The sequence below is a fragment of the Bartonella sp. CL434QHHD genome (genome assembly GCF_042195145.1).
Classification (GTDB): Bacteria; Pseudomonadota; Alphaproteobacteria; order Rhizobiales; family Rhizobiaceae; genus Bartonella.
This window is the reverse complement of record NZ_JBHINT010000034.1, coordinates 173,014-230,684: the sequence shown is the minus strand read 5'-3', so window position 1 is coordinate 230,684 and position 57,671 is coordinate 173,014. Positions and strand designations below refer to the sequence as shown.

Sequence of the window (57,671 nt, the reverse complement as noted above, 5' to 3'; positions counted from 1 at the left end):
GCTAGATGGGACTGCACGAGGAGGAATTCTTGTCGCTATCGCAGCAAAATATAAATTACCCGTTTATTTTATCGGTATAGGAGAAGATATTGAAGACCTTCAACCCTTTTCTGCTTCTGACTTTGCCGAAACTATCGCAGGAAAACATGCATGAAACAGCCTTTATCTAATCCTAATTTACACAATAATTCTGAAAAAAAAATGAATAACAATAAAAAAAAATCTCTCTCACCAACACTTAAGTTTCTTTTGGAAATGGGTCCATTGGTTGCCTTCTTTTTTGCCAATTATAAGGGAGAATGGCTGATAAAAAACATTGGATTTTTTCAAAATTTTAACAAATCTATTTTCCCTGCAACAGCTATTTTCATGGTAGCGATAATTATTTCCCTAAGCTTATCATGGATCCTTGCAAGACAAATTCCTATTATGCCTCTTATTTCGGGAATATTTGTTTTAGTTTTTGGCTTTCTAACTCTCTGGCTTCATAATGAAACTTTCATAAAAATGAAACCGACAATCATTAATAGCTTATTTGCTTTTATACTTTTTGGTGGGATGTTTTTTAAAAAACCACTTTTACGTTATGCTCTTGATTCTACCTTAAAACTTGATGATTTAGGTTGGCAAAAACTTACCTATCGTTGGGCGTTTTTTTTCATTTTTCTTGCCCTTTTGAATGAAATAATTTGGCGTAATTTTAGCGATAATTTCTGGACAAGTTTCAAAGTATTTGGCGTCATGCCTATAACAGTCCTTTTCATGCTTACCCAAATGCCTATAATTATAAAACATTCAAAAGGACTTTTTACAGAAGAGGACAAATCTGATTCTTAAAAAAATCACCACTACCGATTATTTTATAGATTCATCGCCAAACACTGTTCGGGAGAAAAAAATATGTTGATTGAACAGTTTATTTGTCGAGAAGACAATTTTGGTATACTCATTCATGATGAAAAAAGTGGTATGACAGCTGCAATAGATGCTCCTGAAAGCAAAGCAATCCACAATGCTTTAAAGCGCCACAATTGGACACTTAACACTATTTTTGTAACTCATCATCATCACGACCATGTAGAAGCCCTATCAGAATTAAAACAAGTTTACAACGCTATGGTTATCGGGCCAGAAGCAGAAAAAGAAAAGATCAATTATCTTGATCAAACACTTCAACCTGATGAAAGTTTTTCTTTTGGCACACACCTGCTTTTAGCTCTTTCAACACCTGGTCATACTTTAGGCGCATTATCTTACTATTTTCCTGAGAAGAGTTTACTCTTTGCTGGAGATACACTTTTTTCATTGGGCTGTGGACGTCTTTTCGAAGGAACACCTGCACAAATGTTAAATTCTTTAAAAAAACTTCGTAAACTTCCTGATGAAACACTTCTCTATTGTGGACATGAATATACAAAAAATAACGCTCTTTTCGCACTAACAATTGACCCACATAATAAAAAACTCCACCAAAGAATAGAGGAAGTTTTTTTGCTACGTGCAAAAAACGCTATGACTTTACCTGTCACTTTAGGGCAAGAAAAAGCCACCAATCCCTTTCTCCGCTGGGATGATAGTGTGTTGCGAAGGAACCTTGTAATGGAAGAAGAAACAGATGAAGAAGTTTTTGCTGAAATTCGAAGAAGAAAGGATAATTTTTAACCATGCTTAAGTTCGTATTACGTTTGTTTCTCCTTTTTCTTTTCGTGATACATATTCAACTAACAAGAGCAGAGGAAAAGGAAACAGATAATTCTTCTCTTATATCCCCTCTCGTTGCAAATTATCCCTTAACAGAAGATTTTTTTTTAAAACTGGAAAAAATTGAAAAAGAATGTGAAAATTTACTTCCAGAAACAAAAAATGATCTTATCACTTATGATTCTAGTATCCACTCTAATATTGAAAACTACACTACCTATATTTCTAGTAAACCAAAACTTATGAATATTTTAAAAAAAAATAATATCAAACCAGAAGATTTTGCTGCTGGAACCTTAGTACTTAAAGAAATATCCGCGCTTCTCATATTTGCACCTGAAAAGGAATATTCTACTGAGAAAAATATTATATTTCTAAACAATCTTGAATTTGTTAAAAAACATTTTTACAAAGCAACAATTCTTTTAGATAGCTGTGAAAAACTCATTTTGAGCAACTAATCAGTTATGAAATGTTAGAAAATATCACCCCTTTAATCTAATAAAGAAGTCAGTGCATTAAAAAATCACCGTATTTTTATCATTCCTAATAATTGTTTTTATTTCGATTATATTTATAAATGTTTTTCTAAAAATAAAGAATAACAGACGGAAAAGTATTTATTGAAATTCAAAAAAGAAAGGATAATTTTTAGTCATGTTTAAACTTCTATTGTGTTTTTTCTTCATTTTTCCTTTTGTATCATACGCTCAAGAAAAAAAACAAGAAATAGATGATCCTTCTTTTATACCGACTTTCATTGCAAATTATCCCTTAACAGAAGATATTCTTTTAAAGCTGGAAAAAATCAAAGCAGAATGTAGAAATTTATCTTCAGAACCAGAACAAACAAATACAAAAAGTGATATCAATACTTATGATGATCATATTGAAAAATATGCTGCCTATATTTCTAATAATCCAAAACTTGTGAATATTTTAAAAGAAAATAATATCACACCAAAAGATTTTGTTGTTGCTCACCTAGCACTTAAAGAGACATTATATGTACTTACTGATGAGGAAAATTATACTTATGAAAAAAACTCTTTACCTTCAAGAAATCTAGAATTTGTTAAAGAACATATGTATAGAATAATCCAAATTTTAAGAGATAACTGTTAAAAATCTTTTTAGAACAATTGATTAACTTTGTAAACGCCGACAAATTTCATCTAATTGTTCTAATGAAGAGTAATGTATTTTTAAATCGCCACCTTTTTTACCATGTCGAATAATAACTTTCATTCCTATCACATCTGCAAGTAATTTTTCTAAAGATTTTGTTTCAGCATCTTTTTCCGTATTGGTACGCTTTTTAGTTTTAGGATTGGCTTTCTCATATGCAAGTATTTCTGTTTGACGTACTGAAAGCCCTTCACAAATAATTTTCTCAGCTAAATTTTGTGGATCATCAACGGTTATAAGACAACGTGCATGACCAGCAGAAAGTTGTCCATCCGTTAAGAATTGTTGTACTCTTTCTGGAAGTTTTAATAAACGAAGCGTATTTGCAACATGACTACGACTTTTTCCAATAACTTGTGCTAAATCTACTTGTGTATAATCATGCTCATTCAAAAGCATCTCATATCCTTTTGCTTCTTCGATAGGATTAAGATCTGCCCGCTGAACATTTTCAATAATAGCCAATTCCAAAGCGGTTTTATCGTCCACATCACGAATAATAACGGGTAATTGACTTAAATTTGCACGTTGTGCTGCACGCCAGCGCCGTTCACCCGCAATCAATTCAAACCGATGAGGATGATCTCTTAAAGGCCTTACAATAACCGGTTGAACCACACCGTGTTGACGAATTGATTGTGCCAAATTATCAAGCTCTGTTTCAGTAAAATGACGCCGAGGATTGTGAGGATTACATGAAATAGATTCAATAGAAATAAATCGCTCAGAAATACTACCGGATTCATTTAATTTATCAAAGCTTGATGAACGTGCAATATTGTTGTTTAAATTGATATCTCCAATCAATGCAGCTAATCCACGTCCTAGTCTTTTTTTTGAGAGATCATCATTCATAATTTTTCTCTTTGAATTTTTAGATTATTTTTTTATATTTTTAAGCAGCAGCGCGTGCTTGTTTTTCACGTTGTATCATTTCTGATGCTAGACGCAAATAAGCTTGGCTTCCAGCACATTTGAGATCATAAAGCAATACAGGTTTTCCAAAAGAAGGTGCTTCTGATACTCTTACATTTCGTGGAATAACAGTACGATAAACTTTATCTCCCATAAAAGAACGTACATCTTCAACAACTTGATTTGAAAGGTTATTACGTCCATCATACATTGTTAGAACAATACCTTGGATTTCTAAAGATGGATTAAGTACGGATCGCACTTGTTTTACTGTTTCAAGTAATTGACTTAAACCTTCAAGTGCTAAAAATTCACACTGCATAGGTACCAAAACAGAATCCGCGGCCCCCATAGCATTAAGTGTTAAAAGATTAAGGGAGGGAGGACAATCAATTAAAATATAATTGAATTTTTTTTCCATTTCCGGATCATCATAGAGAGCTTTACGTAAGCGTTGTATGCGATCTTTTGATGAAGAAATTTCCATTTCCACACCTAAGAGATCAAGTGTAGAGGGAACTATATAAAGATTGGGTACAGCTGTCTTTAAAGCCGCCTGTGTAATTGAAACGCCCGAAACCAAAACATCATAAGACGATAAAGGACGGCTATTACGATCAATCCCCAAACCAGTACTTGCATTACCTTGTGGATCAACATCCATAATAAGAACATTTTCACCAATGGCTGCTAAAGCTGTTGCAAGATTAATTGCTGTGGTTGTTTTTCCGACTCCACCCTTTTGGTTTGCAATAGCGATAATTCGTGTTTCGCTCATTTTGCTCTACCCTCTATATGATCGAATATGAGAAATTTCCAAAATAACAGAATTTTCATCAACTTTACTTTTATGTTTTAACAGATCAAAGTGCCAATTGGCAGAGGCATTTTTTATTTCTGTAGCGTAATCCCGACCTTTTTGCAAAAGAGCTATAGTTTTTTCTGTTAATAAAGGAAAAATAAGTTGTAAAAGAGTATTAAGCGGCGCTAATCCCCGTGCCGTTATAATATCAGACATGGGAATTTTTTGATATATATCTTCAATCCTAGCGTGATAAACCGTTGCTGGAAGATTAAGTTGAGCAATAACTGTTCGCAAAAAAGCAACTTTTTTCCCATTACTTTCAACAAGATTAATATGTCCTTCTTTTTTTTCTTTCAAAAAGATAGCAATCACAATTGCAGGAAAACCTCCTCCTGATCCTAAATCACACCAATGTAAAGAATGAGCATACAAAGGAAAAATTTGTGCTGAATCTAGAATATGTCGTGTCCATAGATCTGGTATTGTTGTAGCAGATATCAAATTAATATGCGCATTCCATTGAAGTATTAAAGACTCAAACTGAATTAAATTTTCCATTGTTTCACGTGAAACAGAAGGAACAATATTTAATAATTGTTGATATTTTTTTTCTATAGAAAAATCCATTAAGCTGTTTTAGCCTTTTCACGTCGTTGACGTTGAATATATGTAATAATAAGAGATAAAGCAGCGGGTGTCATGCCATCAATTTTTTGTGCATCAGCAATTGAACGCGGCGATACTTCTTTAATTTTTGATTTAAGTTCATTTGAAAGACCTGAAATTGCCTGAATATCAAGAGAAGAAGGAATTTCTAAACGCTCATCTCTCTGAAGAGAAGCAATATCTTGTGCTTGTTTATCTAAATAAACCGCATATTGTGCTTCAATTTCTAAAGATTCTGCTGTTTTAGAATCAATTTTTTGTAATTGTGGCCAAAAATCTGAAAGACGCTCTAAGGTCATATGAGGATAAGCAAGAAAATCATAAGCCGAACGCCGAATTCCATCATGATTAACATGTAATCCATGAGCAGAAGCTTCATTAGGTGTAAAAAAAATATTTTGACATATTGATCGTGCTTGATCAAGCCGTTGTTGTTTTTTCTGATAACATTCCAAACGTATTTTACTCACAATACCCCATTTTTGTGCCAAAGGTGTTAAACGCGTATCAGCATTATCAGATCGTAAAGATAAACGAAATTCGGCACGTGATGTAAACATCCTATAAGGTTCACAAACACCACGTGAAACCAAATCATCAACCATAACACCAATATAAGCCGTAGATCGACTTATAAGTATTTCATCTAATTTACCTACTTTACGTGCAGCATTTAATCCAGCTAAAAGTCCTTGTGCTGCTGCTTCCTCATATCCTGTTGTACCATTAATTTGTCCTGCTAAAAATAAACCTGGTAAAGAGCGTAATTCTAAGCTTCTCGTTAATTGTTGTGGATTAACAAAATCATATTCAATAGCATAACCAGGTTGCAAAACTATAGCATTTTCCAATCCTTCAATGGTTTTCAATAGAGAAATTTGCACATCTTCAGGAAGAGAAGTAGAAAGACCATTTGGATAAACGGTATCATCATTTAATCCTTCTGGTTCTAGAAAAATCTGATGTCCATCACGTTCTCCAAATTTAACAATTTTATCTTCAATAGAAGGACAATAACGTGGTCCTAACCCTTCAATATTTCCAGAATATAAAGCAGAACGATAAATATTCTCGCGAATAATTTGATGTGTTTTCTCATTTGTACGTGTTATTGCACATTCAATTTGTGGTTGTTCAATTTTCTCTGTTAAAAGAGAAAAGGGAATGGGATTTTCATCTGCTTGTTGTTTTTGGAGAGCTTCCCAAGCAATTGTTTTTTTACTCAAACGAGCAGGGGTTCCTGTTTTTAATCGACCAAGTTTTATATGATAATTTTTTAAACGTTTAGCAAGTTTCACACTTGACTGATCCCCCATACGTCCAGCAGCCCATGTTTTATCACCAATATGAATAAAGCCATTTAAAAACGTCCCTGTTGTTAAAACAACAGCACCAGATAAAATTATTCCTTGTTTTTTTAAAATAACACCTGATACACAATTATCTTTAACAACCAGATCAATAACTTCATCCTCAATAAGAGTAAGATTTTCTTGTTCTTTTAATAATTTTTGAATTTCTTTTTTATAAAGTTGTCTATCTGCCTGTGTTCGTGGTCCTCTTACTGCCGGTCCTTTACGTCTATTAAGTAGTCTAAACTGAATTCCAGCAGCATCTGCTGCTCTTCCCATGAGACCATCTAATGCATCTATTTCCCGAACTAGATGCCCTTTTCCAAGTCCACCAATAGCAGGATTACACGACATTGTTCCCAATGCTGATATTTTATGTGTAACAAGCGCTGTTTTGGCTCCTACACGTGCTGAAGCTGAAGCTGCTTCACAGCCAGCATGACCACCACCAACAATAACAACATCATATGATTGCATTTAATTCATTCCGTAGAAAATATTCTAAGGTTTCACGTGAAACAATATATAAATTACATAATCTTTATAATCTGTCTATGAAATAATCAATGTTTCACGTGAATCATTATTTACCAACACAAAATTCTGAAAAAATAATATCAAGCAAATCTTCAACATCAATATCTCCTGTAATTTTACCAAGAAAATCACTTGCACAACGGAGATGTTCTGCACGTAAACTGAGATCAAGAGAATGATAATTAAGAGAAAATTCAATCTCTTTAACAGCCTCCTTTAACAATTGAAGTTGTCTTTTACGTGCTGGAACAATATTTCCAATTTCAGAAGCACGATGATGACAAAATGATTCAAGTTCTTTTATAAAATAATCAAAATTTAAACCAGTTAATGCGGAAAATTGTATAGACCAACGCTGATCATTTTTTTCATAAAGATCAAGCTTATTGCCAACACACCATATTTCAGCCGATGTTTCTGGTAAATCAACTTGCTTAGGATTTCCTATATCATAAACCAAAATAACCAAATCAGCTTCCATAACATGCTGTTTAGCAACTTCTATTCCCATCTGTTCTATTTTATTTTCTGTTTTTCTAAAACCAGCAGTATCCGTTAAAAAAATAGGTAAACCACCAAGAATAATTCTCATTTCTAAAGCATCACGGGTTGTTCCTGCTTCTTCCGTTACAATAGCAACAGATCTTCCTGAAAGACGATTCATAATGCTTGATTTTCCAGAATTAGGAGCACCAGCAATAACAATTTTTAATCCATCACGTAAAATACTCGCACGCTCTCCTTCAGTAATATATTCTCGAAGAGAGGTACAAAGATCTTCAATATCTTTCCAAACTTTATCAGATATTGCGTTGGGAATATCTGCTTCATCAACAAAATCAAGTTCTGCCTCAATAAAAGCACGCGCCTTCATAAGCTTATGACGCCAATCACGATAAAGCGTCGTTAAATGTCCACTTGTACCCATAACAGCTAAACGCCGTTGGCTTTCCGTTTCTGCTTCTATTAAATCAGCAAGACCTTCTGCTTGAACAAGATCTAATTTTCCTTCCATAAAAGCGCGTCGTGAAAATTCACCTGCCTCTGCAATACGGCATCCAGAAAATGTCGATAATTCATCGAGAAAACGATTAACGACGGCTTTTCCTCCATGTAAATGGAATTCTGCACAATCTTCCCCCGTAAAACTATGAGGAGCAGGAAAAAAAACAGTTAAACCAGAATCTAAAAAACTACCATCACGAGCAGTAAGATTTCCATAATGCATAAAACGTGCTTTAGGTAAACGACCACAAAGCGTTTTAACTATATCTACAACATGAGGACCAGAAAGCCGAATGACTGCAACCCCTGAAGGTAACAATCCACTCGAAACAGCAAAGATTGTATCCACAGGTTTTATCCTAATAAAAACTTTAATGACTCTACGTATTCATTGAATCAAAAAATTCACTATTGTTTTTTGTTTGCTTTAATTTATCAATCAAAAATTCAATTGCATCTGTTACATTCATAGATGCTAAAATACGACGAAGAACAAAAATTTTGTGTAAATCTTGTCGTTCTACCAGAAGTTCTTCCTTACGCGTTCCTGACTTTAAAATATCCATAGCAGGGAAAATACGCTTATCAGCAACTTTTCGATCAAGAACAATTTCCGAATTACCTGTTCCTTTAAATTCTTCAAAAATAACCTCATCCATACGACTTCCTGTATCAATCAAAGCCGTTGCAATAATGGTTAAAGATCCGCCTTCTTCAATATTACGTGCTGCACCAAAAAAACGTTTTGGACGCTGGAGAGCATTTGCATCCACACCACCTGTTAAAACTTTACCCGAAGAAGGAACAACTGTATTATATGCACGCCCAAGACGTGTAATAGAATCGAGAAGAATAACAACATCACGCCCATATTCAACGAGACGTTTGGCTTTTTCAATGACCATTTCTGCCACTTGTACGTGACGTATTGCTGGTTCATCAAAAGTAGAAGAAACCACTTCTCCTTTCACTGAACGCTGCATATCAGTAACTTCTTCTGGTCGTTCATCTATTAAAAGAACAATGAGATAACATTCAGGATGATTAGTGGTAATAGAATGAGCAATATTTTGAAGTAAAACTGTTTTTCCCGTCCGAGGAGGAGCTACAATTAACCCTCTTTGTCCTTTTCCCAATGGAGATATCAAATCAATCACGCGTGATGACATATCTTTCTCTGTAGGATCTTGTATTTCCATTTGGAAACGTTCATTTGAATAAAGAGGAGTGAGATTATCAAAGTGAATTTTATAACGAATCTTTTCAGGTTTTTCAAAATTAATTGTATTAATTTTAAGGAGAGCAAAATAACGTTCTCCCTCTTTTGGACTGCGTATAGGACCCTCAATTGTATCACCTGTCTTTAAAGAAAACGACTGTATTTGTGCAGGTGAAAGATAAATATCATCAGGACCAGGAAGATAATTAGCATCAGCAGATCTCAAGAATCCAAATCCGTCTTGTAAAACTTCAACAACACCCTCTCCTATAATTTCTACATCTTGTAGAGCAAGTTTTTTCAAGATAGCAAACATTAATTCTTGTTTGCGCATAAGGGAGGCATTTTCAACTTCTAATGTTTCAGCAAAAGAAACAAGCTCAACGGGATTTTTGCTTTTAAGTTCTTGTAGTTTCATTTTTTGCATGAAATATGCTCTTTGTAATGGAGAAGATTGTTCTAAATAATTTATGGAAATTTATGAGTGAAATATTATTAAGAAAAAAATATTCTACACTCAATTTTTTTAATCTGCAAGTACCATTTATATGAAATTTATTCCTGTAATATTAAGTAATTATATGAAAAACTTGAAAAAATATAAAATCCAAATAGTATTTAATTATTTTAATAACAAAAATGTAAGTTAAATTTATAGCATTAATGAAATGCTATTCAAAAGTATTTTTACAGAAATTTATATTAATAAATTTATATTAAAGAAAGGATTATTCTTATTTATAACTGTGTTTAGTGTGGATTATTATTTATCCTCAATTTTATCCACAAAAGGAAGTTAAAAAAGAATAAAAATAACACTATCTTAAAGATATTATCCCCTCTTTTTTTATAAGAGGGATTAAATTATCACAAGCATTTAATTTGTGCATAAAAAAGGAGAATTTTTCCTAAATTTTAGTTTTATAAAAAACGGTGAAGATATATACACATATCTTAACAAGGAGTTAAAATTTTTGTGACAAAAGAAAAAAAATTCTTTCATTTACACATGCTTTCTGATGCAACGGGAGAAACATTAATCTCTGTAGGAAGAGCTGTAGCATCGCAATATGCAATGAGTCAGGCAACAGAGCATATCTATCCTATGATTCGTAATAGAATACAGTTACAAAAAGCTCTTGATGAAATACAACAAGAACCAGGTATTGTTCTTTACACAATGATTGATGAAGAATTTAAACTTCTCCTTCAAAAAATGTGTAAAAAAATAAAAGTTCCCTGTATTGATATATTACATCCTGTTTTAAATGCTTTTCAGTCTTACCTTGGAATGCCAACACATTTACGTGCGAGCGCACAACATGATCTTAATGCGGATTATTTTCGCCGTATTGAGGCACTGGATTTTACAATAGAGCATGATGATGGACAGTCTTCCAGTAGCTTATCCGAAGCAGATGTGATTCTTGTGGGAATTTCAAGAACCTCTAAAACGCCAACAAGTATCTATTTAGCAAATCGCGGAATAAAAACGGCTAATATTCCTCTTATTCCTAATATTGATTTGCCAGAATCCCTTTTAGAGGCAAAAAATTCTTTAATTATTGGTTTAATTGCTTCAGCTGAAAGAATCTCACATATCCGCCAAAATCGAGATTTGGGAGAAAGTTTTGCTCTTGATAATTATACAAATCGTATCAACATAGCTGAAGAATTAATCTATGCAAAACGCATTTGCGAACGTTTTGGTTGGCCTATTATTGATGTCACAAGACGTTCTATTGAAGAAACTGCTGCTGCAATATTTGAACTGTTATCACGATTTCGTGAAGGAAATGAGAGAAAATTCTCATGAACGCAGATACGTTAATATTAGCATCTCTTAGTTTTTATCGTGCAAAATTATTAAAAAAAGCAGGCTTAAATTTTTCCATTGAAGGAGCTTCTTTTGATGAAAGAGAAGTAGAAAAAAAAGCAAAAGAAAAAACACCTAAAGAACTCAGCTGTTTTCTTGCGAGCGCAAAAGCAAAAAATGTTTCAGATCGTTTTCCTGATGCTTTCGTTATTGGTTGTGATCAAGTTCTTGATTTTGAAGGTCAAGTTTTTCACAAAGCAACAAATATTAAAGAAGCACATCAACGTTTATGTGAATTATCAGGAAAAACCCATTTTCTTCATAGTGCGGTAGCTTTATTTAAAAATGGTCAAAAAATTTGGGTTGAAGCTTTTAGTGCACATATGTCCGTTCGTTTACTCTCATCAGAATTTATTGAACGTTATTTAGCACGCGTAGGAAAAGATGTTTTAAACAGCGTGGGAGTATATCAAATTGAAGGAGAAGGAATTCATCTCTTTGAAAAAATTGAAGGAGATTTTTTTACCATTGTTGGTTTACCTTTACTGCCTCTACTCATAAAACTGCGTCACTTAGGAATTATTGATGGTTGACTTAACAATAAAAAAAACAAATTATCCGCGTGCTTTTGTTGTTGGTTCTCCAATTCATCATTCAAAATCGCCAAAAATTCACAATTTTTGGCTTAAACAATATGGTTTACAAGGAGAATATATTGCACAAGAAGTAACATCTGAAGAATTCAGTCATTTTATTGCGTCTTTACAAAAAATAGGCTTTTGTGGAGGAAATGTTACTTTGCCTTATAAACAGGAAGCTTTTCGTTTAGCAGATTATAAAGATGAGAGAGCAACAATGATTGGTGCTGTTAATACACTTTGGTATGAAGGAGATAAGCTTTGTGCCACGAATAGTGATGCCTATGGTTTTAGCGCTAATCTTGATGATTTTGCATCTGATTGGGGAGGGGAAACAGCTCTTGTTTTTGGAGCAGGTGGTGCCGCACGCGCTATCATATATGCCTTAAAAAAACGCGGATTTGAACAGATTTATTTGATTAACCGTACAAAACAACGCGCTGATAATTTAGCTCAGCATTTTGGAAAAATCATTAAAGTTTACGATTGGCATAAAATCCATGAAATACTTCATCAAGTTGATTTGATTGTTAATACAACCTCTATTGGCATAAAAAGTCCAGAAGAAAAAAGTGATTCTTTTTTTTGCGATTTTCATAAAGCAAAAAAAACGGCGTTAGTAACAGATATTATTTATACACCATTGATAACTCCTTTTTTACAACAGGCAAAGGCTTGTGATCTCAAGACGGTTGATGGACTTGGGATGCTTCTACATCAGGCTGTTATAGGGTTTGAACAGTGGTTTGGAATAAGACCACAGGTAACAAAAGCTTTACGGACAGCTATTTTAGAGGATATGAGTGAAAAAAGAGAATGAAGATCATAGGATTAACGGGATCAATTGCTATGGGAAAATCAACAGTTGCTGATTTTTTCAAGCAAGCGGGTATTTCTGTTTTTAGTGCTGATGAAGCAGTAAAACAGCTTTATAAAAGTGAGCCAGCTTTGTCATTCATAGAGCGTATTTTTCCTGGTGTTGTTGAAAACGGTGAAGTTAACCGTTTGAAACTTTCTGAAATTTTGATTGATGATAAAGAAAAATTACAAACATTAGAAAAAATAATTCATCCTTTGGTGCAAGAAAAAGAAAGGGAATTTATTGATATAGCGCGTGAACAAGGGAAAAAATTCGTTATTCTTGATATTCCACTTTTGTTTGAAAAAAATGGTGAAAGTCGTGTGGATAGCGTTATTGTTGTTTCTGCTCCACCAGAAATACAAAAAGAACGTGTCATGATTCGCCAAGGTATGAATGAGAAAAAATTTGCCTTTATCAATGCTCAACAAATGCCAGATGAAAAAAAACGAGAACGTGCTGATTTTATTATTGATACAGGGAAAGATTTAGAGAATACACGTCAACAGGTTTTTGATGTAATAAAAAAACTAAAGAATTGAAGTTATGCGGGAAATTATTTTTGATACAGAAACAACAGGTTTAGATAAAGAAAAAGATCGCATAATCGAAATTGGTTGTGTAGAAATGGTTGATCGTTATCTCACAGGACGCCAATTTCATGTTTATTTAAACCCTGAAGGCGTTATTATTCCTGATGAAGTTGTAGCAATTCACGGATTAACCAATGAACGCCTAAAAAACGAGAAAAGTTTTAGTGATATTGTTGATGAATTTTTGGAATTTATCAAAGACGCGACAATGATTGCGCATAATGCGAGTTTTGATATTGGTTTTATTAATGCAGAATTAAAACGTGTCAACAAACCGCTTATCAGTGTTGATAATATTCTTGATACACTGGCTATGGCGCGGCGTAAATTTCCTATGGGTCCTAATTCTCTTGATATTTTATGCAAACGTTTTGGAATTGATAACAGCCATCGTGTTCTTCATGGTGCTTTGCTTGATGCAGAGATTCTAGCCGATGTTTATATTGAGCTTATCGGTGGAAAACAAGGTGTATTGGGTTTTGATAACAGAAGGGGTGTTGATGAACATATCCAGAATGATAAAGATACATCTTATGCCGTTAAAATTCGCCCACAGGCTTTACCTTCAAGATTGAGTACGCAAGAAAAAAAGTTACACGCTGATTTTATCTACAAAATGGGTGAAAAAGCTCTGTGGAATAATTTCAAAATTCATGAATAACATCATCTTTTCTCTAAAAAAGTCACGATTGAAATTAAAAAATATCGATGTCAAAAAAAAACGGTCGTTGTGGGGAGGGGAACACCACAACGACCCTGTCGCTACATCGTACCTCAGCTATCATAGGAGGAGCAAAATGAAAGCTATTAATCCTGTAACAGCAAAGAAAAGCTCTAGGTACTTAATATAAAGTGCAACGACTTCATGTCTTATGAAAAGAAAAAATGGCTTTTTAGAGGCAAAGTGAAAAAATATATAAGGACAAATTGTTTTTTTAGCTGAAATGGAGAAAAAATTGTAATGAAAGCAACAGATCATCTTTTTTTGGTTGACGGATCAGGCTATGTTTTTCGTGCTTATTATGCTTTACCGCCTTTAAAACGTAAAAAGGATGGACTTCCTGTAGGAGCAGTAGCTGGTTTTTGCAATATGTTATGGAAATTACTATGTGATGCTCGTAATACAGCTACGGGTGTTGTTCCAACACATTTTGCTGTTATTTTTGATTATTCATCTGATACTTTTCGGAAACAAATTTATCCTGAATATAAAGCGAATCGCGCTGAACCTCCTGAAGATCTAATTCCTCAATTCGCGCTAATACGCCAAGCAACGAAGGCTTTTAATTTGCCTTGTATTGAAAAGGAAGGCTTTGAAGCGGATGATTTAATTGCTACCTATGCAAAATTTGCAACAAAGGTTGGGGCAAAAACAACCATTATTTCTTCTGATAAGGATCTTATGCAACTCGTAAATACGCATGTATCTTTGTATGATGGAATGAAAGATAAGCATATAGGTATCTCAGAGGTTATAGAAAAATGGGGTGTTGCGCCTGAAAAAATGATTGATTTACAAGCATTAATTGGAGATTCAACAGATAATGTACCGGGTATTCCAGGCATTGGTCCAAAAACTGCAGCTCAGTTATTAAATGAATTTGGTTCTCTTGATCTTTTATTGCAACGCGTAACAGAAATTAAACAAACAAAACGGCGTGAAAACATTCAAGCTTATAGAGAACAAGTTAAAATGTCTCGTGAACTTGTCAGGCTTAAAACAGATGTTCCTATAGATAATGATTTAGATGATTTTGTTTTGGAGCCACAAGATGGTCCACGTTTAATTGCTTTTTTGAAAGCGATGGAGTTTTCAACATTAACGCGTCGCGTGGCAGAGGCAACGTCATGCGATGCAGCTGTTATTGACGCACTTGATATAGATGTTGAATGGGAAAAACTAAGTCCCAGGCATGATTCTGAGATCAAGAATACTGAGCACGTATCTCTTCATAGTTTTTCTGAAAATTCTCCACAAGTTTTTGCACAAAAACGTAAAGATCAAGCGCTGACTCAAAAAATTACAAGAGCTGCTTATACAACAATTCTTGATGAGAAAATTTTAAAAGAGTGGTTATCACAAGCACAAGAGCAGGGTTTTTTCGCTTTTGATACTAAAACAACATCTCTTGATCCGATGCAAGCAAAGCTTGTTGGTTTTTCACTCGCATTACAGCCGGAAAAAGCAGCTTATATACCTCTTGAACATTTTGATGAAGGAGAAGAGGACCTTTTGAGGGGCGGGCGCATTGCCTCACAGATTGAGGCCCGAAAAGCTTTAGCACTTTTAAAACCGATATTAGAAGATTCAGCGGTGTTAAAAATTGGTCATAATATAAAATATGATTGGTTGGTGATGAAGCAATACGACATTATGATAAGCTCTTTTGACGACACCATGCTTTTATCATATGCTTTTGATGCTGGAACTTTAGCCCATAATATGGATGATTTGTCTGAACGTTGGCTTGAGCATAAACCAATTGCCTATAAAGATTTAACGCATAACGGAAAAAAAATTACTTCTTTTGCACAAGTAGATTTAAAACAAGCAACCCTTTATGCGGCGGAAGATGCTGATATAAAGCTACGCCTTTGGCAAGTATTGAAACCACAACTTGTTGCTCGTGGGATGACAAAAATTTATGAGCGTCTTGATCGACCCCTTGTAAAAGTTCTTGCAAGAATGGAAGAACGGGGGATTCTTATTGATAGGCAGATTTTATTGCGTCTTTCTGGAGAGTTGGCACAAGCTGCTTTGATTCTAGAAGAGGAAATTTATAAACAAGCTGATGAAAAGTTTAATATTGCTTCGCCAAAGCAATTAGGGGATATCCTTTTTGGCAAAATGGGATTGCCTGGAGGCGCCAAAACTAAGGGTGGACAATGGTCAACTTCTGCACAGACCTTAGAAGAGTTGGCTGCTGAAGGTCATATTTTACCGCGTAAAATTATTGAGTGGCGTCAACTTGCAAAGCTAAAATCTACCTATACAGATGCCTTGCCTTCTTATATTTTTTCAAAAACAGGGCGAGTTCACACGAATTATTCTTTGGCAATAACATCAACAGGTCGGTTATCATCATCAGAGCCAAATTTGCAAAATATTCCAGTGCGAACTGCTGAAGGGCGTAAAATCCGAACAGCTTTTATTGCTCCCAAAGGACGTGTGTTACTTTCTGCTGATTATAGTCAGATTGAGTTGCGCATTCTTGCACATATTGCGGATATAAAAGCATTAAAAGAAGCTTTTGCTAAAGGGCATGATATTCACGCTATAACGGCATCACAAATGTTTGGTGTTGCGATAGAAGGAATGCATTCAGATATACGACGGCGTGCAAAAGCGATTAATTTTGGTATTATTTATGGTATTTCAGCTTTTGGATTAGCTAATCAATTGGGAATTTCACGCCAAGAAGCGGGTCGTTATATTCAACTGTATTTTGAAAGATTTCCAGGAATTAAAGATTATATGGAGAAAACTAAAATCTTTGCACGTGAAAATGGTTATGTAGAAACAATCTTTGGACGTCGTATCCATTATCCAGAAATAAAAGCAAAGAATGTAAAAATTCGTTCTCTTAATGAGCGAGCAGCTATCAATGCTCCAATTCAAGGTTCTGCGGCCGATATTATTCGCCGCGCTATGATACATATGGAAGATGCTTTAAAAGAAGAAAAACTATCAGCAAAAATGTTGCTGCAAGTGCATGATGAACTGATTTTTGAAGTACCAGAAGAAGAAAGTAAAAAAACCATGACTGTTGTTAAAAATGTTATGGAAAATGCTACAATACCGGTTCTATCTTTATCTGTACCGCTTGAAGTAAAAGTCATGACGGCTCAAAATTGGGATGAGGCACATTAATTTTTTTATTTATTTTTAAGAATGTTGATTGCGTTAGAAAGATTAAGATAGGCTTTGATAGGCAAATGATCTGAAGCAATGCGTGCAAGCGGTGAAAGATGATTTTCAATACTTGTTACCAATTGGTGGGGAAAAGAAAAAACTCTATCAAGGGCTAAAAAAGGAAAGCGAGAGGGAAAGCTTGGTACAACTTCAAAAGTGCTATCAAAATAGGGAGAAAAATGATTTAAAGATGAGCCTTTTCCCATCCGCCATTCATTAAAATCTCCTATAAGGAGTGTAGGCATAAGGGGGCGTTTTTGGAAAATTTCAAGGAGCATTTTTGTTTGTTGTTTACGAGAGTAACGTAATAAGCCAAAATGAGCCGCAATAATACGAATAGGGCCTGCTTCCATTTCCAACTCTACAACTACAGCCCCACGTGGTTCAATACTAGGAAGAGTGACTTGTAAAGTATCACGTACATATCCCTTTCGCAAAAAAAGAGCATTCCCATGCCAACCATGGCCATGAGGTGACATAGTATTAAGAGGTACAGGAATCAAACCGGTTTCAGCTTTTAATAGCTGAAGATTAATCAAACCAATGCGTTCCCCAAAACGTTTATCTGCTTCTTGAAGAGCAAGAATATCAACTTGTAATTCAGTAATAACACGGACAATTCTTGTAGGATTAAAAATTTTATCAACACCTACACATTTATGCACATTATAGGAAGCAACGGTCAGATCATAATTACTATTTTGATTGATGATGTTTGATTGATGATGAGAGCGGCTGTGAATTGCATTAAAAAGGGAGTTGTGGAGTTTTTGTTGGATAAAACCGGTAAACCAAGGGAATTTTTGCTTATAAGGTATTTTTGTCATTTTACGAAAAGAATAGTCCCTAAGAGGCCAAGGGTAAAGACTTACACTAAAAACAAAAGAACCTTGTCTCTTTTAGAAACAAGGTTCTTTAATTAAGTTATGATTTTTGCAATCAATCACGGTTTGAGCCAAGAAACTGTAGCAAGAAGACAAACATATTGATGAAATCAAGATAAAGATTCAACGCGCCCATAATAACTTTACGTCCTCTGGTATCGCTTTCATCTCCTTCATAATACATCAACTTAATGCTCTGGGTATCGTAGGCTGTTAAACCAGCAAAGATAAAAACACCAATTACAGAGATAGCAAACTGCAAAGCGCTTGATCCAAGAAAAATGTTCACAATCATGGAAAGAAACAAGCCGATCAATCCGATGAATAAGAAGGAACCGATTGCTGTGAGATCACGCTTTGTTGTGTATCCATAAAGTGAAAGAGCTCCAAAAGTTGCGGCGGAAATGACAAAGGTTTGCACAACACTTTCTGTCGTATAGCGCAAAACGATTGAAGACAGTGAAAGACCAACCAGAGCAGCATAACCAAAAAAGAGACTACGAGCAGCATTTGTGCTCAATGTATTAATTTTAAAACTGAGGAATAAGACTGCTATGAGTGGTGCAAACATAACAATATAAGAGAATGGCGATGTATAAAATGTTACTCCAAGTGGTGTTAGATAAACACTGCTATTGATTTGAGCTGCTGCTTGGCTCATATCTGTTGTCGTTGCTAATGATACAATTGCATAAGCGGCAGCAGCTGTAATAAGCAAACCAATGGCCATTGCATTGTAGACACCCAACATATAGTTGCGTAATCCCTGATCAATTGATGCATCGGCATGAGAAGCAGGTGCCGAACGTAAATCTTTAAAATTAGCCATAATATAAAATCCTTTAGCATATGTTCTGTCAGGTATAGGGCTTTAAAAGTGTCTCTGTCATTACACAGATAAGCTTGGTATAAGCCTTAATTGGGCAAATACAAAAAACCTTAAGAATCACTGACAGAATTCCAGCATATATGCTCTTATTATGGAGATTTATTTAAAAATTACAAGAGATTTATATGAAGAAGGAACCTTACAAATTGGTAAGGAAATAGTTCATTTTAATAAAAAATATTTCCATTTTTTGCCATATTTTTGCAAGATAAAAAGACTATACTTAAAAACTTTTCTATTTTCACAGAAACTATGTAATACAATCCCTTATAAAATATTCACTATTTTTGCGTTTATGAGAAGAGCGGCAAGTATCATCACACTATTTTTCAACTTCCAATATTGCATCTGTTTTGCACGGTTATAAGAGCTATTGAATTGGATTTTTATATAATATATTGATGTATAATGATAAATTGTCTTTTTGAATGCTAAATGATACTCTGAATATCGCAAGCTTCTCTGGTTTCAAATCTGTTCATATTAAATCAATCAAGATTATTAATTTGCTTGTGTCTTGCAAGAGACAGGGTTTTTATGGATTCAACATGAACAGATTCCAAATAAAAGAGATTTAGGCTATTAAGGGCTTTTATTCAATATGAAAAAAGGTAATTTATATTTATAATCAATATGTTGCTTTAACAAGGTACCATTGAAAATAGTTGAAAAAATGTTTTTTATTAAACAATATATAAAATAAAAAAGGAGAGTTTTTAAACGAAGCACTTAAGAAAGGCTCTGTAAAAGCGATATCTGTAAAAACTAAAAAACATACGAAAAGCAATTGTTCTAATTAAATAAATGGAACTTTAAATGCTGTGAAATATCTCCTCAAAAATTATGATGTAGGACACATGGATAAAAAATATTGATTTCTATTTGAGTTCATTTCTTTTGCACTAACTAAGTGTAGAAATGTGAAGTTGAAAAGAAAGTAAGATCTTATCGTCCCATGAAGAGAAACACGTGAAATGACGAGCAACAAGAATTGATTAAGAAAAATCAATGCGTAATCAGACTTGTGATGATCAAAGCTCTCTGTTTTCTAAGGCAATGAACATATCAATGAGGAGATGTACTATTGGAATGACGCCTTCCTTTCATCCAAGTACGCAATTCTTCAATAAGGATGGCAATAACACCGAGAGTGATAAAACTATCTGCAAGGTTGAAAATAGCAAAATAAAAAATATCATCAATATGAAAAAGTATATAATCAGTGACATGATGAAAGCGAATACGATCAATGAGATTGCCGATGGCTCCTCCAATAATAAAAATAAGGCCAAAGCGCATTAAATACTTATTATATTCAGTATTTTTCCATAACCATAGAAGGAAGATAATCACAATGATCGTGATGGCGATGATTCCCCACTGAGAAAAGGAAGAAAAAAACGAAAATGCGATGCCAGAATTGCGCACATGATAAAGGGAAAGAAAAGGAATAAGCGAAATTTCTGTTCCTAAAGGCATATTGTGCATAACCCAGTATTTGACAGCTTGATCAAGTACTACTGTAAAAGCCAAGCCCAAGAGAAGAAAAGGGAGTGATTTACGAATCATGTTTTTCCTCACATGGTTCCAGTATTAAATAGGGGCGACGGATTTCATAAAGCATAACAGCTGTTGCTACAGCTAGATTAAGCGAGTCTGCTCGTCCGCTTTGTGGAATACGCGTAAGTTTATCACACCGATTCGTAAGAAGATCTGATAATCCCTGTTTTTCATTCCCCATTAAAAGGATAATAGGGCCATTTTTGAAGTCAAGTGTGCGATAATCCAGAGATCCTTTGAGGTGTGTTCCAACGATCATACCTTTAAAGTGAGAAGACCAGTTTAAAAAGGCGCTTTCATCAAAACGATAAAGTGGTACAGAGAAAATAGATCCCATGGTTGCACGGACCGTTTCAGGCGAGAAAGGGTCTGTTGTTTCACCAATTAAAATAACACCTTTAGCACCTACAGCATCAGCGGTTCGAATAATGGTACCAAGGTTTCCAGGATCACGCACACGATCAAGCGCGATGTAAACATCTTTAATCTGTCCTTTTATCATTTCAAAAGAGTGCCATTTTTGCTTGAAAATACCAATAACTGTTTGTGGGTTATCGCGTCGGGTAAGTGATTCCATAACTTTTTGTGAGGCTTTAATAACAAAACCACCGTTGGCTACAGCACGTGCGGCAGTATTTTCGATAGTAGCATTACCGATTTTACTTTTAGAAAAAATAAGCGTCTGTATTGTCCAGCCAAGATTGAGAGCATCAATGACCAATTTCAATCCTTCTGCCATGAAAAGACCTTCTCTATTACGGTTTTTCTTTTGGCTAAGTGCTTTAAGATCTTTTATGATGGGGTTGCTAAGAGAGGTAATTTCTTTCACTCTACCAGTTTTGGGTCTACACATATTCAAGCAATCCAACGGCTAAAAAGAGAAGTAGAAAGAGCACGTCCTGCAACTTCTTCACGCAAAATGAGTTCTCCTGATTCGACTGTACCACCAAGATTTACAAATGCATCACGCATTAAAGCATGAAGTGCAAAGAAGGAAGCACGAATAGAATAAGCTGTAAGGACAACAGAGAGCGGTTTATCAGAGAGAAGTTTACGACAATTTGTGATCATGGCGGGTAAATGATCAAACAGTTGCCAAATTTCACCATGGGGTCCACGCCCATAAGCAGGGGGATCAAGAAGAATCATATCATAGCTTTTTTTACGACGCAGTTCACGCTCGACAAATTTCATAGCATCATCGCAAATCCAGCGAATAGAATGATCTGGTAATCCTGCTCTTTCTTGATTAGCTTTTGCCCACGCAATGGCTTTTTTAGAAGCATCAACATGGGTAACATTCGCACCCGCTCGTGCTCCAATCAAAGAGGCAATACCTGTATAGCCAAAAAGATTCAACAATTTTATAGGGCGTTTGGCTTGAACAATTTGTTCTTCCATAGAGCGCCAATGGGCATCTTGTTCAGGAAAAACCCCCACATGACGAAAGGAAGTAAAACGGCCTAGAAAAGACAATCCATTCCAAGCAAGAGCCCATGTTTCATCAAGTGGCTTTTTAGGAAAATGCCAACGCCCAACCCCTTCTTCATCAAGGTTTCCTGTGAAAATAGCATCAACATCAGCCCATTGTTGTTGAGGTAAAGCGGGTTTCCATAGTGCTTGACCTTCTGGTCGAATAATGCGGTAAGCTCCATAACGTTCTAATTTTTGTCCATGACCAGAATCAATGAGAGCATAGTTTTCGCTTATACCCGTTTCTAAAATAAGGGGCAACTTTTCCTGCGGATATCTATTGTTATGGGAGGATTGAAAGTATTGTGCGGGCATGTTTTGTATCACGGTATATGAGGTATAAAAAGATGTTATAAAGCTCTTAAATGTTTCGTAAAAGTGCAAAAAAGCTAAAGTCAATTAAAACATGTATAAAAAAAGAAAAAGAGCACTTTTAACTCTGTACTGAATATAAAATACTAAAGAGAAAAGATTTCATTTAAATACCATTACACCAGATTTGTGATAGATGTTTTCAATTTTTCAATCTCGGCTTTACTTTTTTTGAGAGCTTTTTTGTATTTGTGATAGGAAAACCAACTTATCAGATTTCCTAATAAAATACCAAAACCAAAGAAAATAAAGAGCCATATAAAGAGGGGAGCATGATAAGTAAAACTTTCAGGATTTGCTCGAAAAGGATCAAGGGTTAACGGAACCATTTGACGATTAGCCACGATAAAAACAATCAAAACCGCTGCGAGAATCACACCGATACTTGTTAGAAGAATACGTTTAATTATCATAAGTTTCTCACTGATTAAGACGGTCGCGTAAATCCTTGCCAGTTTTAAAAAAAGGAATCCACTTTTCTTCAACAGAAACAGCTTCACCTGTTCGTGGATTACGTCCATTACGGGCTGAACGGCTTTTTACAGAAAAAGCTCCAAATCCACGAAGTTCAACGCGATTGCCATTTGCAAGTGCTGTTGCAATTTCCTCAAAAATAGCGTTTACAATATTCTCCACATCCCGTTGAAAAAGATGCGGGTTATGACGAGCGATAATTTGCACAAGCTCTGATTTTACCACAATAGCCTCACTTTCACACAAAAAAATTTTGTAATTGTGCACTCCATGCATATTACAATATATAAACGGATAAAAGCAAAATAAAATCAAGAAAAAACAAATTGCAAGAAACAAAATTTGAAAATACCTTCTATAAAGGTTATACAGATTAAAAATGCGGAGTATTTAAGAGATCAGGAGAGTATGTCCGTACACAATCATTATGAAGCCTTTTCAACGCAATCATCTTGTGGAGATGTTTTAAAAAAAGCATCCCGTCATTCGCGTCGCATTAGCATATTAAAAATCTTTTTACCTCTCTTAGCGTTGATTTCAGCGCTGGTTTTTTGCTGGTTTACGTTTTTCTTGGTTCCCATTACTTCTGATTCTATGCCTTTGAACAATGGAGAAAGTGGCGTGATGAATTTGACGATGCTCAATCCAAAATTAGAAGGGTATACGCGTGCTCATGAACCTTATTGGCTTAAAGCAGAAAAGGCATTTCAAGACCATACACACGCTGGAATGATTGGGTTGCAAAACATTACAGCTAGAGCATTTATGGGCCAACAAAGACAGATTTTTCTCGCAGCACAAGGGGGGGTTTACGATAACATTAATGGTTTTTTACAGTTGGACAAGCCATTCACCATTACGACGAATGATGGGATGATGGTACAATTTATGTCAGCTAGTATTAACTTATCCGAGGGACAGTTAAAAACAGATCAACGTGTTAATATTCAGCAAGCCGGTTTTCATCTTGCCGCAAACGCCTTACAAATTCGAGAAAAAGGAAAAAACATGTATTTCCATGGTGGAGTGCATTTAGTGCTTCAAAAGCAATAACGCAATATCAATACAAATCTTTAAAGGATATTTATAAAGAGAAGTATGTGTATATACAAACAAAAGAATTGAAATAATGAAATCGTACAAAAGATGGATAGGTGTGATGTTGGCTTTTAGCATGGGAATGTTAGGAGGAGGAGCAGTTTTAGGATATGCTGAAGTGGCCCATTTTGGAATAAGTCTATCAAGCGATAAAGAACCGGTAGAACTTCATGCAGATTCTTTGGAAATACGTGATAAAGAAGGGATAGCGCTTTTTAAGGGTGATGTTTCAGTGGTGCAAGGTGAACGTCTTTTAAGAACGGCAGAATTAGTTGTTTACTACGATAAAGCATATAAAGAAATTGATAAAACTCAGGAAAATACAAAGGTATCATCTGTTTCTTTATTTGGTTCGTCGAGTATACAAAAAATGGAAGCTTTAGGAAAAGTTTATATAAAAATTGCTACGCAAGTTGCTACGGGTGATAAAGGCGTTTTTGATGGAAAGTCAAAAATGATGAGTTTGACAGGGAATCATGTTGTGTTAACTGATGGTGACAATGTGGCAACGGGGTGCAAACTAACGGCAAATATGGAAAGCGGAAAGGCTTTTTTAGAAGGTTGTGAGACACCTAAGAAAAAAGGTCGTGTTTCTATTATTTTAAAACAAAATCAAAAGAATGGTCATTAAGATTTCATGTTTGGAATCAAAATAAAAAAACAGACCGATAGGTATAATCTTGAAAGTGAAGCTTCAAAAAACCCCTTAAAAGGGACCTTGATTGCCAGTAATTTGATTAAAGTTTATCGAGGAAGACGAACTGTTAATGGTGTTTCTTTTGGCATTCGTACGGGAGAAGCCGTTGGCATTTTAGGGCCCAATGGGGCAGGTAAAACAACTTGTTTTTATATGGTTACGGGGCTTATAAAATCTGATGGAGGATCCATTAAAATTGATGGATTTGATATTACGCATCTTCCGATGTATCGACGTGCGCGTTTAGGTATTGGATATCTTCCACAGGAAGCGTCTATTTTTCGTGGTCTTTCAGTAGAAAATAACATTAAAGCTGTTTTAGAGGTCGTTGAAAAAGATCGCCTTAAACAGCGTGAAGAGTTAGATAGCCTTTTACATGAATTTAAAATTGATCATTTACGTAAAATGTCTGCACTTTCGTTATCTGGAGGTGAACGTCGGCGACTTGAAATTGCGCGCGCTTTAGCTTCTCGTCCCCATTTTATGTTACTTGATGAACCATTTGCAGGAATTGATCCTATCGCTATTTTCGATATTCAACAACTTATTCGTCATTTAACGAAGCGTGGCATTGGTGTTTTAATAACGGATCATAATGTGCGTGAGACATTAGGGCTTGTCGATCGCGCTTATATTATTCATACAGGGCGGGTGTTAGTTCACGGTTGTCCTAACGATATTATCAACAACGTTGATGTACGCAGAATTTATTTAGGAAATCAGTTTTCTCTTTGATTTTACAGCTTTCACGAGTTTCCATTTAAGTTTAACCAAACATTATTACTGAAAATCTCCTTATTTATGCCAAAACTTCTTTTATGACTATAACCTTAGAATGTTTTTATTGAGTGGTGAAAAAAGCTTCATCATTAAAGAGTTAGTTTGTTTTTTTATAAGTTTAGCTTACTCATGATTGTATCATAGAAAAGATATCACTAGATTAACGTGATAATGAGTGATAAATGAAACTCTCAATAAATGCGTGTGTTATTGAAAGGTAAGAGATGTTTATCATATTTTTCTCTGTAATATATCGATGATGCTGGTTTAGGTATTTTAATAGGAGCGCCGGTTATTCAATAGGAGTTGTCGTATTTTATTGGTTTATATGGCCCTATTAAAAAATAGGAGCTTGACTACAGATATCAGGCTAAATCTATAAATCTTTTAAAATAACCATTAAATCTCTAAAAACCTTTATATTCTTGTTATAAGGCGGTGTTCAAGCTATACAGTAATTTTCAAAGTAAAGGTCCATTTTGCTCAGTATGCTTTTCATTTTAATTTAAGGGATCATTTTTAAGAAAAGAAAAACTCTGATAGCGAATTATACATCAATTCTTATGACAAGTTTAATAAATTTATGAATAATGACCTTTTCTAGAGTCGTAAGGAAATTAACTTTATGAACAACTTCATTTCTTTGTTTTCTCATGCCATTAATGAGGAGCTAAATACTATTTATTGTTGTGTTAAAAGTGATATGACATGTATTGAGTTATCATCCGTTATAAATTGAAAAATAAAAACACATGCGATGTTGCGAAAAGTGAAAGAACATTAAGTATCTATACCGTTTATAGGTTTATTGATGAGCATTTGAGCGTGTAAGAGGAAAATTAAAGTATGAATTTGAGTGAGTTAATAGCACCGGAAGCGATCATTCCGGCTCTTAAGGCTAATTCGAAAAAACAAGTTCTACAAATTTTAGCCGAAAAGGCTTCTAAGCTGACAGGTCTTAGTGAGCATGTAATTTTTGATGTTGTTTTGCAACGCGAGAAGCTTGGTTCAACGGGTTTGGGTGGTGGTATTGCGATTCCTCATGGGAAATTACCTGATATTGATCGGATTGTTGGTATATTTGCACGTCTTGAAAGTCCTGTTGATTTTGAAGCTCTCGATGACGAACCTATAGATCTCGTTTTTCTCCTTTTGGCACCTGAAAATGCTGGTGCAGATCACTTAAAAGCTTTATCTCAGATTGCACGTGTTTTGCGCCATGCTGATGTTGTGCAAAAGTTGCGCAATACGCATAATGCCAATGCGCTTTATGCTTTATTGATTCAAACTTCAGAATCAAATGCAGCTTAAAAGGTATTATGAGCGTATAAATTGCGAGGTATGCACCACAGAGCGTAGGAAATAATATAATTTGCATCTTAAGACTAATAACAAAAGGTTATGTCATGAGATTTAAAAAAAATCATTTCTAAGTGAACCTTCTTTTTAAAGAGCAAGCAACAAAAACGAAGGAGTTGTCCTTTCTTGTTCTCGTATATTAAAGCACCTAATTATTATGTTCATGGATTCTTTTATCCTGTTATACTGTAAAAACACTATCATTTGAGGTGTGGTGAGATAAATTCTGGAAATCTTCTTGATATATTAAGTGCTTTTAGAGTGCGTGGTAAATATTTTTAAGCAGGATTTGTCTGTAGAGCCTTTAGTTAAGTGAATCACATGAGTGGAAAGGCAAGGGGAACTCGACTCAACAAGAATCCAAACTTCTTATACACCAAATTGGGTTAAAAATCTTCACCCTCTGAGGGTGGGGAAGAAATCAATAGAAAACTTTATTCATGCATTGAATTTTTTTGTAAATTAAATTTTGGTACTTAGGGATAATATTATTAAGATTCAAGTAGAAAATAGGGGATATTGTATCCTGTGTGTGTCAATATATTGATTTATAAAGATAATTTACTGTTTTACATGTTGAATGAGATATCCGAATATCATAAGATTCCCTCATGCCGAACCTATTTATGTTGAATCAATCAAAACCATTCACTTACACGATTACAATTAAGGAAAGCCGTGTGGATAAGACTGTATAAGACAAGGAGTAAAAATGCTTCTTATGAACCGTCTCAAATGCCAAGGGCTGTAGCAATATTGGAAGCTGGCAAAGTGTGATTAAGTATGATTTAGATGTCAGCTGTTGTATAAAGCTCATACTAAAAAATAATTTTGTACGGTAAGAATGAAAACTATACCTTTAGGTTGGGTGAAAGAGTTTTTATGCATAAGAAGATTTATTCAAGTGTCTTTAATTGATTAAAATGTTGTTTAAAAAACGGTAATGTTAGAACTTCTATAGAAAAAAGTTTTATATTTCTTGTTATAAATTACTTAGAAATAAGATAAGAGAACTTGTCAAAAAATTCTTAAAACGTTTTTGGTAACAGGAAGAAAGGAATTGTCTAATACATTTAAAATAATATGTTTAAGCTATTATAAGCTACTAGAATCACTTTAGAACTTAAAAATTGGAGATGAAATATATAGGAAGAGTTAATAGGAGCAAAAGAAACAAAGTTACATGTAGTTGTTGAGACAAAATCTAAGTACTTTATGTTTCATGACCAATGTAGTGATAATAGTCTATTATTTTTTTAAGATATTTTGAAGATTATGAAAAGGCGATATGGGAACGATGTTGAATACGAAGTATGAATGCACTATAATGGATAAAAGGTGAGGTATTTACGAACATAAATGTATTGAATGTGTGAAGTCGAGAAGTGATATTCGCAAGGCTGTGAAATTTTTGGGGAGGTCAGGGTGTGTTTGCAAAATTTTGCAGCAGATTTCTTGTGATATTAAAGAGTATAGTTTATTTCTTAACAGAGTGGTAGTGTATTTTCATCTCGTTTTGAAGTTCTATTGCTTAAAGAAATCGTTTTTTATACAAAAACGAAATGAGTAGCATAAAATGAAAATGTTATTTTTTAATGTGGTTATTGAATAAGAAGTTTATATTTTGGTAACACCTAAAAGGTCACAATGAAACGTAGAGATCTATTTTAATTGGTGTGAAAATATTTTGCTTATTGGAAGAATTAGGACAGTGATACATGAGTATCGAGGTTTTTTTGAATTTTTCCAATGAAGAGAATCTTGTTAGAGACTAAAGAAGTGAGCTAAATAAAGATGTTTGAAAAGACTGTTATTGCTGCATCTGTAATGGTTCTGGTTACAGCTGGGGCAGCATGTGCACAAACGCCAAATCGTTTAAATCAATTTGAAGCATGGGGGGTCTATTCTTATAAATCGCCCCAAAATACGATTTGCTATGTGTTATCGGTACCTTTGAAGGCTCTTCCAACGACGGTTAATCATGGTGATAATTTTTTCTTAATTACCAAGCGTTCTCATTCACCTGTTTCGTTCGAACCGCAGTTTATGGCTGGTTATACGCTTCAAGAAGGATCGAGAGTGACAGTGACCATTGGAAATAAGGACTTTAATTTTTTCACGAAGGATTCCTCAGCTTGGTTGGCGTCATCAGAGCTAGAAAAGCAGCTTGTTTCTGCTATACGTGCTGGAAACAATATGACAGTGCAAGCGATATCAAAAAGAGGAACGCATACCACCTACACTTATTCCTTAAAAGGGGTCACTGCTGCATTAAACGCAGCTCAAAAGTGCCATTAAGGTTTCGATAACTTCTAAAATAGTGATGTGAATTGGAAAGCAATGGCCATTTCCTATGACCTTAGACCAGTTGGTTCATGTTTTGCACGAAAAACAGATAATGTGGTCGTGAAGGAGAGTTCTAAGCTCTCTTTAATTGGTTTGTCGCAAGATGAAATGATACAAGCTTTAAAGACAGTTGGTGTACCAGAGCATCAGACGCGTATGCGTATGCGTCAGCTTTGGCATTGGCTTTATGTGCGTGGTGTTTCAAATTTTGATGAGATGCTGAATATTTCTAAAGCAATGCAAGAAACACTTAAGTGTCATTTTTCCATTATGCGTCCAGAAATTGTTGGAGAACAAATATCAAAAGACGGTACACGTAAATGGCTTTTACGTTTTCCTGCACGTGGAGCTGGAAGACCTGTTGAAATTGAAACGGTTTATATCCCTGAAGAAGGACGCGGTACTTTATGTCTTTCATCGCAAGTAGGGTGTACGTTAACCTGCTCTTTTTGCCATACGGGAACGCAGATGCTTGTTCGTAATCTGACCGCAGAAGAGATTTTGGCACAACTATTGGTTGCACGTGATTGTTTGGGTGATTTTCCTGATAAGAATACCCCTGATGGAGCAATTGTTCCCATTGAAGGACGAAAAATTACCAATATTGTTATGATGGGAATGGGAGAACCTCTTTATAATTTTGAAGCTGTTAAAAAAGCTTTATTGATTGCCTCTGATGGCGATGGCCTTTCTTTATCAAAACGTCGAATTACGCTTTCAACTAGTGGGGTTGTTCCTGGAATTATCCGAACCGGAGAAGAAATTGGTGTTATGTTAGCAATTTCACTCCACGCAGTACACGATACACTAAGGGATATGCTTGTTCCCATTAATAAAAAATATCCGCTTGCTTTACTAATGGAGGCTTGCCGTAATTATCCTGGTCTTTCCAATGCAAAACGAATCACATTTGAATATGTTATGCTGAAAGATATCAATGATAGTTTAGATGATGCTAAGCGATTGATTCAGTTATTGAAAGGGATTCCTGCTAAGATTAATTTAATCCCTTTTAATCCGTGGCCAGGGAGTAATTATCAGTGTTCTGATTGGGAGCAAATCGAGCGTTTTGCTGATGTCGTTAATCAAGCGGGCTATGCTTCTCCTATTCGGATACCGCGTGGACGCGATATTTTAGCTGCATGTGGACAGCTTAAATCAGCTTCAGAGCGCTTACGTAAATCTGAACGGTTACGACTTGAAAATGCCATTGGTCATTAGTTAACGCAATTTTCAGCGATATCGAGGCCTATGCTTTTTTTCAGTAAATCATCATATAATAGCATGTGTGAGACAGAGATTAAGATAGATAAGTGCTAGACGAACAGTCTCAGCTTTTATATGCTAAATGGGGTAAGATATTGTCTATAGTCTGTTTGCATAATCTCTGAAATAAGAAGGAAGCCTAATTTAGAGGGAATATGAGGTCTTAAGGATTGTAACTAATTTCTACCTTATTATCATACTCTTTAATTCGGTTTTATGTCTTTTAAAAGCATCTACGGTAATATCTTTTAAAAAGTGGAGATGGTGCACTGCCTCATGCTTTTGTTTATTACGTTCTTTAATAAGATCACGCTTCACAAGCACAACAGAGGATCTAAAATATAAATACCATTGTGTTGTCCATTGATATGTTTTTTAGGTATCTCTGAGTGCACTCTTCATATCACGACAATGCCTGTGAAGAGTATAACAAAAAGGCTCTGTGAAATGTACTGTACTCCTACACCTTTATGTTTAATAAAGGTGTAAGTTGATACCACCATTCTATTTTTTAGCTCCCAATGTTGTAAACAGCTTTTGGCACTTAAGATGGTTCATAAGAGGTATTTTTATTCTTTTCTTAGACAGTTTTTATCCATACGAAAACTCCAGCTTCGCTTGTGATGTACAAAGGAAAGGTATTGTTTTATTCAACATAAACGGGTTTGAAATGAAAAAATCTTATAATATTTGTTTTTTTATTTAAATTAAAAGCGATACATTACACATATAAATCAATGTTTTGTAACGATAAGGAGATGGAGGGCAAAGCTGGTAAAAGTACCAGCAATAAGCCAGTCGAGAAAGCGAATATAAAGAGGGTTCTTTTTGAGAGTTTTGGTAAGTTTATGCGCTGTAAAAACGATTGCAATTGTAATGGGGAAAGAAATAGGAATATAAGAGAGTCCTAAAAAGAGCAATTTTTGTGTTGCCATAGGATCATTCGCATTGATAAATTGTGGTAAGAATGTCGCGTTAAAGAGTATAACTTTAGGATTGAGAAGATTAATTCCAATACCAGCAAGATAGTTACGTTTAGCGCTTTGAGATTTAGAAGATGTCTGTTCAAAGGAAAAAGTGGGGTTTCTCCGTAACGCTTGAAAGGAAAACCATAAAAGATAAAAGGCGCCAACAATTTTCAGAAGAACAAAAGTATGTGGTGCAGCAAAAATAAGCGCTGATAAGCCAAGTGCTACAGCGGTAACCTGAATGGCAAACCCTGTTGCACTACCCAAGGCGCACATAATTCCAGCTTTTTTGCTTTGTGTAATGGTTCGTCCTACAGAAAGCATCATATCTGGTCCTGGAATAAGTGCTAAAATCAACGATGCTAAAGCAAATTGTACAACAATAGACCACTCCGGTAGAAATGACACGTAAATCTCCTTTTATTTTTAAGCAGTGTTCACTATTTATACTTTGAGGCACCTTTATTTACGCTTTTTACGTCTTTTTAATGTTGCTTAAAAAGAATTTATTTTTATATTTCTTGTATCGTTTTGATTTTTGGGTAGAAATAAAAAAAGTAGCTCATATAGAACGTTAAAATGAAAAAGTGGCAAAATATTAGAAAAGTTGTTTTGGCTTATTCAGGTGGATTGGATACGTCAATTATTCTTAAATGGTTGCAAAGTACGCTAGGCGTTGAAGTTGTAACTTTTACAGCAGATTTGGGGCAGGGGGAAGAGCTGGAACTTGCTCGTCGTAAAGCTGAAATGCTAGGTGTTAAAGAAATTTATATTGAAGATTTGCGTGAAGAATTTGTGCGTGATTTTGTTTTTCCGATGTTTCGAGCCAATACCATTTATGAGGGGACTTATCTTTTAGGAACATCAATTGCACGTCCACTTATTTCAAAACGCCTTATTGAAATTGCTGAGGAAACAGGGGCTGATGCCATTGCTCATGGGGCAACAGGAAAAGGCAATGATCAGGTACGCTTTGAGCTTTCCGCTTATGCGCTTAATCCTGATATAAAGATTATTGCTCCATGGCGTGATTGGGATTTTAAGAGTCGGACAGATCTCTTTGAATTTGCTCGTATTCATCAAATTCCTGTAGAAAAGGATAAGCAAGGTGAAGCGCCTTTTTCAGTGGATGCAAATTTATTGCATTCTTCATCAGAAGGAAAGATTTTAGAAGATCCAGCACTTCCTGCTCCTGAATATGTCCATATGCGTACTCTTTCGCCGGAAGATGCTCCAGATCAAGCAACCAGAATTACTCTTGGCTTTAAAAAAGGCGATGCTGTTTCAATCAATGGAAAAAATTTATCTCCTGCAACTTTACTTGCAGAATTAAATCATTATGGGCGCGATAATGGTATTGGTCGGTTAGATTTGGTAGAAAATCGCTTTGTGGGTATGAAATCGCGGGGTATTTATGAAACACCAGGTGGAACCATTCTTTTGACGGCTCACAGAGCGATAGAATCTTTAACACTAGATCGTGGTGCAGCTCATTTGAAAGATGAATTGATGCCACGTTATGCAGAACTCATTTATTATGGATTTTGGTTTTCGCCGGAACGTAAGATGTTGCAGGCAGCTATTGATTTATCTCAAGAACATGTTGAAGGTGAAGTCACGTTAAAGCTTTATAAGGGGAATGTAATTATTGAAGGGCGCCAAAGTAAAAAATCACTTTATTCTAGTGAGTTGGTAACTTTCGAGGATGATCAAGGTGTTTATGATCAAAGAGATGCAACTGGTTTTATTAAATTAAATGCTCTACGTTTGCGTACATTAGCAATGCGTCATCAAGGTGATAAAGAAAAGAAATAGAAAATTACGGTGACAAGTGTAATATGGATTAGTGCTTTTGTATGAAATGCCTAGTTTAAGCATTTTTCTGTTGGTTTTTACCGTTCTTTCGTTCAATACTAGAAGCTTATCTTCTGCGCTAATAAATATAATAAGCAAAACCCATGATAATAATAGCAATGAAGGCTTCGATAATCAAAACAAGTCAATTTTGCTTTATAATATTGAATGTTTTTGATTTTTATCAGAACAAAACATGTTTATAACGAGGGCGGTTTTTGTATTGTGACTTAAGAGTATAAAGAAATTTTCATCTTTTTGCTTGCTATTATTGACGAATAAATTCAAGAACCATACACCCTATTTTGAAAGAGTGTAATTTTTAGGATAAATAATGATGCGTGATCAGTGTGATACCCTCAACCTTACGCCTGAATTAAAAGATGCAGCTTCTCAATCGAGAACTTGGCCATTTGAAGAAGCACGTAAGATTATCAAACGGTATGAAAAAACGGGTTATCCAGACAGTGTGATATTTGAAACAGGTTATGGCCCTTCTGGTTTACCGCATATTGGAACTTTTGGGGAAGTTGCACGTACAACCATGGTGCGTCATGCATTTCATATTCTCACGGAGAATAAAGTAAAAACAAAATTACTTTGTTTTTCTGATGATATGGATGGTTTGCGCAAGGTTCCTGAGAATGTGCCTGATCGCGAAAGGATGGAACATTATCTTGGTCAACCGTTGAGTCGTGTACCCGACCCTTTTGGAGATGATTATCCTTCTTTTGGGGCAGCGAATAATGCGCGGTTACGGGCTTTCCTTGATCGTTTTGGTTTTGATTATGAATTTGCAAGTGCTACGGATTATTACAATTCTGGTCGTTTTGATGAAACACTTTTGAAAATCCTTGCCTGTTATGACAAGGTTATGGCAATTATTTTACCAACATTAGGTGAAGAACGGCAAGCGACCTATTCACTCTTTCTACCGATTTCTCCCTTTTCTGGAAAAGTATTACAGGTACCGATGATTGCGCGTAATGTTGAAAAAGGTACAGTCACTTATATTGAGCCAGAAACAGGAGAAACCATAGAAACAGAGGTTACGGGGGGCAAAGTTAAGTGTCAGTGGAAGGTAGATTGGGCAATGCGTTGGACAGCACTTAGCATTGATTATGAAATGGCCGGAAAAGACCTTATCGATTCCACAAATCTTTCTTCTAAAATTTGTAAAGTATTAGGTGGAAAACCCCCAGAAGGATTCAACTATGAGCTCTTTTTAGATGAGAAAGGGCAGAAAATTTCCAAATCCAAGGGAAATGGCTTAACCATTGATGAATGGCTTACTTATGCTCCAACAGAGAGTTTAGGGCTTTATATGTTTTCAAAGCCTAAAACAGCAAAAAGGCTTTATTTTGATGTCATTCCTAAAGCGGTTGATGAATACTATGCGCATCTTTCAGCCTATGGTCGCCAAGAATGGAAAGAGCGTCTGAATAATCCTGTATGGCATATTCATAATGGTTGTCCGCCGCAGGTTGATTTGCCTGTATCCTTTGCGATGCTCCTAAATTTGGTAAGTGCTTCAAATGCGGAGAATGCAGAAGTTCTTTGGGGTTTTATTTCTCGTTACGCTAAAGGAGCAAATGCACAAACTTATCCAGAACTTGATCAATTGGTGAAGTTTGCTATTAAATATTTTGATGTTTTTGTTAAACCAAACAAGAAATTTCGTATACCAGATGATAGCGAACGAGCAACATTAGCACAAATTGATGAAAAATTAGCTCATTTACCTGAAACTGTTGATGGCAACATATTACAAAATATGCTTCTTGATGTTGCACGATTAACGGAACGCTATCAAGATCATAGCAAAAAAAGCCCTGAAGGTGGGCCTGGTGTTTCCAATGTTTTTTTTCAAATGTTGTATGAAGTCCTTCTGGGACAAGAGCGAGGTCCACGATGGGGATCATTTATAGCGCTTTATGGGATTAATGAAATGCGTGCACTGATTGCTGAAACACTTGCACGGCCGACGGAGGAATAATGGAACGAAGAGTGCAGGAAGTAAAGCGACGCCGTACATTTGCAATTATTGCTCACCCAGATGCGGGGAAAACAACATTAACAGAAAAGCTTTTATTGTTTGGTGGTGCTATTCAACTTGCAGGAGAAGTAAAAGCCAAAAAAGATCGTATTCAAACCCGTTCTGATTGGATGAATATTGAGCGTGATCGTGGTATTTCCGTTGTGACTTCGGTGATGACGTTTGAATATGAAAATCATATTTTTAATCTCCTAGATACCCCAGGACATGAGGACTTTGCGGATGATACGTATCGCACTCTCACAGCTGTTGATAGTGCTATCATGGTATTGGATGGGGCCCGCGGGATTGAGCCTAGAACATTAAAATTGTTTGAAGTGTGTCGGATGCGGGATATTCCTATTGTTACGTTTATCAATAAAATGGATCGTGAGGCACGTGATCCTATAGAGCTTTTAGATGAAATTGAAGAAAAGCTTGCTCTTGATACCGCGCCTATAACATGGCCAATTGGGTCGGGTAAAGATTTTGTTGGTACCTATGACCTTCATCATAATCGTTTTCGTCAAAAAGATGATGAGATAATACAGCAGATAGTTTCAAATCCCAGAGAGGTTGTCCATTTACTCCCTGAATATCAACGTTCAACTTTTATTGAAGGGGTAGAACTTGCTCAAAGTGTTTGCAAGAATTTTGATCTGCAAGCTTTCCGTGAAGGTCATATGACACCGGTTTATTTTGGTTCAGCTTTGCGAAATTTTGGTGTTCGTGATTTGATCAATGCGCTTATAGATTTTGGTCAAAGTCCTCGTGATCAAAGTGCAGATCAGCGCAATGTCATAGCAACTGAACCTAAAATGACGGGATTTGTTTTTAAAATTCAAGCGAATATGGACCCTAATCATCGTGATCGTATTGCATTTTTTCGGGTATGTTCGGGAACGCTTGAACGTGGTATGAAAACAAAGTTGGTTCGAACAGGAAAACCGATGACACTTTCGGCTCCACAATTTTTCTTTGCGCGTTCGCGCCAAATTGCTGATCAAGCCTATGCTGGTGATATCGTAGGGATCCCTAATCATGGAACATTGCGTATCGGCGATACTTTGACTGAAGGAGAAGATATCCTCTTTAAGGGAGTACCAAATTTTGCACCAGAGATTTTGCGTCGTGTTTGTTTAGGCGATCCAATGAAAGCAAAAAAGCTCAAAGAAGCTTTGCAACAAATGGCTGAAGAAGGGGTTGTACAATTGTTTATTCCTGATGATGGGTCGCCTTCTCTCATTGGTGTTATTGGTGCTTTGCAAATTGATGTCTTAAAAGAACGATTAAAAATAGAATATTCTTTGCCAGTGAATTTTGAGTCTGCGCGCTTTAATTTATGCCGTTGGATTTCAGCGCAGAGCAAAGATGAGTTGCAAAAGTTTCTCAGCAATCACCGCTCTGCTATTGCGTATGATTTAGAAGGTGATCCAGTTTTTTTAGCGGAGAACCATTTTTCATTGAATTATGAGGCAGAAAGAGCTCCTAAAATAAAATTTTCTGCTTTTAAAGATTATCAAGTACGCTCTTAAAATAAAGAAAAATCTTTTCTACAATAATTTGATTTATAATGATAATTTATCGTTTTTTATATGGGAACAATCAAAATCATTTGTTTAAAAATCATAAGTAGGATTGGTGTGTGCGTAAAACACTTGAAGCAAGAAATACAATACCTCTTATAGATCTTCTCTATAGCCAAGAGCTTTCAAAATATTGGGTGAGGGTAAAAATGATGATGGTGGTTATAGCGTTATGATGTAATGATGGTGGTGTGTGATGTATCTCATCCCATTCACGGAAGTTTACGTTATACTATTCATTTATATTATTTACGGGATGACATGACGAGGTAAGATCAAGTACAATAAAAAATGTCCCTTTAAAAACAAACATATAAAATTGCAACATAATGATATTTTTGGGCATTCTATTTTGCATAAGGGATGTAATTCTAGCAAGATAGAGGCTTGCACGATAAAATTTCGCAAAACTCTCTCCCTCAAAGTAATCTGTTTTCGCTGTGAAATGTGGAAATATTATTATTTTTTTCCAAGCTTTTTATGGGATTCTAAAATATTATTTATGAAACTGATTTTTTTAAGTTTTGCAATATCATGATATCTATTTTTTTCTGAAAGTGATGGAGTATGTAAAGGATATTTTTAGATTGAACTGTATAAAAAATACGGTAAATTTATTTATTATTAAAAGAGTTACAGCGCACTGGTACCTCTAGAACCTTTTAAAACTTTAATATTTATTTTTATATTACCTATTTGAGTTAGAGAATAAACTGTAGCCAATTCTACGTTGAAAAATATAAGAAAAATTTTATATATTTTTTCGCGATGACTTAAGAAATATAATTTATTTCGATATTTTTTAAATCTAAACTAAAAAATCTGCTTTATAAACATAGCTTTTCAGTTTTTCCTTGTATAAATATTGTATACAGTCAAAATAATACAAATAATCAATAAGCTGAAATCTGTTATCCCAAATATGAGATCATATGACCTATAAACCGCATGTCTTTTCTATTTCTCCGGGAACTGCTTTTTTGCCTCACTTTGTTGATGCACTACTTTCTGGTAGCCTTATTGATAATTTCGCTTCAAGTGGAGACATTCAAACTGCCCTTGCCGATAGCCTTATTTATGTTCCGACACGTCGTGCTGCTCGCGCTTTGCGTTTAGCCTTTGTTGAAAGAAGTGATACACAATCAACATTTTTGCCAACCATTCGTGCTCTAGGAGATGTCGATGAAGACAGTTTTCTTTTTGTTGAAAATCATACCAGTGTTCTCGATCCACCTATTGGAGAAAGCGAACGTCTTTTACTTTTAGCGCGCCTTATCCGTCCATGGCGTGAAAATTTGCCTGCGCATCTGCGTGCCATGTTTGGTACAGAAGATGTACTTATTCCGGCTCATAGTGCTGATGCGATTTGGCTTGCGCAAGATTTAGCACATTTGATGGACGAAATTGAAGCAGAAGGAGCAGATTGGTCAGAACTTAAAAATATTGCACCTGATATGGTCGCTGAATGGTGGCAAATAACGCTCGATTTCTTGACTATTGTTACGCAAAATTGGCCAAAAATCTTGAAAGAAAAACAACGAAGTAATCCCGCTGAATGGCGTAATCAAGTACTCACAATGCATGCAGAGACTTTACGATGCATGCAGCCTGATAAACCGATCATTGCAGCTGGTGTGTCAGGTTCTATGCCCGCAGTTTCTCATCTTTTAAAGGTTATATCTTCTCTGCCCAAAGGGGCTGTTGTTCTTCCTGGTCTTGATCTTCATATGGATGAAGAACAATGGAATGCACTAAGCACAAGCAATAAAGAAAAAACAGCTTGTGATTTTTTTGATCCTGCAGAAAATGTTTTTAGCCATCCTCAATATCATTTAAAAAAACTTCTAACTCTCATGGAGTGTCAACGTCATCATGTTTGCGAAATTGGCCAACAGAGTAGCATAAAGAAAAAACGAATGGCTCTTTTATCAGAAGCACTCCGACCAGCTTCTACAACAGACAAATGGGTACAAATTGTCCGTGATGATTATGAGAATCTTTGTGCAGATTGGTCATTTATTGAAGCTATAAATGAACGTGAAGAAGCTCTTGCGATAGCTGTTACCTTACGCAAAGCTATTGAAGAACCCAAAAAAACTGCAGCCCTTATTACAAATGACCGTAATTTAGCACGCCGTGTTGCTGTGGAATTACAGCGATTTGGAATTGAAGCAAATGATTCAGGCGGAATACCACTTGCACAAACATTGCCTGTAACTCTCTTACGACTTATTTTAGAAAATGTGTTACAAGCTGATGATCCCATTGCTTTTCTTTCTCTTCTTAAACATCCCCTTACAACACTCCAACAAAACCGTCATCGTTTACGGGAAATGGCAGAAAATTTTGAACTTTTTGTTCTTCGAGGGAATACAGGGCGCATCAATCTTTGCGAGTGTGATCAATTTCTCGAAAAATGGATTGATACATCCTTTCATAATAGTTCTGAAGTCAACACCCTTGATCAGCAGAAATGTGAAGAAGCACGTCTCCTTTGTCATCTTTTGAAAAAAGCTGTTGAACCTTTAACATCTCTTATGAAACAAGAGAAAGAATGCACCATCAATGAGGCTGCAATAGCAACTGTTGAGGTTTTTGAAAATTTTGGTCGCAATGAGGATAATTCTCTTGCACATCTTTATCAACACGAAGCAGGACAAGCCCTATCAAATTTTTTGCGTGAATTGGTCAGTGATCAATCGGGATTAACATTTCATCTTTGTGAATGGCCCGCTATGTTTTCTGCCATAATAGCAACCCGTTCCGTCGCACCTTCGCCTGGAGGACATCCGCGTTTATTCATCTGGGGTACTTTGGAATCGCGTTTGCAAACGGTTGATACAGTGGTCATCGGCGGTCTTAATGAAGGGTCATGGCCGATATCAACCCGAAATGATGCTTTTTTATCGCGACCGATGAAAATGATGTTAACTCTGGAACCACCAGAGCAGCGTATTGGTATTTCTGCGCATGATTTTCAATGGGCGATGGGAATGGAAAAAGTGGTGATGAGTCGCGCATTGCGCGTTAATCATACGCCTTCCATTCCTTCACGCTGGCTACAACGCATGGAAACAGTTGTAGGAAAACAGGTTTGGGAACAAATCCGTGAACGAGGTGAAATACTACGCCATTGGGCAAAGATGCTTGATCATACAAGCATAACTTCTGAGGTGGAACGTCCTTGCCCTGCTCCGCCTCTTGATATACGCCCGCGTCATTTTTCAGTTACTGAAATAGAAACATTGCGATATGATCCCTATGCTATTTATGCTAAAAAAATCTTAAGGCTCAAACCACTTAAAGAACTTATTCATGATCCTAGCGCTTCAGAACGAGGAACACTTTATCACGCTATTCTTGCAGCTTTTTGCACACAAATGAAAAATCCAAATGCTGCAAATGCACTCAATGTACTGCTTGCTATTGGGCGTAAAGAGTTTGATAAATTCAATTTTCCACCCGATATTGAAGTAATTTGGTGGAATAGTTTTGAAAACCTTGCTCCACGCTTTATTCAATGGGAACAAAGTTTAGGACTGCGAGAGCGATATTCGGAAGTGGTATCACAAAAAATTCCTATAGGAACAACAGGAGTAACCCTTTCAGGACGTGCTGATCGTCTTGATGTTTTGCCAGATAAAACGGTTGAAATTCTAGATTTCAAAACCGGAACCCCTCCTTCATCAAAACAAGTTCGTGAATTATTATTTCCGCAATTGGCTTTAGAAACAGCTTTACTCATACAAGGGGGCTTCCCAGATTTTCAAGATTTTACCCCCTCAAATTTATTTTACATTCCTCTTAACAAAAAAGGTGAAATTAAATCCCAATCAATTCTTTTAAAGAAAAAAGACGGAAAAACTCATCTAAGTGCTGTTGATCTTGCTGACAATGCATGGGAAAATCTTATCGCACTCATAACTTATTATCAAAATCCACAACAAGGTTATCTCTCACATGCTGTCCCTATGTCAAAACGATATGAAGGTGACTACGACCATTTGGCTCGGTTGTGGGAATGGTCAAGTGGTTTTCATAAAGAAGAGTAATCATGACGTTTTTTTCTATTCCTGAAGCCGCTCTTGATGCACAAGCAACAGCAACACATCCCCAAAAAAACGTGTGGGTTTCTGCAAATGCTGGATCTGGAAAAACCCACGTTTTAAGTGAACGTGTTATCCGTTTGCTTTTAAACGGTACGCCTCCAGCACGTATTTTATGCCTTACTTATACAAGAGCTGCTGCTGCTGTTATGCAATCGCGAATTTTTCGCACGCTTTCCAGTTGGAATGAGCTCGATGATGCACAGCTGCAAGAAACCTTAACACGGTTTGAAAAAAAGCCTGTTAATGCGCAAAAACTAACTTATGCACGACAACTCTTCGCGCGTGCTCTCGAAACGCCTGGTGGCTTAAAAATTCAAACGATTCATGCTTTTTGTGAAGCTCTCTTACATCAATTTATGTTAGAAGCCAATATTGCAGGGCATTTTGAACTTCCCGATGATATCGGTCGAAAAAAATTACGACAAGAATCCCGTCGTCAACTTTTAGCCCGTCGTGATGTACAACCTGCTTTGCAACAGTTACTTCAAGTTATTAGCGAACATACTTTTAACCAATTGCTCTATGAAGCAGTTGAAAAGCAACATAAATTGTCTGATTTTTTATCTTCTCTTTTATCTGAAAATGGAGAAGAAAAATTGCGCGCGCTTTTTAACTTAGCGCCCAATGAAACAAATCAATATCTGCTGGAACAAATTAAACAAACAGCGCGCCTTCCTCTTTATGCTCTTAAGCATTGTGAAATCAATGGTAGTCAAAGCTTTAAGGATATGGTGGAAAAACTTTCCCAATTAGAAAAGGTGCATGATGAGAAAAATATTCTCAATATTATTTCTGATATTTATTTTACAATCAAAGGTGAGCCGCGTAATTTTTCAAATTTATCTCGTAAAAAATCAGACGAAATTTGGCCTTTTATTCAACAAATGCTTGAAGATAAACAAAACAAGCTTTCTGTTTTTTTAGAAAAATATCAATGCGCAAAGGTTGCCACTCTCAATATGGCTGCTTTTCAGCTCTGTGCTATTTATCTCAAAATTTATAAGAATCTAAAAAAGTCCAATGGCTTCTTAGACTTTGATGATCTTATTGAGCGTACACTTCATTTGTTACAGCGCAAAGGTGCAAGCCAATGGGTGCACTATAAACTTGATCAGGGACTTGATCATATTCTACTTGATGAAGCACAAGACACCAACCCTGAGCAATGGCAAATTATTCAACTGTTGGCACAGGAATTTTTTTCAGGGTATAGCCAACGAACAAACATACGCACTCTTTTTGCTGTTGGAGATGAAAAGCAATCTATTTATTCTTTTCAAGGCGCTGCTCCAGAAAATTTTGCTGCAAATGGACGAATTATTCAAAAAAAAGTGCAGCAAACAAATCAGCAATTTGAAAAAATACAACTGCATTATTCTTTTCGCTCTACAGCAGATGTTCTTAAAAGTGTTGATCTTGTTTTTGAAACACCAGAAAACTATAAAGGACTTTCGGCAGAAAATACAAAAACGGTGCATGAAGCTATTCGTGTTCACAGTCCCGGTGAAGTTGTTATATGGGATGCCATTTCCAAAGAAACGAGTGACTTTCCTCAAGATTGGCATACAACTGTTAATCATTTAGATACACCTGAAGTGCGTTTAGCAGAAAAAATTGCTGAAACGATTGCCGACTGGTTACAAAAAGGCGAAATGCTTCCAGCAAAAGGACGCTTAATACGTGCAAGTGATATTATGATCTTGGTCCGTAAACGTGATCAATTTGTCTCAGCTCTTTCCCGTGCTCTTAAACACCGTAATATTCCCGTAGCAGGAGCTGATCGTTTACAGCTTACCAAACATATTAGTATCCGTGATTTAATGGCGCTTGCACGTTTTGTTTTACAGCCACAAGATGATCTTTCTCTTGCTTGTGTTTTAAAAAGCCCACTTTTTGCTCTTAGTGAAGAGGAACTCTATCAGCTTGCAGCACACCGCACCGGCTCTCTTTGGCAAAGCTTATTTACGCACGCATCATCGCTGGCATCTTTTAAAGATGCTTTTGAAAAGCTAAACCATTATCGCGCTTTAGTGGATAAAATACCGGTTTTCGAGTTTTATAGCCATATTTTGAATAATGATAAGGGAAGACAAAAAATTCTGTCTCGTTTAGGATCTGAAGCAAATGATGTGCTCGATGCTTTTATGGATTATACGCTCACTATTCAAAAAACAGGATTACCAGGATTACAAGCTTTTTTAGAAACATTAAGTGCAAGCGAACCAGAAATTAAACGTGAATTTGAACAAAGTAATGAAGAAATTCGCATTATGACTGTTCATGCTGCAAAAGGACTAGAGGCTGCTGTTGTGTTTTTAGTCGATCCAGGTAGTGCGATTTGGCATCCTCAGCATGCGCCTCACTTGCTTAAAGTTCCTTTAAACAATGCACAATGGAATGGAAAACAAGCCTTTATTTGGCATCCCAATGAAAAGTTTGATACAAAACTCTCTAAACAAGCAATTTCATATTTAAAAGAGCGTGCAGAAGAAGAATATAGGCGTCTTCTTTATGTAGGAATGACACGTGCTGAAGATCGCTTGTTTATTTGTGGATATAAAGGCCCGAAAACGCCATCTCATACATGGTTACAACTCGTAAAAAAAGCCCTCGAACCGCATGCCCTTGCTATAAAAGATTCTTCGGAAGATATTGCAGCTTGGCGTTATTGCATTACACCTGCTTCTTCTGCTTCTATAAACTCAAAAGTCCCTTGTGCTGAATGCCAAACCTTACCACCGTTACCTGCTTTTTTCTCCCATAAAATACCAGAAGAACCAGTGCTACCAAAACCGTTGAGACCCTCTGTTGCTAGTCTTTCCATTGAGGCTGATACCGAGATTTCTTCTAATTCACAATATCATAGCGTCTCGCCTGTTTTGGGAGAAAAAAATACCAACAGGGCTTTTTCCATTGAATATGGTAATCTCGTTCACCGATTGTTACAATACTTACCCGATTGTCCCCCACAAAAACGTCGAGATTATGCTCGAAACTATCTCAATATCAAAGCCTCTCATTGGGATGAAAGCCAAAGAGAAGATGCTCTTCGCCATGTTTGGAAAATATTAGATCATGTTTACCTCAAGCCCCTTTTCTCTGAGCATTCACGTGCTGAGGTCTCCTTAATGGGTATTGTGAAAATTCGTGGAAAAGAACAAGCAATTTCTGGTCAAATTGACCGTCTTTACATCACGCAAAACAGTATTATCTTTGCCGATTTTAAAACAGGAACCCCGCCAGAAAATGAAGCTGCTATTGCTTCCCATCACTGGTTGCAAATGGCTCTTTATCGAAAATTGTTGCAAGCTATTCATCCCGATAAAGATATCCAGGCTCTGCTTATCTACAGTAAAGAAGCCAAAATTTTTAAACTTCCTCCAGAAAAACTTGAGGCATTTCTTAGTGAAGTTGCTTTATAAGCTACTCTTTTCCTTGCAAATCATCTTTACACTTTATTTACTTTCATAAAATCGCCCAAACAAACACAATGCACAATCTCTAGTGTAAAAAAGTCCTTTAATAATTTATCTTTGCAATAACTTGATATGAATTGTTATTATACCAATCTATAAAAAGTGAATATAAAGGATAAATCAATGACGTGTATAAAAGTTGATAAGGACAATTTCGAAAGTGAAGTTCTAACCTCTTCCACCCCTGTTGTGGTTGATTTTTGGGCAGAATGGTGTGGCCCTTGCAAAGTGATTGCTCCAATGTTGGATGAGATTTCAATAGAAATGCAAAATCAAGTTAAAATTGCTAAGGTAAATATTGATGAAAATCCGGAACTGGCTACCCAATACGGAGTACGTTCTATCCCTACATTATTAATGTTTAAAAATGGAAATATTTCATCGAATATGGTTGGCGCTACCTCTAAAGGACGTCTTTCTGAATGGATAAAAGATGGGCTTAGTTAATTCCACATATAATCACTATAAAGGAGAGAAGTTTTGTCTCTCCTTTTGACTTTTTTTAAATATTCTTTTTTGCATTATATTATAATGAAAAGACAATAAAAATCAAAATTTTAAATGAATTTAAGAATTCGTGCTTTTATGCATGATTCAATTGACCATTTTTATAAAAAATTACTTTGTATGAAGAATATAGGCAATTCTTTCCTTATATGCGTGTTAAAAATATTGGGTGAATGATAATTTCATAAAGGTATTTTTTCTTAGATAAGACTATTGAGATAGATAGTGCTTTCAACACATAAAAGGAGATTTTAAGCAAAAACTTTGCAAATTACTTTTCTGAAGCTCACAATTTTTAAGCAGAAAGAAACAAGCAATTCACTACAGGTTATAGAATGCTCTTCTAAAGGGTTACCACTTCAATTTAAAATTCTCTTATACTATTCTCTAGAATCAAAATTGTAGGTATCAGATTCTCTAAAATAAATTGATGAATTCCTATAAATTAACGGCTGTCCTTTGCAATTTATGTCATTGTTATATGAAAGAGTCAGCACTTCGTTTCATCTTCCATGGTCGGTGCCTCCATGAAGCCTTCTTTATGTTGTTCATCATCTCAAATTTCATAGGTATATCCTGAGATATTACCAACTAAAAAAATGATGATGCCCATGATTATATCTATGTTTTTTAAAATGTACGAATTGTAAAAGACTGTTGCAAACATTCAATGGAATGTTGTGCTGATTTAACTGTTACATGACGCCCATGTTCTTTATAGTGTAAGGTGAGTGCAAAAGTGGCAAGCTCTAAAAGAGCTGTATTTCTTTCTGGCCATTCAACAAGTAAAATATTTTTCTCACGAGCTTCATGAAGCCCTAATTCATCAATTTCTTCTGCCATAGAAAGGCGATAAAGATCAGCATGAATAATTTCAAACTTTGGAAGTTGATAGCTTTGCACAAGAGTAAAAGTAGGGCTTGGAACATCCATAGTGTTATCGTTTGCAAGTGTTTGGATGATTGTACGTGCAATGGTTGACTTTCCAGTTCCAAGGTCCCCTTGCAGCGTTACAAGATCTCCTGGCTTTAAAGAAAGAGCTAAATTTTGTGCAAAAAGCTTTGTTGCCTCTTCATTTTCAAGAAAAAAACTAAAATTCATTAAAAGTTCCATGAAATGGATGAAAATTTTTTGTTATCATAAAAGTTAAAATTAAAAAATCTTATCTCCTTTGGAGAGTGGGAAAAAACATTTAACTGTTGTTCCTTTTCCAGAACCGGTAAGAATTTCAACATGTCCACCGTGTAGTTCAACGAAACTTTTCACAAGGGAAAGGCCAAGACCCGCTCCCGCACGCCCACCATGGTGTGAATGGGAAGAAAAACGTTTAAAAATACGATCAAGGACGTCTTCTGGGATGTCAGAGCCCTGATTGTGAACGCTAAAGACAATGTTATCATCTTGTTCATCGACGCAAAATTCAATAGTACTCGCCTCCGTTGCAAAATTAATAGCATTGCTCAGTACATTCACAAAAATTTGATGCAAGCGTTTTTCATCAGCAGAAATAGAATTTAAGGAAGGGGAAATTTGTTGTAAAAGCGTAATATGACGTCCATTAAGGCGATCTTCTACGCGTGCTACTGCTTGTATCATAGCATCGGCAATGTTAACCGATTTTATGTCCAACTCCATAATGCCTGCATCAAGGGTAGCAAGATCAAGAATATCGTTAACAATATTTAAAAGAGTTCCTGATTCTGAATGAATGTGTTCAAGATATTCTTGTTGACGTTCATTGATAGAGCCGAAAATTTGATCACGTAAAATATCGGAAAATCCAATAATATTTGTGAGAGGTGTGCGCAATTCATAAGAAACATGTTGGACAAATTCATTACGCAAACGATCAGCACTTTCTAATGCTTCATTTTTTTCTTGAAGAGCACGAGCAACATGGACAGTATCCGTAACATTCACAAAAGTAAGCATCGTTTGTCCATTAGGAAGAGGGACCAGAGTATAGTCAATAATCATATCATTTTTAAGATCTATACGACCTGAAAATGTTTCACGTTTTTCAGCAAAACCGGTAATGAACTTGGTAAACTGATCCCATTCTGTCCCCAAGGTTAAGGCTGAACAATGGCTTTGTAACTGTGTAATATGGGTTCCTTCTACCAGTAAATTATAAGGAAGAGACCACAATTTCGACAAGGCAGGATTCGATAAGCGAAGGCGTCCATCAGTACCAAAAACGACCACGCCTTCAGAAAGTTTATCAAGTGTTTCACCTTGTATTTTAATAAGTGTATTATAACGGCGCTCAAGATCAATTTTTTCTGTAAGGTTTTCGTACAGCCAAGTGACACCTCCTTGTGGATGAGGGTTAGAGACAACACGCACCGTACGCCCATCTGGAAGATTCCAAATTTGTTGGTTTGATTCTGTTTGCCAATAGGCTTTTAAAAGTTCTTCTTTCCATGCGCGCCAATCAGGGTGTTCAGCAATGAGCCCCTTTTCACGTAAACGTTCAAGAAACAATGTATGGCTTGGTTCACTTTCTAAAAAAGAACTCTCCAACGGCCATAAAATTTTGAAAGCATGATTACAGAATTTTAATTTTTGGTTTGTATCAAAAATGGCTACAGCTGTTGAAATTTGGTCAAGTGTTTCACAATGGCTTTGAAGAACATATCTTAATTCATGAGCAAGATTTTCATATGCGCTGTCATCACGTGCAAAAGCTGCCATTCCTTCAGCTGTTGTAATACGTGTGAGATGAAAACGGTGCCGTTCTCCACCAATAACCGTATGAACATGTTCTTGAAAAATTGTTTCTGTTTCATCTGTTTTGCGTTGTGTATTTTCATTGAAAAGATCCCCCACGGCATCACTGTCTTCAGGAAAGTCTGTCATTTCTCTAAAGGCGCGATTGATAAAACAAACTTTTCCTTCACAATCTTTTATCCATACGGGCTCTTGAATAAGATCAAGAAGATTACGCTGCATTCTCAGTTCAGTAAGAAGGCGGGCTATATCTTTCTCTAAACGAGCATTTTCACTCTGTTGTTTTGAGATATCTTGAAAACGAGCAATAGCGACTGTTCCTGCGATGACTCCTGTAACTTGTAGCAGTACATTGTTTGTGGTGGTGATAGAAAGATCAAAAGGGTGACATTTACAACGTAGTTGAGTCAATGCATAATCAAGTTCTCGCAGAGAATTTTCTTCAACCCAGAGCTCAAAACGCTGAAAATCTTTCTGATCGATTCCTATTTTTTGCAATGCAGAAAGAGCACCAACAACACGGGGTAAGGTTGTTGGATTTTCCCAAATAAGAAGGAATTGCTCGGTTTCTTTCAGAAGCCATTCATAATATTTAAGTTTTTCAGAAAAATTTGCCTGAAGTATCTTCAAAGGCTTCTGTGCAGTTTTTTTTGCACGCACGGTAACAGCTATGCACGAGAGAAGTGAAGCACAAGAAATTCCTCCACACAGCGCTAAAAGCAGCCATGGACTATTTGGAAAAGTGAAGAAAAATGGTAAATAACCTTCCAATGACTGAGCAACAGCGCATGTTGGAGAAAAAAAGAAAAAAAGGCAAAATATATACGTATAGATTCGGATCACTTTTTGAGCTTTTTCTTTGGGGTTATAGTCACCAAAGCTGAGCACGGCATCTTTCCCTTTTTTAACCCAAGGAAACGTATTAGTAACGGTAATGGTTTGGTTTATAAGGTCCTTGTGGTGAGACTCCAATATAGGCGGCTTGTTCTTCTGATAAAACACTTAATTTTATTCCTAACCGATCAAGATGTAGACGTGCAACTTTTTCATCAAGATGTTTAGGCAAAACAGTGACTTCATTTGTATAGTGTTCTGCACGGGTAAAAAGTTCAATTTGCGCTAAAACTTGATTAGTAAACGAGGCTGACATGACAAAAGAAGGATGCCCAGTCGCATTCCCGAGGTTTAACAAACGCCCTTCAGAGAGCAAAATGATGCGTTTTCCATCGGGAAAGGTGATCATATCAACTTGTGGTTTTATATTTGTCCATGGCAAATTTCTAAGGGCAGCGACTTGGATTTCGTTATCAAAATGACCAATATTTCCAAGAATACACATATCCTTTACTTGTCGCATATGGTCTAAACGAACAACATCTTTATTGCCTGTTGTCGTGATGATAATATCAGCACTGGAAGCAGCATCATCCAAATTAACAACTTCATAGCCATCCATAGCGGCTTGAAGAGCGCAAATGGGATCAATTTCTGTTACTTTAACACGAGCCCCAGCACCAGAAAGAGATGCTGCTGAACCTTTACCTACATCACCATAACCACAGACAATGGCAGTTTTACCGGCGATCATCACGTCTGTTCCACGTCGAATACCATCGACCAATGATTCTTTACATCCATATTTATTATCAAACTTTGATTTAGTGACGCTATCATTAACATTAATAGCAGGAAAAGGTAGAAGTCCTTCTTTTTGTAACTGATAAAGACGGTTTACACCTGTTGTGGTTTCTTCGCTTACACCTTTAATTGCTGCACGCTGTCGTGTAAAAAAACCTGGCGTTGCATCCATACGCTTTTGTATTTGTTTGAAAAAAATTTCTTCTTCTTCTGTTTTGGGATGCGATAAAATATCTTTATTTTGTTCTGCACGACTTCCCATTAAAATATAGTTTGTGGCGTCAGCTCCATCATCTAAAATAAGATTGGAAGGATTACCATCTGGCCATTGGAAGATTGCATCTATATAAGTCCAATATTCTTCCAATGTTTCACCCTTAACGGCAAATACAGGAATGCCAGTTGCGGCGATAGCTGCTGCTGCATGGTCTTGCGTAGAAAAAATATTGCTAGAGCTCCACCGTATATCGGCGCCAATGGCTTTTAATGTTTCAATTAAAACAGCTGTTTGAATTGTCATGTGCAATGAGCCAGAAATACGCGCTCCGCGCAAAGGTTGGCTGGAAGAAAACTCCTTACGACAAGCCATCAAACCAGGCATTTCAGTTTCAGCAATATTAAGTTCTTTACGACCATAAGCGGCAAGTGCAATATCTTTGACAACAAAATCTTGAGCTGCCATTCTTCATTCCTTTAAAATAAGTTTTTCCAAGACGGTAGGAGAAATTAAAAAAAAATGCAAGACAAGAAGAGGACTTCTCTATGTGAAAAAGCTCTTTTAAAATCTCCATAAATTTGTGCAACAAATATGCATTTACGGATCTGAGTAGTGATGTTACTAACAGAATAAGAGATCTTCATGATAAGTCTTATTATATAAACAAAACTCTATCCTTTTCACGTAACTTTAAAGCTTTTAAAAATCTCTAGAGGGAATACCTTTTAAATAATAAAAATGGTGCATTGCTTCACAGTTTTTATATCGATTTTTTATGGGATAATATCGAAAGTAGTATACCCATATTCTACTCACTTATGCGGTTGTTGAAAAAGGAAGTATTACTTTAATCTCATTATTAAGCTTTTTAGCAAAATAATATAATGCAAAGCCATAGGCTATCATGTTTATGAATAGGCAATTCAGAATCGGTTCTTTAGGATTCCAATATTGCATCTGCTCTTGGATAAAGACAGTTTATAAGAAGTGCTTTTCTCCTGTTTTCAAAGATTTTTATCAAAAGACTATAGATATACGATTAAACATTTTTTGTGATACTGAATAGAGTATTTAAAATGTAAAAACATCACTCTATTGAACACTCTGATTTTAAAACTGCTAACAACGAGCGATGAATTATAAATCAAATAATTAACTCAGTTTTAGAAGAATTTATTCTAAACGAATAGGTTTTGGGAAAATTGACCATGTGGACGAAATCGCCAAAGATAACTTGGCAAGAATGCTGCCATTGCTCTGGGGGTAATTCCCACACCTTCTAGAGTATATCCATTCTCTATAGCTTCTTTAGAAACAATGTTATCCATTTGCAAAAAACGTATCTGATTGGCTGTTACGAGTGTTGGTACAAAAGGCAATTTACCGACTGTTCCCAAAATTCCTCCAATCAATAGACCAGCAGAAAGGGGCATGGATAGGATTGTTTTTTTACGGTGAATAATTTTGAGTATATTTTCAAGAGTATTTTGGAAGGTGATAATCTGGGGACCACCAAGATCATAATTTTTTCCCCAAGCAACTTGTCCATCTAAAGCGCGCGCGATAAACTCAGCAACATCACCAACATACACGGGTTGCAATTTGCTTTGCCCACCTCCAAAAAGAGGCATAATTGGTAAAAAACGTGACAAATCTGCCAAGGTGTTAAAGAAACAGTCCTCTGGTCCAAAGATAACGGATGGACGGATAATAATTGCTTGAGGATGCTTGTTATGAATGATTTGTTCACCCATAAACTTAACACGTGCATAAAGACATGAAGCATTCTCGTTAGCCACAAGTGTTGACATATAGATTAGCGGAATACCAGTTTCTGCTGTTAATTCAGCAACATTGTAAACACCATCAATTTGTGTTTTTTTAAAATTCGATTGATTTGCTTGTTTTAAGCTACCAGGCAAAAACACTGCTGCATCAGCTCCAAGCAATGCGCGTGCAACAGAAGCACGATGCTTGATATCTGTTTTAAGCATTTGGGTTTGTCCTACTTCTCCTATTTGAAGCATGTAATAAGCTTTTTGTGGACAACGAACAGCGATACGAACGCGATACCCCCGCTTAGTCAAAGTTTCAACGACATGTCGTCCTACAAAACCAGATCCGCCAAAAACAGTAATAAGTTTAGGATGTTGATAAAGTGCACAATCAAGTTGCATGATGAAAAAGTCTATCTTTCAAAGTTTTAAAAATGGCTAATTTTTAGCACGGAGGTGTTTTATTGTCACGCAAAATATCGCCCGCAAGATAAAGGGAACCACCAATAAGGACAATTGCCTCTTTATATTCCACCTTAATCTTATGCAAAGCATCTTGTAGATGAGCTTGTGGAGTAGCAAGGATTCCTGCTTTTTGCGCTGATTCAGCTAAGTTTATTGGAGAGATACTTGCATTATTGTTAATCAGCGGTATCGTATATACTTTATCGACAAGGTTTGCTAAGGAACGAAAATAACCGACAGCATCTTTGGTATTGAGCATGCCAGCAATCATAATAATAGGACGATCTGTTTTTTTTCTCCATTGTGCAAGTTCTGCTCCAATAACTTTTCCAGCAGCAGGATTATGACCACCATCTAACCATAAATCGATATTAGGAGACAGTTGATCAACCAAATGTCCCTGGGTAAGATGTTGCATTCGTGCGGGCCAATAAATATTTTTCAAAGCATCATTTATGGCTTGTTCTGAAAGTTGAAAACCTGCTTGAAAGACTGCTTCAAGAGACGCGCCAGCATTAGCAACTTGGTGGTCTCCAATAAGGTTAGGAAGGGGAAGATCCATGAGACCTTGATTGTTTTGAAAAACCATACGTCCATGTTCTTTATAACTTTGATAATCTTGATCAAATAGAGAATAAGATGCTTTATTTTTATTAGCAAGGGGTATTAGAGTAGCAAGAGTTTCTTCATAATTTTGCTTTCCAATGACTACAGGAACGTTTGGTTTGATAATCCCTCCTTTTTGAAAAGCGATTTGAGCAATTGTCTTTCCAAGAAAGATCTCATGATCATAATCAATGGGCATAATAAGTGATACAGCTGGTTTGTTAACGACATTGGTAGCATCAAAATGTCCTCCCAATCCAACTTCTAAAATGACAACATCAGCTGGATGTATACTAAACAGCATAAAGGCAGCGGCTGTAAAAATTTCAAAAATAGTAATCGGCTCTTGACGATTTACTTTTATAATTTCATGGATTGTCTCAGCTAATTGGTTTTCTGTAACAAGTTGACCACCTCCTTTTTGACCTAACCGGCAGCGTTCATTCCAGTTGACGAGATGAGGTGAGCTATAGACATGAACGCGGTAGCCTGCACTTTCCAAAAGAGCACGGCAAATTGCTGAGGCAGATCCTTTGCCATTTGTTCCAGCGATGTGAATAACAGGTGCAAGTTTTAAATGTGGATTACCAAGACGCTCTAAAAGGTGAACAATACGCTCTAAAGAAAGATCAAATTTTTTCGGATAATTTTTTAGTAAATCATCCACCACCCTTTGTATTTGGCTTTGTTGCATAAATTTAAGCTGCTTTTGTCCTAGAAAGCGATGTTTGAGAGTCTGTTGGGGATGGATCGGAAGGGTTAAAAACAGCAGGGCGTTTCATCATCAAGCGTAAAAGACGTGCAATGGTTGTTTTCATGTCTAAACGCGATACAACCATATCAATCATACCATGTTCAAGCAGATACTCACTACTTTGAAAACCTTCTGGTAGGGTTTCGCGTATAGTTTGTTGAATTACACGTGGACCAGCAAAACCAATCATAGCGCCAGGTTCGGCAATGTGAATATCACCAAGCATGGCGTAAGAAGCAGTAACACCACCGGTGGTTGGATTGGTCAGCACAACAATATAGGGAAGTTTTGCTTCTTTCAACATTTCAATCGCTACTGTTGTACGAGGCATTTGCATCAACGAGAGTGTTCCTTCTTGCATGCGTGCACCACCAGAAGCAGCAAAAAGAACCAGCGGGCGCCTTTCAGCAATAGCAGTATCAAAAGCTTTGATAATAGCTTCTCCTGAAGCCATACCGAGTGATCCACCCATAAAGGCGAAATCTTGAACGATTGCAATAATTGGTAAGCCTTCAATCGTACCACGTGCACTTAAAATATTGTCATCAACACCAAGTTTAGAACGATAATCTTTTAACCGGTCAATATAGCGTTTTTCGTCACGAAATTTTAAAGGATCTGTTACAACTTTTGGATTTTCAAGAGTTGTATAAACACCATCATCAAAAAAATGCATGAGACGATTTTTAGCACTGATACGCATATGATGGCCAGAATTGGGAGCTACAAATTGATTAGCTTCCAGATCTTTATGGAAGACCATTTCACCACTGGTAGGATCTTTAATCCATAGATTTTCTGGAATTTCACGGCGCCCCAATATAGAGTTAATTTTAGGACGAACATAATTTGTAATCCAGTTCATCTTTATAACCTTCCTTTAAATATTGTGCATCTTTTGCATGATTTGAAAGAATATAGAACTTAAGCAGTCACATTTGCTTTACCGGTTGAACAAAGGAGTCTATTTAATACTTTTATCAGTGTACGTATAGCTTGTTTTTTAATTTTTAATTTTTCCCATATCATAACAATCATATGCATCATGAAGAGTATTTCCTATAATAAATTTCTCATAAGTTTTAAGAACTTACATTTTTTTATTTTTTACTTTGGTATTAAAATTCACTCCTTGTGTGGTTAACAAACGCCTTATTTTTTAATAAAAATGAATATCCAATTAATCATTCGTATCAACAGTTTTGAAGAAAAGAAACCTTATAGTATAAGGCGCTAACAAGGCTAAAATAATCCATTAAAGATAATGAATACGACAACACTATATTAGCGAAACGCTAACATCAGAGCAAGGTTTTTTTCAAAAGGTTTCTTTAAAGCGCATGCTTTTTACAATTAAAATTGAATACGCTCAAAATACTCCTATTCCATTGAACTCAATATTGTTTTGAATAAAAACAAGAGGAAAAAGCATGCCGCCAAATAGTAGAAAAGTACAGAGTATTAGGAATTGTGCAAAACAATTAAGCACGTAGCTAAACGAAGTTAAACAACTCTACTGAATAAATAAAAGTAAACAACTTTCCTCCCAACTAGTTCTTATTCCTTAATTTTTTAGATATATCATACAAATGCAATAATCTACACTCTGTACAAAAATATTAAAAATTTCTTCTACAACAGCTGCTTTTTAAATTCTTCTTGGTTTTTAAAATTCAAAATTTCTATTCATTAAAACTTTATTTTAAACAAAGAAGCCCTAGCCGTTTTTTATAATGTTCTTGAAAAAATCTTGTAGTTCAAAGAAAGAAAAAATTATACAGTACATTCTTTAAATATATTTCTTGTTTTTTTTGCGTCTTTCCTTAGTTTATTAATCTATGATTTTTACTGCTGCTTATCGTGCTTTACAACGTCTTTTGACCTCGCAATATCGTATTATGATACTGAAAGCATTGGGGGTTACTTTTTTCACTCTCACCATTTTATGGTTATGTGTGCACCAACTTTTTGTGTCTTACTTTTGGCCCTGGATTGCTCAATTTCTTCCTGGACTCCCTAGTTGGGCAGGATGGATTGGTTTTAGCATGCTTATCATTTTTAATCTTGGTTTGGCTCTTTTGTTGGCTTTTTTGATTGCACCAATCGCAGCTATGATTGGTGGTTTTTTCATTGACTCTGCTGCTGAAATTATTGAAAAAGAGGATTACCCAAACGAGCCTATTGGACAAGCTTTGCCGTTTCGGCGTTCTCTTATCATTTCCTTTAAATTTGTTATTTTAAGCCTTCTTGGTAATGGAATTGCTTTTATTTTATTCTTCATACCAGGTATTAATTTAATTGCTTTTTATCTTATTAATGGTTATTTGCTCGGTCATGAATATTTCTTGTTTGCTGCTTATCGTTTTCGAACAGAGCAAGATGCACGTGCTTTTTTACATACTCATTACACAACGGTTTTTGGTGCAGGATTATTGATAGCGCTTTTTGTTTCAATTCCAATTCTTAATTTAGCAACACCGCTTTTTGCAGCCGCCTTTATGACATATTTACACAAAATGCTTTCCCAAAAGACCATGGCACGCATTACACAAAAATAGTGTTCCTTGGCTTTAAGGTTAATAAAAATTGCTAGCCAAAGAAAGCATAATATAAAATTTTATACTTTATCTTTTATTAAAGCAATATATTGATTTATAATGATAATTTATTGTTTCACAACATGAATGAAAAACCTAAATATCATGAGGATTTCTTATTTTAGTCCTATTCATATTAGATCAATTGAAATCGTTTGTTAATATGTCATAAACGGAGGTGGTGTGCAGATAAAAGTACTTTCAAAAAGGCGTGAAATATCTTTTATGAATCCTCTTAATGCAAACATTATCGTCGCATTGAAAACTGAAAAAGAGTATGATGGTGCCGCTTTGTACCTTATATTTCAGTAACAATGGATAGCATAAAGTATTTTATACCATTCATGGAGAGTGTATACTCTTCATAAGAGTGTTTTGGCAATTATTGAAAGATATCTGTGTAAAATAAGCACGTAGTTATATAGGAGTAACGTAGTAGCGCCGTAGATATTCTGATTTTGGGCAACAGATAGAAAATGATTAATATGATAAAAGTGGAAAAAATAAGCTTAGGCGATTGACCGTCCGATCCCATGGAAGAGCTCTTTCTTAAGAAGAAGCAAAGAATGAGAGACACCACTGATGATTAAAAATGATGAGATTTTAAAAGCTATAAGTGCAATGAAATAAGAATTCATTGAAGCACTTTTCGTACAAGTGGTGCACTGTATCAAATAATTTTTAGATAATAACACCATTAATTTACGAAGAGAATTGATCATTTTCAACTTGAATAAGAATCCAAAATATAGAAATATTCTTTAATTTCAAAGTCTCTATTCAACATCAAAAAATTATTTACTTGCACATTATAGACGAGACCAATGTATGGATACAAGGCTTTCGATAGAGGAATAAAAATGCTTTTCATGAATCATTACAATGTGAGGATATCATGGATAAAATTCTAATCTTTGTGGTCTTGGTATTCTGGAGAGAGGACACACACATTTAATCTTAAAGACCGATCACTGAGGAAAATAATAAAGGCGTCAGTTTAGACAGTGGTGCAATGAATTTTGTCTATACTCTTTATAAGCGTCAGTGTGAGATATGCTTTAAATTGCATTGAGATATTATAATATATTGATTTATATATTATTTTTCATAGTGAATAAGAGCTCCAAATAAAGTTGTCATATTTTCTCATTAGCTGCTCTCATCATGAAACAATCAAAATCATTTATTTGCATATCATAAATATGACCAATATGAGGATAAAAACATTGAAGAAAGAAAATGCTTTTTATAAATTTTATCCAGTGCAAGAGCTTTGTCAAAATTGATGGTAGCCAAAGTGAATGATAGCTTGTTTTTTTATAAGCTGGGGAGACAGTGGTGCAAGAGATCCTACTTTTATGAAGGCTAAGGTGATACGGGATTTTAAAAAAAATATTTCCCAATGCTCGTCACACCCATTTCGCAATCGCGCCCATGAATGGTATAAGGGCAAAGTTCTCGTGAATAATATAAAACTTATAGGGCATCACTATCTTTACGCTTAATAAAAAGAGCACGCTGGCGCCATCATCCTCAGTGTTGCCCGAGACGGCCCATTATAAGCGTTTTTAGTTCTTTCTTAAACGTTTTGTATTCATACAGCTATCCTTGTTTGCAATGTACAAGAAAATGATTTTTATTGCTTTAACATGAGAGAGATTGGAAATGAGAGAATCTTACGATATTTGGGTTCTAATTTAATATGAACAATGCGAGATTATCATTATAAATCAAAAATATTGTATAACAATCGAGATGGATAGACACCTATTGTCAGTTCTATTTTATAGGTTTTTTTAATATCAACGCGTTTGAAGAGTTATTATTTGCAAAGGGGTATATTTTCCTCATGAGGAGTAGGTGTTTTGGGGGCAAAAAATGATACAATCACGTTTGCTAATTTTTGCGCTACGTGTTGTTTACTCATATGGGGCCATTGTTCAACTTTT

46 protein-coding genes (2 of these 46 only partly in view) are annotated in these 57,671 nt (G+C 35.8%); 24 read left to right on the top strand and 22 right to left on the bottom strand.

Annotated elements, in window-relative coordinates; translation table 11 throughout:
* From ftsY to ACFILN_RS05765, 5 genes are all read left to right on the top strand, one after another.
* A protein-coding gene (gene ftsY, locus ACFILN_RS05785; protein ID WP_273790164.1) for a signal recognition particle-docking protein FtsY crosses the window boundary here: on the top strand, positions 1–154 show its final stretch. It extends 1,100 nt beyond the left edge of the window; 154 of the gene's 1,254 nt are visible here — the last part of the coding sequence; the start codon falls outside the window, past its left edge; it ends in the stop codon at positions 152–154.
* Positions 151–837, top strand: coding sequence for a septation protein A (locus ACFILN_RS05780; RefSeq protein WP_273790165.1), 687 nt, complete (start codon positions 151–153; stop codon positions 835–837). The genes ftsY and ACFILN_RS05780 overlap by 4 nt, the downstream gene beginning before the upstream one ends.
* Before the next feature lie 63 nt (positions 838–900).
* Complete coding sequence (gene gloB / locus ACFILN_RS05775) at positions 901–1,662, top strand: hydroxyacylglutathione hydrolase (RefSeq protein WP_273790166.1); 762 nt, start codon at positions 901–903, stop codon at positions 1,660–1,662.
* Positions 1,663–1,664: 2 nt separating this feature from the next.
* A complete protein-coding gene (locus tag ACFILN_RS05770; protein WP_375667531.1) occupies positions 1,665–2,162 on the top strand; it encodes a hypothetical protein in 498 nt (165 codons plus the stop codon).
* Positions 2,163–2,358: 196 nt separating this feature from the next.
* A complete protein-coding gene (locus tag ACFILN_RS05765) occupies positions 2,359–2,826 on the top strand; it encodes a hypothetical protein (RefSeq protein WP_375667532.1) in 468 nt (155 codons plus the stop codon).
* Positions 2,827–2,847: 21 nt separating this feature from the next.
* Here the strand turns inward: ACFILN_RS05765 and ACFILN_RS05760 are convergent, their stop codons facing one another.
* The 6 genes from ACFILN_RS05760 to rho all read right to left on the bottom strand — a co-directional run bounded on the left by ACFILN_RS05760 (position 2,848) and on the right by rho (position 9,815).
* Positions 2,848–3,744 (bottom strand): ParB/RepB/Spo0J family partition protein, encoded by an 897-nt coding sequence (locus ACFILN_RS05760; protein ID WP_375671067.1) that lies wholly within the window; start codon positions 3,742–3,744, stop codon positions 2,848–2,850.
* Positions 3,745–3,784: 40 nt separating this feature from the next.
* Entirely contained in the window at positions 3,785–4,582 is a 798-nt protein-coding gene (locus tag ACFILN_RS05755; protein ID WP_273790170.1) for a ParA family protein, read from the bottom strand.
* Between the two features lie 6 nt (positions 4,583–4,588).
* The gene (gene rsmG / locus ACFILN_RS05750) at positions 4,589–5,236 is read right to left on the bottom strand and encodes a 16S rRNA (guanine(527)-N(7))-methyltransferase RsmG (protein ID WP_375630633.1); all 648 of its coding nucleotides are present in this window, start codon (positions 5,234–5,236) and stop codon (positions 4,589–4,591) included.
* Complete coding sequence (gene mnmG, locus ACFILN_RS05745; protein WP_375671066.1) at positions 5,236–7,104, bottom strand: tRNA uridine-5-carboxymethylaminomethyl(34) synthesis enzyme MnmG; 1,869 nt, start codon at positions 7,102–7,104, stop codon at positions 5,236–5,238. Before mnmG ends, rsmG begins: the two co-directional genes overlap by 1 nt.
* 106 nt (positions 7,105–7,210) lie before the next feature.
* Positions 7,211–8,518, bottom strand: coding sequence for a tRNA uridine-5-carboxymethylaminomethyl(34) synthesis GTPase MnmE (gene mnmE / locus ACFILN_RS05740; protein ID WP_375643028.1), 1,308 nt, complete (start codon positions 8,516–8,518; stop codon positions 7,211–7,213).
* Positions 8,519–8,549: 31 nt separating this feature from the next.
* Complete coding sequence (rho, locus tag ACFILN_RS05735; RefSeq protein ID WP_015857121.1) at positions 8,550–9,815, bottom strand: transcription termination factor Rho; 1,266 nt, start codon at positions 9,813–9,815, stop codon at positions 8,550–8,552.
* 549 nt (positions 9,816–10,364) lie between these two features.
* On the opposite strand from rho, the gene ACFILN_RS05730 reads away from it, so the two are divergent.
* The 6 genes from ACFILN_RS05730 (at position 10,365) to polA (ending at position 17,165) form a co-directional block, all read left to right on the top strand.
* A complete protein-coding gene (locus ACFILN_RS05730; RefSeq protein ID WP_273790174.1) occupies positions 10,365–11,204 on the top strand; it encodes a pyruvate, water dikinase regulatory protein in 840 nt (279 codons plus the stop codon).
* A complete protein-coding gene (locus tag ACFILN_RS05725; protein ID WP_375671064.1) occupies positions 11,201–11,797 on the top strand; it encodes a Maf family nucleotide pyrophosphatase in 597 nt (198 codons plus the stop codon). The genes ACFILN_RS05730 and ACFILN_RS05725 overlap by 4 nt, the downstream gene beginning before the upstream one ends.
* Positions 11,790–12,662 carry a shikimate dehydrogenase gene (locus ACFILN_RS05720; protein ID WP_375611344.1) on the top strand — a complete coding sequence of 291 codons (873 nt, stop codon included), beginning with the start codon at positions 11,790–11,792 and terminating at the stop codon, positions 12,660–12,662. Before ACFILN_RS05725 ends, ACFILN_RS05720 begins: the two co-directional genes overlap by 8 nt.
* Positions 12,659–13,243, top strand: a complete 585-nt coding sequence (gene coaE / locus ACFILN_RS05715; protein WP_273790177.1) for a dephospho-CoA kinase — start codon at positions 12,659–12,661, stop codon at positions 13,241–13,243. The genes ACFILN_RS05720 and coaE overlap by 4 nt, the downstream gene beginning before the upstream one ends.
* A 4-nt stretch (positions 13,244–13,247) precedes the next feature.
* Positions 13,248–13,955, top strand: coding sequence for a DNA polymerase III subunit epsilon (gene dnaQ, locus ACFILN_RS05710; RefSeq protein ID WP_273790178.1), 708 nt, complete (start codon positions 13,248–13,250; stop codon positions 13,953–13,955).
* A gap of 300 nt (positions 13,956–14,255) precedes the next feature.
* A complete protein-coding gene (polA, locus tag ACFILN_RS05705; protein ID WP_375671063.1) occupies positions 14,256–17,165 on the top strand; it encodes a DNA polymerase I in 2,910 nt (969 codons plus the stop codon).
* 5 nt (positions 17,166–17,170) lie between these two features.
* On the opposite strand, the gene ACFILN_RS05700 is transcribed toward polA, so the two are convergent.
* The 7 genes from ACFILN_RS05700 to ihfB form a co-directional block, all read right to left on the bottom strand.
* Positions 17,171–18,034, bottom strand: a complete 864-nt coding sequence (locus tag ACFILN_RS05700) for an endonuclease/exonuclease/phosphatase family protein (protein WP_375671061.1) — start codon at positions 18,032–18,034, stop codon at positions 17,171–17,173.
* Between the two features lie 112 nt (positions 18,035–18,146).
* Positions 18,147–18,920, bottom strand: coding sequence for a Bax inhibitor-1/YccA family protein (locus tag ACFILN_RS05695; protein ID WP_375671059.1), 774 nt, complete (start codon positions 18,918–18,920; stop codon positions 18,147–18,149).
* Positions 18,921–20,045: 1,125 nt separating this feature from the next.
* Complete coding sequence (gene lspA, locus ACFILN_RS05690) at positions 20,046–20,549, bottom strand: signal peptidase II (RefSeq protein WP_375630620.1); 504 nt, start codon at positions 20,547–20,549, stop codon at positions 20,046–20,048.
* Complete coding sequence (locus ACFILN_RS05685) at positions 20,539–21,393, bottom strand: TrmH family RNA methyltransferase (protein ID WP_375630618.1); 855 nt, start codon at positions 21,391–21,393, stop codon at positions 20,539–20,541. Before ACFILN_RS05685 ends, lspA begins: the two co-directional genes overlap by 11 nt.
* Positions 21,394–21,395: 2 nt before the next feature.
* Positions 21,396–22,328, bottom strand: a complete 933-nt coding sequence (locus ACFILN_RS05680) for a class I SAM-dependent methyltransferase (protein ID WP_375637260.1) — start codon at positions 22,326–22,328, stop codon at positions 21,396–21,398.
* A gap of 173 nt (positions 22,329–22,501) precedes the next feature.
* The gene (locus tag ACFILN_RS05675; protein WP_273790185.1) at positions 22,502–22,798 is read right to left on the bottom strand and encodes a lipopolysaccharide assembly protein LapA domain-containing protein; all 297 of its coding nucleotides are present in this window, start codon (positions 22,796–22,798) and stop codon (positions 22,502–22,504) included.
* A gap of 7 nt (positions 22,799–22,805) precedes the next feature.
* Complete coding sequence (ihfB, locus tag ACFILN_RS05670; protein WP_273790186.1) at positions 22,806–23,084, bottom strand: integration host factor subunit beta; 279 nt, start codon at positions 23,082–23,084, stop codon at positions 22,806–22,808.
* Positions 23,085–23,267: 183 nt separating this feature from the next.
* Between ihfB and lptC the strand changes: the two genes are divergently transcribed.
* The 6 genes from lptC to rlmN all read left to right on the top strand — a co-directional run bounded on the left by lptC (position 23,268) and on the right by rlmN (position 30,360).
* The gene (lptC, locus tag ACFILN_RS05665; protein WP_273790187.1) at positions 23,268–23,912 is read left to right on the top strand and encodes an LPS export ABC transporter periplasmic protein LptC; all 645 of its coding nucleotides are present in this window, start codon (positions 23,268–23,270) and stop codon (positions 23,910–23,912) included.
* 76 nt (positions 23,913–23,988) lie between these two features.
* Complete coding sequence (locus ACFILN_RS05660) at positions 23,989–24,588, top strand: LptA/OstA family protein (protein ID WP_273790188.1); 600 nt, start codon at positions 23,989–23,991, stop codon at positions 24,586–24,588.
* Positions 24,589–24,594: 6 nt separating this feature from the next.
* A complete protein-coding gene (gene lptB / locus ACFILN_RS05655; RefSeq protein WP_273790190.1) occupies positions 24,595–25,389 on the top strand; it encodes an LPS export ABC transporter ATP-binding protein in 795 nt (264 codons plus the stop codon).
* Between the two features lie 891 nt (positions 25,390–26,280).
* Positions 26,281–26,745 (top strand): PTS IIA-like nitrogen regulatory protein PtsN, encoded by a 465-nt coding sequence (gene ptsN, locus ACFILN_RS05650; RefSeq protein ID WP_273790191.1) that lies wholly within the window; start codon positions 26,281–26,283, stop codon positions 26,743–26,745.
* 1,842 nt (positions 26,746–28,587) lie between these two features.
* Positions 28,588–29,091: an invasion associated locus B family protein gene (locus tag ACFILN_RS05645; protein WP_273790192.1), complete on the top strand. Its 504-nt coding sequence runs from the start codon at positions 28,588–28,590 to the stop codon at positions 29,089–29,091.
* 42 nt (positions 29,092–29,133) lie between these two features.
* On the top strand, positions 29,134–30,360 hold the full coding sequence (gene rlmN / locus ACFILN_RS05640) for a 23S rRNA (adenine(2503)-C(2))-methyltransferase RlmN (RefSeq protein ID WP_375654291.1): 1,227 nt from the start codon (positions 29,134–29,136) through the stop codon (positions 30,358–30,360).
* Between the two features lie 779 nt (positions 30,361–31,139).
* Here the strand turns inward: rlmN and ACFILN_RS05635 are convergent.
* Positions 31,140–31,781: a LysE family translocator gene (locus tag ACFILN_RS05635; protein WP_375630609.1), complete on the bottom strand. Its 642-nt coding sequence runs from the start codon at positions 31,779–31,781 to the stop codon at positions 31,140–31,142.
* Positions 31,782–31,952: 171 nt separating this feature from the next.
* Here ACFILN_RS05635 and ACFILN_RS05630 point away from each other — a divergent pair, with 171 nt between their 5' ends.
* From ACFILN_RS05630 to ACFILN_RS05620, 3 genes are all read left to right on the top strand, one after another.
* Entirely contained in the window at positions 31,953–33,188 is a 1,236-nt protein-coding gene (locus ACFILN_RS05630; RefSeq protein ID WP_375671057.1) for an argininosuccinate synthase, read from the top strand.
* Between the two features lie 373 nt (positions 33,189–33,561).
* Positions 33,562–35,223 carry a lysine--tRNA ligase gene (locus ACFILN_RS05625; RefSeq protein WP_375654290.1) on the top strand — a complete coding sequence of 554 codons (1,662 nt, stop codon included), beginning with the start codon at positions 33,562–33,564 and terminating at the stop codon, positions 35,221–35,223.
* On the top strand, positions 35,223–36,797 hold the full coding sequence (locus tag ACFILN_RS05620; protein ID WP_375643015.1) for a peptide chain release factor 3: 1,575 nt from the start codon (positions 35,223–35,225) through the stop codon (positions 36,795–36,797). The genes ACFILN_RS05625 and ACFILN_RS05620 overlap by 1 nt, the downstream gene beginning before the upstream one ends.
* A gap of 551 nt (positions 36,798–37,348) precedes the next feature.
* Here ACFILN_RS05620 and ACFILN_RS05615 read toward each other — a convergent pair.
* A complete protein-coding gene (locus ACFILN_RS05615; RefSeq protein WP_375630731.1) occupies positions 37,349–37,462 on the bottom strand; it encodes a type II toxin-antitoxin system RelE/ParE family toxin in 114 nt (37 codons plus the stop codon).
* A 318-nt stretch (positions 37,463–37,780) separates the two neighbouring features.
* Here ACFILN_RS05615 and addB point away from each other — a divergent pair, with 318 nt between their 5' ends.
* The 3 genes from addB (at position 37,781) to trxA (ending at position 44,880) form a co-directional block, all read left to right on the top strand.
* A complete protein-coding gene (gene addB / locus ACFILN_RS05610; RefSeq protein ID WP_375671056.1) occupies positions 37,781–40,900 on the top strand; it encodes a double-strand break repair protein AddB in 3,120 nt (1,039 codons plus the stop codon).
* Between the two features lie 2 nt (positions 40,901–40,902).
* On the top strand, positions 40,903–44,379 hold the full coding sequence (gene addA, locus ACFILN_RS05605) for a double-strand break repair helicase AddA (RefSeq protein ID WP_375671055.1): 3,477 nt from the start codon (positions 40,903–40,905) through the stop codon (positions 44,377–44,379).
* Between the two features lie 177 nt (positions 44,380–44,556).
* The gene (gene trxA / locus ACFILN_RS05600) at positions 44,557–44,880 is read left to right on the top strand and encodes a thioredoxin (RefSeq protein ID WP_273790200.1); all 324 of its coding nucleotides are present in this window, start codon (positions 44,557–44,559) and stop codon (positions 44,878–44,880) included.
* 690 nt (positions 44,881–45,570) lie between these two features.
* On the opposite strand, the gene tsaE is transcribed toward trxA, so the two are convergent.
* The 6 genes from tsaE to accD form a co-directional block, all read right to left on the bottom strand.
* Positions 45,571–46,041, bottom strand: a complete 471-nt coding sequence (gene tsaE / locus ACFILN_RS05595) for a tRNA (adenosine(37)-N6)-threonylcarbamoyltransferase complex ATPase subunit type 1 TsaE (protein ID WP_273790201.1) — start codon at positions 46,039–46,041, stop codon at positions 45,571–45,573.
* A 51-nt stretch (positions 46,042–46,092) separates the two neighbouring features.
* The gene (locus ACFILN_RS05590) at positions 46,093–48,558 is read right to left on the bottom strand and encodes a PAS-domain containing protein (RefSeq protein ID WP_375671053.1); all 2,466 of its coding nucleotides are present in this window, start codon (positions 48,556–48,558) and stop codon (positions 46,093–46,095) included.
* A gap of 34 nt (positions 48,559–48,592) precedes the next feature.
* A complete protein-coding gene (ahcY, locus tag ACFILN_RS05585) occupies positions 48,593–49,990 on the bottom strand; it encodes an adenosylhomocysteinase (protein WP_273790203.1) in 1,398 nt (465 codons plus the stop codon).
* Between the two features lie 713 nt (positions 49,991–50,703).
* Positions 50,704–51,702, bottom strand: a complete 999-nt coding sequence (locus ACFILN_RS05580) for a complex I NDUFA9 subunit family protein (RefSeq protein ID WP_273790204.1) — start codon at positions 51,700–51,702, stop codon at positions 50,704–50,706.
* A 43-nt stretch (positions 51,703–51,745) separates the two neighbouring features.
* Positions 51,746–53,065 (bottom strand): folylpolyglutamate synthase/dihydrofolate synthase family protein, encoded by a 1,320-nt coding sequence (locus ACFILN_RS05575; RefSeq protein WP_273790205.1) that lies wholly within the window; start codon positions 53,063–53,065, stop codon positions 51,746–51,748.
* Between the two features lie 4 nt (positions 53,066–53,069).
* Positions 53,070–53,990: an acetyl-CoA carboxylase, carboxyltransferase subunit beta gene (accD, locus tag ACFILN_RS05570; protein ID WP_375671051.1), complete on the bottom strand. Its 921-nt coding sequence runs from the start codon at positions 53,988–53,990 to the stop codon at positions 53,070–53,072.
* A gap of 973 nt (positions 53,991–54,963) precedes the next feature.
* Between accD and ACFILN_RS05565 the strand changes: the two genes are divergently transcribed.
* Positions 54,964–55,683 (top strand): sulfate transporter family protein, encoded by a 720-nt coding sequence (locus ACFILN_RS05565; RefSeq protein ID WP_375630592.1) that lies wholly within the window; start codon positions 54,964–54,966, stop codon positions 55,681–55,683.
* A 1,861-nt stretch (positions 55,684–57,544) separates the two neighbouring features.
* Here ACFILN_RS05565 and coaBC read toward each other — a convergent pair.
* Positions 57,545–57,671: the end of a bifunctional phosphopantothenoylcysteine decarboxylase/phosphopantothenate--cysteine ligase CoaBC gene (coaBC, locus tag ACFILN_RS05560; protein ID WP_375630590.1), read on the bottom strand. 1,295 nt of this gene lie beyond the right edge of the window; 127 of the gene's 1,422 nt are visible here — the last part of the coding sequence; its start codon lies off the right edge, out of view; the stop codon is at positions 57,545–57,547.

Coding starts and splice junctions, on each gene's coding strand:
- ACFILN_RS05780 (WP_273790165.1), top strand. CDS start 151: ATGAAACAGCCTTTATCTAATCCTAATTTACACAATAATTCTGAAAAA.
- gloB (WP_273790166.1), top strand. CDS start 901: ATGTTGATTGAACAGTTTATTTGTCGAGAAGACAATTTTGGTATACTC.
- ACFILN_RS05770 (WP_375667531.1), top strand. CDS start 1,665: ATGCTTAAGTTCGTATTACGTTTGTTTCTCCTTTTTCTTTTCGTGATA.
- ACFILN_RS05765 (WP_375667532.1), top strand. CDS start 2,359: ATGTTTAAACTTCTATTGTGTTTTTTCTTCATTTTTCCTTTTGTATCA.
- ACFILN_RS05760 (WP_375671067.1), bottom strand. CDS start 3,744: ATGAATGATGATCTCTCAAAAAAAAGACTAGGACGTGGATTAGCTGCA.
- ACFILN_RS05755 (WP_273790170.1), bottom strand. CDS start 4,582: ATGAGCGAAACACGAATTATCGCTATTGCAAACCAAAAGGGTGGAGTC.
- rsmG (WP_375630633.1), bottom strand. CDS start 5,236: ATGGATTTTTCTATAGAAAAAAAATATCAACAATTATTAAATATTGTT.
- mnmG (WP_375671066.1), bottom strand. CDS start 7,104: ATGCAATCATATGATGTTGTTATTGTTGGTGGTGGTCATGCTGGCTGT.
- rho (WP_015857121.1), bottom strand. CDS start 9,815: ATGCAAAAAATGAAACTACAAGAACTTAAAAGCAAAAATCCCGTTGAG.
- ACFILN_RS05725 (WP_375671064.1), top strand. CDS start 11,201: ATGAACGCAGATACGTTAATATTAGCATCTCTTAGTTTTTATCGTGCA.
- ACFILN_RS05720 (WP_375611344.1), top strand. CDS start 11,790: ATGGTTGACTTAACAATAAAAAAAACAAATTATCCGCGTGCTTTTGTT.
- coaE (WP_273790177.1), top strand. CDS start 12,659: ATGAAGATCATAGGATTAACGGGATCAATTGCTATGGGAAAATCAACA.
- dnaQ (WP_273790178.1), top strand. CDS start 13,248: ATGCGGGAAATTATTTTTGATACAGAAACAACAGGTTTAGATAAAGAA.
- polA (WP_375671063.1), top strand. CDS start 14,256: ATGAAAGCAACAGATCATCTTTTTTTGGTTGACGGATCAGGCTATGTT.
- ACFILN_RS05700 (WP_375671061.1), bottom strand. CDS start 18,034: ATGACAAAAATACCTTATAAGCAAAAATTCCCTTGGTTTACCGGTTTT.
- ACFILN_RS05695 (WP_375671059.1), bottom strand. CDS start 18,920: ATGGCTAATTTTAAAGATTTACGTTCGGCACCTGCTTCTCATGCCGAT.
- lspA (WP_375630620.1), bottom strand. CDS start 20,549: ATGATTCGTAAATCACTCCCTTTTCTTCTCTTGGGCTTGGCTTTTACA.
- ACFILN_RS05685 (WP_375630618.1), bottom strand. CDS start 21,393: ATGTGTAGACCCAAAACTGGTAGAGTGAAAGAAATTACCTCTCTTAGC.
- ACFILN_RS05680 (WP_375637260.1), bottom strand. CDS start 22,328: ATGCCCGCACAATACTTTCAATCCTCCCATAACAATAGATATCCGCAG.
- ACFILN_RS05675 (WP_273790185.1), bottom strand. CDS start 22,798: ATGATAATTAAACGTATTCTTCTAACAAGTATCGGTGTGATTCTCGCA.
- lptC (WP_273790187.1), top strand. CDS start 23,268: ATGTCCGTACACAATCATTATGAAGCCTTTTCAACGCAATCATCTTGT.
- ACFILN_RS05660 (WP_273790188.1), top strand. CDS start 23,989: ATGAAATCGTACAAAAGATGGATAGGTGTGATGTTGGCTTTTAGCATG.
- lptB (WP_273790190.1), top strand. CDS start 24,595: ATGTTTGGAATCAAAATAAAAAAACAGACCGATAGGTATAATCTTGAA.
- ptsN (WP_273790191.1), top strand. CDS start 26,281: ATGAATTTGAGTGAGTTAATAGCACCGGAAGCGATCATTCCGGCTCTT.
- ACFILN_RS05645 (WP_273790192.1), top strand. CDS start 28,588: ATGTTTGAAAAGACTGTTATTGCTGCATCTGTAATGGTTCTGGTTACA.
- rlmN (WP_375654291.1), top strand. CDS start 29,134: ATGGCCATTTCCTATGACCTTAGACCAGTTGGTTCATGTTTTGCACGA.
- ACFILN_RS05630 (WP_375671057.1), top strand. CDS start 31,953: ATGAAAAAGTGGCAAAATATTAGAAAAGTTGTTTTGGCTTATTCAGGT.
- ACFILN_RS05625 (WP_375654290.1), top strand. CDS start 33,562: ATGATGCGTGATCAGTGTGATACCCTCAACCTTACGCCTGAATTAAAA.
- ACFILN_RS05620 (WP_375643015.1), top strand. CDS start 35,223: ATGGAACGAAGAGTGCAGGAAGTAAAGCGACGCCGTACATTTGCAATT.
- addB (WP_375671056.1), top strand. CDS start 37,781: ATGACCTATAAACCGCATGTCTTTTCTATTTCTCCGGGAACTGCTTTT.
- addA (WP_375671055.1), top strand. CDS start 40,903: ATGACGTTTTTTTCTATTCCTGAAGCCGCTCTTGATGCACAAGCAACA.
- trxA (WP_273790200.1), top strand. CDS start 44,557: ATGACGTGTATAAAAGTTGATAAGGACAATTTCGAAAGTGAAGTTCTA.
- tsaE (WP_273790201.1), bottom strand. CDS start 46,041: ATGAATTTTAGTTTTTTTCTTGAAAATGAAGAGGCAACAAAGCTTTTT.
- ahcY (WP_273790203.1), bottom strand. CDS start 49,990: ATGGCAGCTCAAGATTTTGTTGTCAAAGATATTGCACTTGCCGCTTAT.
- ACFILN_RS05580 (WP_273790204.1), bottom strand. CDS start 51,702: ATGCAACTTGATTGTGCACTTTATCAACATCCTAAACTTATTACTGTT.
- ACFILN_RS05575 (WP_273790205.1), bottom strand. CDS start 53,065: ATGCAACAAAGCCAAATACAAAGGGTGGTGGATGATTTACTAAAAAAT.
- accD (WP_375671051.1), bottom strand. CDS start 53,990: ATGAACTGGATTACAAATTATGTTCGTCCTAAAATTAACTCTATATTG.
- ACFILN_RS05565 (WP_375630592.1), top strand. CDS start 54,964: ATGATTTTTACTGCTGCTTATCGTGCTTTACAACGTCTTTTGACCTCG.